Raw genomic sequence first — 57,671 nt, 5'->3', positions numbered from 1 at the left:
GTTGTGCCTTCTCAATGAGAAGCAAATGATGGCCTTGTTTAGAAACTCAAACATGGTGAGGGGCTTATGGCAATACGACAATCTAAAACAGTAATCAATTTGGCAAGCCAAAGCCTAGATTGGGTGATGGGTCATAATATTAGGCAAGCGCTTAGTTTAAATGATGCCGTTGAGTTAACCTATGTCGCCACGCTGCGCGTATCTGATAAACCTATTGAAACGCTATACATTCATATTCCTTTTTGTCACACACTTTGCCGTTTTTGTTCGTTTCATAAAGTGAAGTTTGATGAGGCATTAGCGCGGCAGTACTTTAGTGCGTTAAGAAAAGAAATTCGTGAAGTCATAGCAAAGGGCTACCGTTTTAATCGGGTCTATATAGGCGGTGGTACCACTACCATCTTAGAAGATGAATTAATCGGTTTGATTGAGCTGATTAAGTCGCTAACGCAAATCCGCGAGGTCTCAACAGAGAGCGACCCGATATACTTTAAGGCGGGTAATCCACATTTGTTGAAAGGTTTAGTTGACCGTATTTCTGTGGGTGTACAAAGTTTTGATGACAAAATTCTGAAGGCCAGTGGTCGGTTTGAAAAGTTTGGCAGCAGTTTGCAGCAAGCGGAGTATGTCAGCCGAGCGATAGATGTGATTCCCACCGTAAACTTAGATTTAATGTATGGCTTTAACGTGCAAACGCCAGAGTCGGTCACCCAGGATATTGAACAAGCAATAAGATTGGCGCCAGAGCAAATCACTACCTATCCATTAACGGCCGGAATTGGTAAAAACCGTAAAAAGGCTGGCAAATTATCGGGCAAGAATGAAGATTTATGGCCTCAGTTTTTAGCGGTTAAACAAGCAATGGGCGATAAGTATTTAATGGAGTTCCCATGGACTTATAGCCGAAACAGTGGCCAAGCTAACGACAATAAATATGTGTTAGATGGTGAGGACTGTTTTGGTGTGGGCTCAGGTGCATTTGGCCGATTTGGTAAACAGTTTAGGATATCAAGTTTTGATATCCCGCATTATATTGAACGTATAAACAAGGGCTTATCCGGTACCTGTTACACAAAATCATTGAGTCAGCAATCATTATTACATCATTACTTATTGATGATGATGGGGCATGGTTTGCTAGATAATCAGCAGTTCAAAGCTCATACCGGCAAATCCTTGTGGCAAGCTTTCCCGATTGAGTTGGCTTACTTACGCACCATAGGGGCTATTGAAAAACAAGGCGCGAACTATACCTGCACAACCGTAGGCCAGTTTATTGCATTAAAGATGTTTTCAGGGTTCCTAGCGGGAATGGATTATCTACGCGATCAAGCAAGAGAGTTACCCTATGCTCAGATGGTGAATGAACACTTAGCACAAGACGCTTATTTGCAATCAAAGCCTATCTAGCCGTCATATGAAAGCTGGTAGGTGGGGGCAGGGTAAACTTGTTTATCCCGTTCATTTTCGATAACCAAAAGGCTAAATCGAAGAGATACTTAACCTAGTGTAGATGCGATTGTGACCTTCGACCACAGGACGTGGTCGCAGAGCCTATAGGGACATATTCACCGCGTGTCACAGTAGTATCTGCACATACCCCGCTGGAGGCGCAGCTGCTTGATTTATTATCAGCAAGAAAATATCTAACAATCGCTGGCCGCTAGGGCTTATGTAAACACTGCTGTGACACGCAGCAAGTACAATCCCTGTATGCGCTGCCGTGACGTCCTGTCACGGAAGGTCACAGCCGTGTTCACACTTGGTGACTATTACTTCGTAGCCTAGTGATTGGAGCTTTAAAAGTTTCATCCTGAAAGGCTAAATCGAAGAGATACTTAATCTAGTGCAGATACGGCTGAGGGTATCGAAAACATGGCCACTCCTTGGCATCCATGCCACCGCGGCATTTGTGAATCCCTTCACATCAGATGCTGTCGCAGAGCGCCCATGGAAGGGTTCACAGCGTGCCGTAAAAGTGTCTGCACATACCCCGCTGGAGGCGCAGCTTTTCGACTTACCATCAGCAGAATGATGCCCCCTGTTGGAGGCGAAAACTCCCGATCAATCATGGGAATAAGATTGCAAACTCCCCGTTGGAGGCGATAACTCCCCACCAATCATTGGCACGATAACCTGCTAACCCTCTGCATTCAAAAACCGATCAATACGCTGATAGGTTGTTTGGCACTCTTCACTGACTAAATCCTGCAACAACATGTAGGCGTGGATCATGCCGTCTAAATGGCAGTGTTCAACGCTCGCACCGGCATCTTGCATAGCATTAACATAGGCGATGCCTTCATCACGCAACGGGTCGCATCCGGCTGTGAATACCAAGGTGGCGGGCATATCTGCATCGAAGGCGCCAAACAGTGGTGAGGCACGTTTTACTTCCTCTTCGTTGGCTAAGGCGTGACGGAAGTATTGTTGAAAGTACCAACGTACCCGCGCTTGTTCTAGTAAGAAACCTTGGCCATTGCTGCTTACCGATGCGCTACTCATGGTGTAGTCGACACTGGGGTAGATTAATATCTGTTTGTCGATACGTATGGCGGGATTTTTAAGGCGGTTCATGGTTAGGGTGGTACAAATAGCGCCGCCGGCACTGTCGCCCATAATGGCGATACTGCCGTCATGGGCAATGCCCGATAGTACGTCTTGATAATGAATCAGTGCATGTTGGCAATCGTGTATCCCTGCAGGGTAGGGGTGCTCGGGGGCGAGGCGGTATTCAACACAAATCACCACACACTGTGCCGTGTGGGCCAGCTGACGGCTCACCGGGTCGTACAGTGCTACACTACCGCACATATGACCGCCGCCGTGAAAGTGCATCACCACGGGCAAGGGCTTGGTTGGGTTGGGGCTGTACACTCTGGCCTGCAAGCTACGGCCATCGGCCATTGTAAAAGCCCTGTCTTCAATAAAATCTATGCTGGGTTTTACATTCATCAATGCGGCAAGCTTGTCTAAGTTGGCTCTTACCTGCGTTGGGGTGTATTGAATACCTTGCGCTTTTGCGTCGGCAATGGCTTTGTTGGTGGCAGCTAAAAAATCGTCCAGCTTAGGGGAAACTATGCCTCGCATGGTGATAACTCCTTAGTTTTACCTGTTTCAGGTAACAAATATCCGCCAATGAAAAAAGTGCAACTGAGCAAGGCTATCATCATAAATGACAGTCGGTAGTCACCCTGGTTGATATCCACTAACTTGCCAAAGACCCATAAGATGATGGTAGAGAACAGGTAGCTAATTGAGTAGAACAGGCTGAATGTCACCGTGATGCGCTCGCCTGTCATGTTGGGGAGCTCATGGGGGATAGACACTAAGGCCGTTACGGGGAAGAAGATAAAGAACCCCAACACAATCGCCGATAGGGTTTGCAGCCAAGGTAGTTCGATAAAGGATAAACCAATGATGTTAAGGGTGATCATGACACCTGAAAACCGGATCACCGGCAGACGCAGCGGCTGGCGCTTGCTATAGATGATGCCAGCGATGGTACCAATAATACCAAAGCCAATCACCCATTTGCTTTGGCTGATGCCTGCTTCGGGATAAAAGGTAAATAGGCAGATGTAAAACGTTAGCAAGCCCGAGTAAGTAAAACCATAAATCCAATTAAAACGGTCTTTTAGCCCCTGCCAGTAAGGTTGACTGCTAGCGCTGTTTTGCCCATCGGCGCTGTTATTAGCGCTTTGAGTCTGTGGCTGAAACTGTACCGTTAACCACAGTAACGCTAGCACTAAACTGGCCAGTGAAAATACAATCAATGTGATCTGCCAGCTGCCGGTAAGCTGGTTAATATCTGCCATCATCCACAGCACAATGGCGGTACCTACGTTAAACGCCACGGCATTAATGCCATTAATAACCGGGCGCTCTTCAAGGCTAAAGAACTGCATCACAATGGGATTAAAATACACAATCATGAATGCTCCGCCTAATCCCATTAGAAAGCGGCTTAGCAGTAATAGCTCGTAGTTGGGAGCGTAGGGGGTCAATAGCCCCATCACTATCAACAATGAAGCGATGAAAAAGGCGTATTTGACGCCGTACTTTATGGCTATCCATGCCGCACCGAAGGTGCCGACAATTTTGGCGAGTGTCACCGCGCCGCTAATAAAACTGGCTGAGGCTAGGCTGTCTATCTGCATGGATGCCATAATTTGGCTCATGCTTGCTGTGCCTCCCACCCACGCCATTGCAAACAGAACATAGCTGAAGAACACAAGAGTTTCGACCACATATTTGTTGGTTATTTTCATGGTGAAGTGCTTCAAATCCGTTGAAAGAGAGAGTTATTAGGTTATCCAAAGGCGCGGCATAAATAAGTACTACCTTAGTGCACTACTTCATTGATTTAGCCGTGTTATGCTGGCTTTATTAACTAGTTAAATTTCTGTAGCTTACTCAGTAGTGAGTCACCGATTTTTGCCGTTGGAGATTGTGCTTGTTAGCGTGGTTATCGTTAGATACTTGGTTGATTACCGGTTTGTCTATCGCCTACTTGGGGCTACTGTTTGTTGTGGCGCAATGGGGGCAAGGGCAAGCTAAGAAGAAGTGGCTGAGCCGACCTTGGGTTTATAGCTTATCCCTTGGGGTAAGCTGCTCGTCGTGGGCGTTTTATGGCACCGTTGGCCAAGCGGCAACCACTGGCGCTTGGCTGGCGCCTATTTATATTGGCTCGATTGCTTGCCTGATATTGGCATGGCCAATGCTGCTGCGGATGTTGCGGATCATTAAAGCTGAAAACCTCACTTCAATCGCTGACTTTATTGCTTGCCGTTACGACCGCTCACAAACCATTGCAGCCACAGTGGCTGTGGTGTCAATGCTGGGCACCATTCCCTATATTGCATTGCAGCTAAGGGCGATCAGTACCAGTTTTGATTTGCTAACCGGCACCTTTCAATCGGGTATTAGCACCGCATTTGTGGTGACCTTAGTATTGATTGTATTCAGCATCTTATTTGGCGCACGCCAAGTGGCAGCCAATAAGCAAAATCAAGGCTTAGTATTAGCGATTGCGTTTAGCTCAGTGGTGAAGCTGTTTGCATTGACGGCGGTGGGTATTTTTGCCACTTACTTTGTATTTGATGGCTTTGGTGCGCTACTCGACCAGCAGCAAACTTTGCCGCAAGTGAGTTCACCAAACTCGCTGTACTTTGTTGTTACTCAAGTCATCCTTGGCGCCATCACTATCTTTATCTTGCCACAAGAGTTTCACATGATGATGATTGAAAACCATCATGAAAAAGAGCTCAAAGCCGCGCGATGGCTATTTCCACTGTATCTGATTTTAATCAACGTGTTTATCTTGCCCATTGCGATTGCTGGCCAGTTAAGCTTTCCAGGTGGCAGTGTTGATGCCGACACTTACGTGCTGACGCTGCCGCTGTTTTATCAGCAAGCTTGGCTAGCGGTGGTGGTGTTTATTGGCGGTCTAGCGGCTGCTACTAGCATGGTGATTATGGCGGCCATTGTACTCAGTACCATGATATCGACCGAGATCCTCACGCCATTATTGTTAAAACTACCTAAATTTCAGGCCCGCCAAACGCCGCAGCTGGCGGGCGTGTTATTAAACTTACGCCGGGTATCGATAGCCGTTATCTTATTATTTGCCTTCGCCTTTGAGCGTTTTGTGGACCATCAACATCACTTGGCAGGTATAGGTTTACTGTCGTTTGTATTGTTATCGCAGTTTGCGCCCGCGGCCGTGGGAGCGCTATTTTGGCGCCAGGCGACGGCAAAGGGCGCATTGATTGGTCTCATTGTCGGTAGCTTGTTATGGCTTTATACCTTGCTGTTACCGGCTATTTTTGCCGATGCCAATTGGGTGGTGTATGGGCCATTTGCGCTGAGCTGGTTAACGCCGACCGCACTGTTTGGCCTCGACTGGTTTGATCCTGTCACCCATGGGGTATTTTATAGTTTGTCTGCAAACTTAGTGTGCTATGTGGTGATATCCCTCGTGTCGCTGCGCAGTGTCGGTGAGACTATCCAAGCTGAATTGTTTTTAAATCGACAGCAAACACAGTTCGAGCGTCATCTCAGCGCCAATGATCTATATAGCTTGCTGCACCGATTTATCGATAAGCAGGAAGCGGATGAAATGTTGCGTTTTGCCCAGCAGCAGACTCAATATGAGCCCGGCAGTATTAAGCATCAACAACAACTCATCGATTATACGCGCTTAAAACTGGCCGGAGTGTTGGGGTCGGCATCCACCCGCATGGTGATGAAAGCGGCATCGTTCTCTCAAGATGTGCCGCTTGAAGATGTGGTGAGCATTGTTGACGAAGCCAGCCAGATCTTAGAGTTTAATCGCGAGCTATTGCAATCGGGGGTCGAGAACATTGAACAAGGGATCAGTGTGGTTGATGCCGACATGCGTTTGGTGGCGTGGAACCAACGCTATATCGAACTGCTGGATTACCCGCCCCATCTCGTGCGTGCGGGTATTGGGGTGGATGAGCTGATCCGCTTTAATGTGACCCGCGGCGTGATCACCGGTGATGAAGTCGACAGCTTAGTGGCCAAGCGTATTGCCCATATGCGCTCAGGCCATGGGCACCATTTTCAGCGAACTTTACCCAGTGGCATTGTGTTGGAGATCCGCGGTCAAGCCATGCCTGGCGGTGGTTTTGTCAGTACCTTTTCTGATATTACTCGCCACGTTGAAGCAGAAAAAGCCTTGCAGCAAGCCAACGAAACTTTAGAAAAGCGGGTCGCCAGTCGCACCCATGAACTGGCTAAGGCCAAGGCGCAAGCTGAGGCCGCCAACAGTTCTAAGACTCGCTTTTTAGCCGCTGCCAGTCACGATTTAATGCAGCCTTTTAACGCGCTAACCCTGTTTACTGACATGCTAAAACAGCGGGTGAAATCTCCCGAATTGGTTGATTTAGCCACTCACATTGAGGATTCCCTTAATGTAGTAGAAAACCTGTTATCTGACTTGGTTGAGATATCGCGCTTAGATGGCAGTTCAAGCAAAGTCGACAAACATGATTTTGCCATAGATGAACTGCTAGCCACGTTAACCAATGAGTTTAGTGTGATTGCTAAGCAGGAGCAGATTGATTTTTGCTATCAGTACAGTGGTTGCATGGTCAATAGTGATCAGCAGATGCTGCGGCGAGTGATTCAGAATTTCTTATCGAATGCCTGTCATTATGCACCTGCTAAGCAGCGCCCTAATGGCGAGCGGGCCAAAGTGCTGCTGGGCGTGCGGCGTGATAAAAACAGTGTCACCATTGAAGTGTGGGACAATGGTCCGGGCATTCCTGCTGACAAACAACACAGCATTTTTGCCGAGTTTGCCCGCTTAGAACAAACCCGTGAAATACCGGGTTTGGGCTTAGGATTAGCCATATCCGACAGAATAGCTAAACTACTTGGCCACCGGATTAAGGTGCGTTCAGAAGTGGGCAAGGGCACGTGCTTTTCTATCCAAGTTGACCGAGTCGCTGGGCAGCAGCGGCCGCGCAATGTGGTGTCATTTCCCCGTGAGGAAATCGTTGCCACAGCAACGCAATTTAATATCGATGTGCTGGTAATCGACAACGACGAATTAATCTTAACCGCCATGACATCGCAATTATCGCAGTGGGGCTGTCGTGTCTTGGCCGCGAAAGATGAAGCGGCAGCATTGCAGTTACTACAGGGCGATGCCAAGCCGAAACTCATTATTGCTGATTATCATTTAGATGATGATAAAAATGGCGTCGATTTGGTGGCGTTGCTGCTAAGTAAACAACCATTGCTGGATTTAGACCATGCCAGCTGCATTATCTGCTCGGCTGACCCTTCTGAGCAAGTGCGTCAGCATACCAGCCAAGCAGGGTTTGCCTTTGTTCGTAAGCCGCTTAAAGCGATAGCGCTCAAACGAATGATAAAAAAGCTGGCTTAATACAATGCTAAGTATTAACGATATTAATTGCTGGTTGTTGCTATTGATTTACTTACCTGTAAACCTGTGAGTCAAGTCGGTTGATAGCGCCAATTGTTTGAGCTAGTTGGCTCAATAACCGATTACTTATACAGGAAGACTACCTGATTTAGACTTTAGGTTGTTGTTCAAGTATGGCTTGCCATTGTTCACTTTGAGCGCCAATTACGCACTCATTGTTTTCTCTCAGGCTCAATCGCCATTTGCAGCGGTTAATATCGTCACAAAACTCATTATCAGGTATGGATTTAACTGACTCTATGAGTTGTTGCCAATGAGGCTGCTGCTGTTCAACTGGCGTGTAGTATACCCACTTGCCTTGTTTTTGGGGGACGATTAAGCCGGCTTGGTAGAGAAGTTTAAGGTTACGTGACACATTATATTGGCTGTCACAGGTCACATCCATCGCTTCAGCGACACAAATCCGCTGGTCAACTTTGACTAATAACCAAAACAACCTCAAACGGGTGGAGTCAGCGAGTGCTTTTAAGGCTTGAATATACTGTTTTTCTGTCAAGGTTTAGCTCTCTTTTAAGACGGTTATTATGATGCTCATCGCTCGCGCAGTGTAGCAAAAAACTCACTACGAGTTAAAGTTGCCGAAGCTGACCAAGGCTACGCGGGGTTACTCGCTAAAAATGAACTCGTAGAGCATTTGGTTAAATGCCTCACTGTGATTGGTTTTTGACAAGGATGCTTGTGCCTTACGGCTCGTTGACTCGCCATAGAGGTGTTGGCGCAGCCCTAAAAACTGTTCAAAGAAGGCTAAGGTAAATTCAGGGTGAGCTTGAACAGTAAGTACCTGCTTGTTTAAACAGGTGAGAAAGTTAAGGCAAAATGGGCTGCCAGCAACAACATTAAACCTAGGAGCTGGAATAATCACTTGGTCTTGGTGCATGGCGATCAATCGTAACACTTGCCCTTGCTTGAGTGACAGAAAATCCGTAAGGACACGGGTGTCATAAACACCTAAGCCCCAGCCTTGTGCTGACTTTGCCACATGGCCACCTAAAGCATGGTGGATGATTTGGTGACCAAAACAAATGCCAATCAGTCGTCGCTGTTGAAGAACCGCTTGTTGGATGAAATCGCTCAATGTTTGTATCCATGCACTGGGGTCATGGACACTAGCTGGACTGCCGCTGACAATGTAGACGTCACAGCTATCTGGCGAGTTAGGAAATTGGTCTTCGAATACCCGCCAACTGCTTAATTGGCAAGCTTGGGGGTTAATGTGTAGTTGTTTGGCGATACAGCGGCCGTAGTCACCACATGCCGGTTGCATCTCTAGTGGAATATCACCGCATAACAATATGCCGATCTTAAGCATGGTTACCTCTATTAAACATTCAAATGAAAGAGTTGGTGTTAGAAAAGATTATGTTGATGGGTTACCTGCAGCGACCCCATTTTCAGTCACTTGGGGCTTTGTCGCTGCAAGCATTGGCGCGTTGATGTTAGAACAGCATTTGGAATAGCAAACCGCCTATGATGGCTGTGGTAATGATCATCAAAACAAATGCAATCACCGCTTTTGGTTTTAGTACCGATGACACCAGTGCAATTTCCGGTAAGCTAGCGCCTGTACCGCCAATAATGAGCGCCATCGCGGGACCCATCCCCATCCCTTTTAAGATAAGAATTTTGATTAGAGGGATAGCCATTTCTATGCGTAAATATAGTGGAACACCGATAACTGCGGCAATAATGATTGCGCTTAAGTTGTCGCTTCCTACGTAAGTTTCGACTATTTCTGCTGGTAAATAGGCAGCAGACAAACCGCTAATTAATGCACCGACTAATACATAGGGCATAATGCGTTTGAAAAGCGCCCACGCAAATTTCATTGCACGGCAGAGTTTGTCAGGTAGCACCGCGGTAGGCCCCGGATTGATACAGCTAGATTGCTGTACTGCACAGGACTGCCCAACAGGTTGTGGATTAGCGGCGAGTGTCGACGGTGATTCACAAGTGACCCTGCTTGCACAATCAGGCGCAGCGGCTGTCGCAACGACAGGTGTTGAGCAGCTAGACTTGGCGCTGCAGTCGCTTTCATTATCCTTTGTTTCCAGCTCTTCGCCTCTTTTTATCTCGTTTTTCCAGGGGGATAGTGAGATTAACCAGCCACCGATAACCGCCGCACTTAGGGTCAATACTAGATAGCACGCAGTGACTTCTAGCCCAAATACCGCAAATATCATCGCCAATACGACAAAATTACACAGGGGGGCAGAGATAAGGAAACTAAATACCGTGCCTAAAGAGGCGCCCATAGAAGCCATCCCCATGGTTACGGGTACCACTGCAGCGCTACAAAAAGGGGTTAATGTGCCAAAGGCAGCGCCGAGTGCAGGCCCATATTTTTGATGTTTAATGAGCTGTCGCTGCATTTTGTCTTGGGGGATGTACTCTCGCATCAGCCCGGTTACGATTGAGACAGCAGCAATAATGACTACTAAGCTGCTGCTTACATAGATAAATTCATTAAACGCCACATTGAGGTTACTTATATCCACACTGGTTTACTCCTTAGAAAAAATCAACTCGGCAAACATATGATCAAAAGCGCTATTGTACAAGTGTTTGTTTGGAGCGTTGATGATTTTACTTTGAAAACTGTGAGGTAAATAAGTTAAGTCATAAAATCTAGGCCGATCTTAGCTAGGTGATTGTGGGTTACTTACTGATCAGTAAAAGCAGCTGAGTGTGGCTTTGTTGTTTTTGTTTAGGTAGTTTAGTGATTGATATTATTACTAATATTTTATGGTTATAGGGATTGGCGAAATAACAGCTCAATAGTCACCATTGCACTGCCTTTCGTGCAGGGTCAGCAAATAGGCCGATGATTCGGCCAATGTTAAGCACTAATCACTTCATTTTCTGGCGAGGTGATCATCAGCTGTTGATAGACTAAGCCAGCTTGGGTGCGGTTATAGACTTCAAGTTTAACTAAGATTGCTGATACGTGTTTTTTCACTGTGGTTTCTTTAATATCGAGATCATAAGCAATTTGCTTATTCAGTTGGCCGTCGGCAATGCAGGCTAGTACTGTATATTGTTGAGGGGTTAACTGGGCTAATTGCTTGGCTAAGCGCTGGTGTTCAGCCGCACTTTGCTGGTCGATATTAATGTCGGTGTGCTCTGGTAGCCAAATTTCGCCATCTAATACCTGATCTATCGCTTCACCAATCACTGTTAGGTTGGCAGATTTAGGGATAAAGGCACTGGCACCGAAATCGATGGCTTTGCGCATTATCTCAACCTGATCATCCGATGAAACCATAATAACCACTAGATCAGGAAAGTGATTTTGCAATAAAGTCAGCCCTGTGAAACCGTCATTTCCCGGCATGTGCAAATCTAAAAAAACCACCTCCAAACTGGGGGTGGCTTTTACCAACTCAAGTAACTGCTCAAAGGTCTCTGCCTCTAAAATGTCAGTTTGTGCAAAGCTCTGTTCTACCGCTTGCTTTAGGGCAGCGCGAAACAGTGGATGATCATCGGCGATGGCAACTTTGGCATGTGACATGGGCAACTCCTTTAGCACTCATTAAGTAGCTAACTCTATACTACTGGGTTAATGACTGAACACAAGCGATTGAAATCTAAATTCTTATCGCCTGTATTCAGTCGTTTACATTGGTTTAGAAGGTGTAACCAACAGTCAGTGAAATGGTCTGTGGATCACCATAATAACCAATCAAAGTGTTATCACCACCAAGCCCTTCTATATAGCCGCCATCATCGGTTGGCGTGACAAAGGCATAGGTGCCGACAAGGTATTCTTCATCGGTGACATTCTTCCAATGTAGGCCGGCAGTCCAATTGCCTTCATTGCCATACCAATTTAGACCGAAGTTCAGCAGGCCATAGCCTTCTTGAGTTAGCAAATTGTCTGTTACGGTGAGGTCATACTCGCTGCGGTAGTAGTAATTGCCGTTAAAGACAAACGCGCCGATGTCGGTATCGAGGTTGTAGTTAAAGCCAACATTAGCCGTAGTATCAGGGGTGTTAGCAACGGTATAGCTGTCACTAATATCAATTTGGTTACCCTCATCATCGTATGAGATGACCTCTTCGAACGAGGAGTCAATTAAGCCTAGGGTACCAAATAGGTTCAGGGATTCGGTTGCTGCATATTGTAGCTCTAGCTCGATACCTTGAGCCGTAGAGGTCCCGATGTTACCTAAGCGCTGATTCAGATCCGCGGCATCCTCTCCTGGTAATACTGTGACAAACTGTCTATCTTTATGGTCGAGATAAAATGCAGTAAGGTTAACGCGTAGATTGTTATTCCACTCACTTTTAACCCCAACTTCATAGGAGTCGACCACCTCTGGATCTACCGCGGGCTCTGGCCCCTGTGCTCTTGGGTTAAAGGTACCGGACTTAAAGCCTTGTGAGTAACTGGCAAAGAACATCATATCTTGGTTGTACTGGTATTCGAAGCCGACACGCGGGGTGAAGCGTGACCAATCTTCGCTGTCATCAAGTACCGTTGGTATGTGGGCTTCAATTAGGTCTTCATCACGGACAAAACCTGGATACCAGCCTGTTTTAGGATAGATGCTGTCGAAGATAACGCCGTTATTCACAGTGGCTTGTTTCTCTTCTTGGGTGTAACGGGCACCCAAGGTTAGCGAGAGTTTGTCAGTAAAATTGTATGAGCCTTGCAGGTAGGCAGCGTAGCTCTCGCTATTGTTGCACCCACTGACTTCTCGAGTGAGTCCACCAAAATCAATAAAGGCTTCTTCTAAAATGGCGTCAAACTGGCCGCAAGAGTCACCTTTAAAGTAATACAGCCCAGAGACTAATGTTAGGTTGTCAGAGTCGTAGTTAACCTGAAACTCTTGTGATACTTGCTCATCTTCATAAATGGCGGGTACATCGAATATGCGCAGATCGGTATTATCAAAATCGATATTTGTAGGCGAGTAGCTTTCACGTGATGCGGTAACAGATTTAAAGGTCCAGTTGTCGTTTATGAAGTACTCTAAAGTAAAGCTAAGCCCTTCGGTTTCGACCTTGTTCCAGGTTGGCATACTGGTGTAAGAATCGTAAACGCTGTCGGGAACCGGGGCGTCAGTTAACTTGCTTGGTAATAAACGGTAGCCGCCTTTGGCATTAGACTCATCTTCAGTTTTGTCATAGTTCAGTCGCATGAACAGGTTGTCTGTGGGGGTGTACTCTAAGGTTAATCTGCCTGCTAGCACATCTTTGTTATAGTTCTCTTTATCTTGATCTGGTAGCGCAGATTTTAGAAATTCGCCGTAACCGTCGCGTTGCAGACTAGCAAGGGCAAACCCGATGTAGAGTTTATCTTCGATTAATGGATATTGGCCGGCCACTTTAAAATCTGTTTGTGCATAGCTACCAAACGTACCTTGTAAGTTAAGCTCGGCATCACCACTCATTTTGCGGGTCACATATTTGATGGCACCGCCTATGGTATTTTTACCGTATAGGGTTCCCTGTGGCCCACGTAATACCTCTACACGCTCAACATCAAGAATATCTAGTACAGCCCCTTGAGGGCGGGCAACGTAAACATCATCAATATAGATACCGACACCAGGCTCATATCCCCATAATGGATCTTCTTGGCCAACACCACGAATAAAAGCGGTTAAGGTCGAGTTGGTACCACGGCTGCGCTGCAATGTCGTGTTAGGGGAAAACTGTTGGACCTCTATGACTTCGGTTATGCCGCTTTCAGCTAACTGTTCGGCATTGATTGAGGTTACCGCTACTGGCACATTTTGTAAGCTCTCAGCGGTTTTACGCGCGGTGACTTCAATACGCTCCAGTGTGGCTTCATTCACGATGATTTCTTCATCTTGAGCGTGCAATACTGGGCTGGTTAGCGCGGTAGATATGGCCAGTGCTAGGCTGCTCAATTTAACTATTTTCTTGTCCATAGAGGTTCCCTGTTTAGTACTTGTAATTGGTTAGGTACTACTTGGTCTTAGTTAGCAATGACTCTATAGCAATGGTTAATTAAATTAATCGGTACTATAGTAGCATATGTTATTAAGTTGTTGTTTTTAAGTGTCTATATGGTGTTTTTTTATGTTTGCTACTACGCTGGTAGCAGTCAGTTTTAGGCTAAATTTGCCAAAATTCTGTAATCGCAATTGCGGCACTAATAGGGCTTGGAAGTAAGAATGCCGCTGCCGTACCACCGCCCTGTTTGCTGGCATCAATGGGAAAACCGTGGCCCAATTTTTCTATGGTGACCAACTGCAAAACTGCCTGGTTATCCTGGTACCAAGTTTGGGTTTGATAACCTGATGTTGATGTTTCTTCTAACGGCTGTTGAAGCTGCTTTAACTGCGCCCATTGCTGCGCAATTACCTGCGCATTGATGGGGTTGACTATTTTATCTTGGCTACCGCTCCATACCGACAAACTGGGCCAGTTGGCGGAGGTGGCAGGCTGAGGATTTATTTGCTTTGCCAGTTGCTCGGCGGATACAGCAGGGCCGGTGCGCATGCATGAAATAGCTTTGGTGAGCGAGTCGGCACAAGGGTAGGCTAGGCCGCCAACAATGGCACCTGAGCTAAACATTTCTGGGTAATGGGCTAGCATGGCACTGGCCATAGCTCCACCGGCAGAAAGCCCGACAATATAGGTTGCTTGGCTTTGTGTTTGTTGCTGCGCGTGCAGTAGCATGTTTTTTAGCGATAGCATTTCGCCGCTGTCTTTGTCGGTATCCTGTGCGGAGAACCAGTTAAAGCAGCGCTTGATATTGTTACTTTTAGCTTGTTGCGGCAGCAGTAAGTTAAAACGCTTAACAGCGGCGAGGGTTTCAAAGCCACTGTGTTTAGCGAATGTGAGAGCATCTTGTTCGCAGCCATGTAACACCAGCACCAAAGGCGCTGCGCCGCGGTCAGCTTTTATCAAGTGTGCCGTCAGTTGGCCCGGATTGTCGCCAAAGTCTTGCAATGGTTGGCTATGCGCACTGCTGGCGATAGTAAGTAACATTGGGAGGCTTAACATCAGCCGTCGCAGAAGGCGGCTAAATGAAAGAGTGCAGGGACAATTGAGCTGTAATGGCATAGTGCAGGTTCGCTTTTTTACTAGGTGTTGTGTCGAACTTGCTGAAAAAAAGCCCGTGAAACAATGGCACTTTAGATCTATAGCTAAGTTCGATGATGGCTAAAACAGCGAAACTTGGATTTGTTACTATACTCAAGACTCCTATTACAGCGCCTTTGGAGCACCCAATGAGTCATACTTACAAGAAGATAGAGTTGGTAGGGTCATCGCCATTGAGTTCGGACGATGCGATTAAAAATGCTATCGATACTGCGGGGCAGTCGTTAAAGCACTTACGCTGGTTTGAAGTGGTAGAAACTCGCGGTCATATTGAGGCTGGTGTGGTTGCTCATTGGCAGGTGACTATAAAAGTAGGCTTTACTTTAGAAGCGCACGAGTAAGACTAAATAGTAAAAAGCCAACAATAATTGTTGGCTTTTTACTATTAATCAATTACTTGATGTGGTTGAGTAATTGCTGTTTAACCGCAGGTGAAGCAAAAGCTTGCTCGACACTGGTGCGGTAAATTTTGTAGTAATCTTCTACTGTTAGATTAAACGTTTGCATGACCTTGCGCACTTCATCAGTCATGGTGGTATTGGACACCGTCCGGTTGTCTGTATTGATAGTGGTAGGCAGGTTGTCGTCGAAAAACGCCTTAAAAGGGTGCTCGCTCAGTTGCGCTACTGCTTTGGTTTGAATATTACTGCTTGGGCAGGTTTCTAAACCAACGTTATGCTGCTCGACTTGCTCATAGGCAGCCTGATGACCGGTAATATGGATACCGTGACCCACTCGCTGGGCATGTAACATGGTAATGGCATCGTAGACATTTTGCCCGACACCTTGCTCCCCGGCATGGATGGTAATGTTGTAGCCTTTTAGCTTGGCGTAGTCAGCATAGGGAATAAACGCTTCACAAAAGCCCGGTAACTCTGCGCCAGCAAGATCGAATGCTGCAACACCGTTATTGAGGAAAGCCGCACCGGCATCAATAACATCATAGATATTGTCTTTCGGGAAAGTTCGTAGAATCGATAAAATGTAGTTGCCCTTGATATCATATTGGGCTTCAGCGCGTTGCATGCCTTTCACCGCGGCGGCGATGATATCGGTAAAGCTAAGCCCTTGTTGTTGGTGGAGCTGCGGGCCAAAGCGAACTTCAAAATACTTTACATTTTCCAGTGCTGCGTCTTCAAACAACTCGAACGAGATACGTTCAATGGCGTCTGCGGTTTGCATTACCGATAGCGGTAAATCAAAGCGCATTAGGTATTCTTCTAAATTAGGACAGGTTTCCGGCGCAATCATCAGCGTATTGATTTCGTTGATATCTTGGCTGGGTAATGACACATTTTGGGCTGCTGCAAGATCAATAATGGTTTGTGGGCGTACGCTGCCATCGAGGTGACAATGAAGATCGATCTTGGGTAAGCTTAAATAGTTCATGAGTCTCTACCTTTATCTATTAGCGCCATAATAGTGATCAGTTAATACTGCGAAAAGTCGAAACGATTGCGCACCATTAATAGATAGACCATATCTGGCAGGGTATAAAGTTACAGACTTCATAATCAAGAATTTAAGGCTCTTGGTAGAAACTCCCAAACCATATTATTGGGATTATACGAAGCGATTTTTCGGGACTATACCATCACAGATACGGCCATGCAATGTCCGTAATTAGACAATACTAATGGAATGTGACGCCATAGTGATAGTCATTGTTGAAATTAGGCGTCTCTTGATAAGCCTTTTTCTACCGCGCGGATCACGCGGGCAGTTTTGCGACTACTGCTTAAGCTAAGTTGCTGACGCGCCAATGCCCAGTCGATATGTTCAATCACCATGTCGTCGACTTCTGCCGACAACTTTCTTTGCTCAAGTGCGCTGACAATACGCTCAGACTGCGGTGCATTGCCCAATGCAACGGCAATGTTTCTAAGCCAACGTTTGTGACCAATACGTCGAATTGGACTACCTTCAGTGAGCGATAGAAACTTAGCCTCATCCCACTGAAAAAGGCTGACTAAATCGGCCTTAGACAATGAGTCGCGAGTGTGAAAGTCGCTTTCTTGGGTGAGGGGAGCTTGGCTATTTACCGGGCAGACTAACTGGCAGTCATCGCAGCCATAGATGCGGTTACCCATTAACTCACGAAACTCAACTGGAATTGCGCCCTGAAGCTCAATTGTTAAGTATGAAATGCAGCGTCTAGCATCTACGGTGTAAGGAGCGACGATCGCGTCGGTTGGGCAAGACTTAATACAGGCAACACAAGTATTGCACTGCTCTGCCACCGGAATATCAACCGGTAGCGGTAGATCAATGAGTAACTCACCAAGGAAGAACCAGCTGCCCGCCTGTTGGTTTAGAATGAGTGAATGTTTGCCGGTCCAGCCCAGGCCCGCCTTTTCCGCTAGTGGTCGTTCTAATATCGGTGCCGAGTCAACAAAAGGGCGAGAGTGGCTTTTGTTATAGCCTAACTCTGTCAGCTCTTGGTCGATGCGCTGGCCCAGTTTTTTAAGGCGGTTACGCATCATTTTATGGTAATCACGCCCGCCAGCGTAACGGGAAATATAGGCTAAATTAGGATCGCGAAGGTGGGTAGCAAACATGGCATTGGGCGGTAAATAATCCATGCGCACACAAATGACCCTTTGGGTGCCAGGATGTAGCTCGTGGGGGCGCGCCCGCATCATACCATGGTTGGCCATGTAGCTCATTTCACCGTGGTAACCTTGGTCTAGCCAAGCTTGAAGCTTAGGTTCCTCAACAGACAAATCAATATCACTAATGCCGACCTGCGCGAACCCTAGCTCTTGACCCCATAGTTTTAACTGTCGAGCAAGCTGTTGCAGGCTTGCTGCATCTATAGAGGTGAGGGGTTTTAGCGATTCGGCCATCGGATTTTATCGAAAATTGAGTATCGCGAGGATCATATCAGAAATGGATAGTTTCGTCTTGAACTGTGTGTTAGGTGCAAGTTTTGTATCAATGTCGAACACAGTTTTCGTTTTTTAATGCAAAATTGGCGACTGTTTACGCGCAAGTTGTTAACATTTTTCTGGTGAATAATTCTGTGTGTTTGGGTTAAGTGTTGTTTTTTATAATAAGAATCAGGGTTGCTCGACATAATATTTTGCAAAAGCAAGTAAATGGCGTTGATACAATTTTCAGCATAGATATTGTTGCCAAAATGTAGATTTAAGATCTGGAAGCTCTATTATATTTAGATGACATTTTAATCTGTAGGCAAAGGTATATGACGCTCAGGCTCAAAATTATTGCATTTGTTGGTGTACTGTTTTTATCTTTTCTGATGATCGCCTTTTTAGGATTACAGGCTTTGTCTCAAGCGAGTGAGAATGACAACATTGCTCGCATTAACCAGCTGATGAAAAGCACCGTCAATATTGTTGAAGAGTTCGAGTTGTTGGCAGCGTCGGGTGAACTCACTGATGAAAAAGCCCAAGCTTACGCCAGTAAAATGCTGCGCGAAAACAAGTACCACGATTCTGAATATGTTTATGTGGTTGATAAGCAGCTAAACTTTGTCGCCACTCCCCATGATCCGCAGCTTCACGGCACCAGCTTTAATGATTTCAAAGATGCCAGTGGTAACAGTATTGGTCAAATGGTCGAGCGGCTTGTGGGTAATACGACTTCACAAATTATCACTTATCATTGGGATTCAGAGCGAGATGGCACTGTGGTCGATCTCACCTCTGTAGTGCAAAAGACCCCACGCTGGGGTTGGTATGTAGGTACCGGTATCAGCTATGCGGAGGCCGACGCTCGTTATTGGTCGGTGGCCAGTTGGCTGCTGACGTTATCGGTGATTATTGCAGTGGGTCTGTCTTTTGCTTTAGCGCGTTTTGGCCTGAAAATGCGCAATGCTCTGGGTGCGGAAATTGATGATGTGCACCGTATTGTCACTCAAGTATCTCGCGGTAATTTAAAACAAAACCCTGATTTCCAGTCTGCCGACGATAAAAGTGTACTGGGCGCGATGAATTACATGCAGCAAGGGCTACAAGGCGTAGTGGTGGGGATTAAAGGTGTTGCAGACACGCTTAATTCACAAACTAAAGATGCCGAGGCTCGCGCCACAGAGCTGGAAAACTTAACCCGCAGTATGAACGAGGAAACCCAAATCGTTGCCTCAGCGATTACTGAGCTTACGGCTTCATCAACTACGGTAGCCGATCATGCCCGGCAGGCAGCGGAGTCAGTACAAGAAGCTGAGCAGCAGGGGCAAAGCGCTTACTTATTAACTGAAGAGTCTTCAAAAACCATTGCACTGCTGGAGAGTCAAATTGAGGACGCCGGCGCTAATATTCAAATCCTTGATGATGAAGTAAATAACATTGCTAATGTACTGTCGGTTATTCAAGGGATTGCCGAGCAAACTAACCTATTAGCACTTAACGCTGCAATTGAGGCCGCCCGAGCCGGTGAACAAGGTCGTGGCTTTGCGGTAGTGGCGGATGAAGTGCGTCAATTGGCGCAGCGGACCCAAAGCAGTACCGGTGAGATCCATCAAATGATCTCTAAACTACAAAGTGCCACTCGAGATGCTAAAGCCTCAGTAAATGAAAGTATCGATACCAGTGAGCAGACGGTGACTAAATCACAGCACGTGGCGCAAGAGTTAAAAAATATCGCACAGTCTTTGTCGGCGATCTCCTCGATGAGCCATCAAATTGCAGAGGCCGCTACTGAGCAGTTAGCTGCAGGCGAAGACTCTGCTAAGCGAATTGTAAATATCTCGGAAACGGCAGCCAATACGGCAACTGTTTCGCAAAATGCCCATGAAGCTAGCGATCAAGTGCAGTCGCTTACGCGCAACTTGGAAGTTGAGATCAAGAAGTTCACTATCTAACGGTTTAACGCACTTAATCGATACTCGCTTAGTGAGTTATTTATTCTGAAAACAAGTCACGGTGCTATTGGGCAGCGTGGCTTTTTTTAGCGCTGTCGAACAACGGCAAGTGATGCCTTAGTTGTTGACGGTCAATGCTAGTCTACTCTGTTGCAATTTCTACTAACGACCCTGCTAATTTATCTCAGCGGCGTAGCTCATTGTATCAAGGTTTCGATATGACTAACCTTGCTCGTTGCAGTAGTCGCTATCTACGGGCTAAGTACAGCGGCAACTTGAAAGTGGCTCTATACGTATCAAGATGAGGTTGTATTCACGGTGTGCAGTTAGTGACGATGGCGACCTAAATAACAAATAAGCTAAAGCGGGTTCTATCACTCGCAAGTTGATAACACTGTGGGATGTCAGCATGGATGGGGGCTTTTTTTATGGCAAAAAAAAGGAAGCCATTAGGCTTCCTTTTTATTTAGGTTTTTAGCCGCTGTTTATTGCGGTGTACCTTGGTTGATGGTTACTGAGTTACCAGAGCCCATTTGCATTACTGTGGCATTGTTAGCCATATCAGTTTGCGTGATAGAGGCATAGTTGGTTGCACCACCAGTTACGGTTACATCAGCCATGTTGCCATAGCCCATTTGGTCAACATAGATTTCGTTTTCTGAGCCCCAAGTTGAATTAACATCAGCAGTATGTAACTCACCGTCTTGAGCGATATCGACTATTGAACCATTATGCGCCGCATTGGCAGAAGCACGGTTATTAGTACCGGTTTGAACAATTGTCAAAGTGTTACCACTACCATTAACAGTTGCGCCTACGTCACGGCCACTGTCTGCTGCTGAAACACGGTTACCTGTACCTGTTTGAGTCACAAACATTTGGCTACCTGCACCGTTCATAGAACCTGCACCAGTATAGTTACCATCACCTGTTTGAGAGATAGTTAAGCTATTACCGACACTTGACGCATCTTGTAGTACGAAAACGTCATTAGTTAAACCATTTTGATTAATGGTGGCAGTATCATTGTTACCATTTTGGAAAACTTCAGCATTGTTAGCTGTTTCAAAACCATTACTAGTGATTTGGTCAATCGTGGTGGTGTTGCCGTTACCATTTTGGTTAACACTTGCGACTTGCTGGTAGTCTTGAGTAACGGTTGAGTTATTGCTATTACCTTGCTGGTTAACATTAGCTTGGTTAGCCGACGTTTGAGAAACAGTTGATTGGTTATTATTACCATTTGCTTGCACTATAGTCGCTTGGTTGAACCCACCAATAAAACTAGAATCTTGAGAAATCGTTGACTGGTTGTTGTTGCCGGCCATTTGAGTGACGGTTGCAGCATTAAGTCCACCAATAAAACCACCACCATTTTGAGTTACGGTAGACTGGTTACCATTACCCTGTAGCTGTGCAACAGTTGCAGTATTCAGGCGACCGTTTTGAGTCACTGTCGAGTTACCGTTAGATGCATCACTTTGTGTCGTTGTTGCAGCGTTGAAGCGACCTGTTTGGTCGACTATGGTGCTGTTACCATTGCCACCAGTTTGAGTCGTAGTGGCCGTGTTATTACGATTTTGGGTGATATCAGCGTAGTTACTGTTACCAGCAGTTTGAGTCACATTGGCGGTGTTGTCTTCATTTTGATCAACCCAAGCAATATTACTATTACCAGTGGTTTGAGTGACATTTGCAGTGTTGTCTTCGTCTTGGCTTACATCAGCATAATTGCCGCTACCAGACGCTTGGTAGACAATCGCGCTATTGTCATCATTTTGGTCAACAAACGCTTCATTGTTATTGCCTGACTCTTGGATGATGGTTGCTTGGTTTTCATCTTCTTGAGTGACATCAGCGTAGTTGCCATTGCCAAATGCTTGAGAGATAAATACCGTGTTTTCATCGTTTTGTTCAACAAATGCTTCGTTGTTGTTACCAAAGTTCTGGCTGATGGTGACTTGGTTATCGTCATCTTGCAGAACGTCTGCGTAGTTACCGTTGCCGCTACTTTGGCTTACAATAACCATGTTGTCATCATCTTGCTCAAGCCAAACTTCGTTGTTATTACCAGCAATTTGATTAATATTGACTTGGTTGTCATCATCTTGGTCAACATCCGCATAGTTTCCGTTGCCCGCGGTTTGGTTTACGGTTGTAACGTTGTCGTCGTCAGAGTCGACATAAACAGTGTTGTTATTACCATTAGTTTGGCTAACTACGGCGTTGTTATAGTCTTCTTGGACAACTTCAGCGAAGTTACCGTTACCATTTAACTGGTTTACCGTTGCGCTGTTATCTTCGTCGTTACTTTCATCTGCTTGGTCAACGATAGCGACATTTCCATTACCATTGATTTGGTTAACAAAGGCTTCGTTGTTGTCACCTTGGTAAACTTCAGCTTCGTTGTTGTTGCCAGTCTGATTGACTATCGCATTGTTGGCTAGGAATTGTTCGACGGTAGAGATGTTACCATTCCCAACTTGCATCGCAGATGCAGTGTTTTGACCAATGGCGTCATCACCTGTTTGAAAAATTGTGCTTTGGTTATTATTGCCAATTTGGGTTGATGTTGCGTTGTTTTCGGCTGCATATTGCTGAATATCAGCCATGTTGCTAGCACCAGTTTGGCTAGCTAATGCAAACGTGGTATCGGCACCAGTTGCATCGGTATTTTGATATATCGTACTTTCGTTTCCTGCACCATTTTGCACTGACGTAGCGCTTGCTGAGTCAGAGTCTATTTGCTCGATTCGTGCATTGTTATTTTGGCCGATTGTTTGCACGACATTGGCAAGAGCCGCGTCGGCATTATCATTGATAATTGTCGCTAAATCACCGTTACCCAATTGAGTGACAGTGCCTATTGCCGACGTAGCGTTCTGCTGTGATACGCTTGCGGTGTTGTTATTTGCGAGTTGTTGTACGTTAGCAAGGTTTTGATCGCCAGTAGCTTGGTCGATTTGGCTATCATTGCCATTGCCCTGTTGATTGACGAAAGCTGTGTTGTTCTCGCTTTCGTCAACTTGGTTGACGACTGCAACGTTAGTATTGCCGTTTTGCGTTACATTGGCATTATTGGTGTCGCTGGCAGCAGAAGCCGAGCTAGATGCCAAAATGGCTGCGGAAACGAGTAATGCGATATTTGAATGTTTCATTGATGTCTATATCCCTGTGAGCATGATGATTTAGATATTGGCAATAAAGCTAATCCTGTACTTCGGTCCCAATAGAAACAATTTTGCCTACTTCGCTATGCCAAAATCGTTTTCTTTTTAAAGATACAGACTGTGCGCCAATGTCAATTTATTGACGGGAAGTATGAAGTGTTAACGCAGATTCAACGTCATTCGTAGGTATTAATCGATCTAGGCTCAAAGTCTATAAAACTTTCGTTCAATAATACTTTCCTACTACTTTCTGGCAATTTGAAATGTATTTTTCTAAAGCCAATTAAAACCCCAAAAACCATTGATTGTATAAGTTATTGTATTTAATTGTTTTAATTTTAATTTTTTAAAAGTTCTTTGAGCTGGCAGTTTAAATGGGCAGTGTCGCTGATTGCGGTCCCTCAACCTTCTTGTAGTACTAAAGTTGTAATGGTGGTGATATTCAGTGTTTATAGTGGTTGAGCGCCCGCTCAAGTAGTGACTTATCCTAAATAATAGAGGCGCAACGTCTGTTTATACCTATCTAGTGTTGAATACAACATGCTGATGCTATTTTTGATTTGGATATAGTAAGCTTGTTTAAGGCTGTTCACTGATGGCTATTCACTCGCTATGGAAAAGGATGACTTATTTGATGAGGCTTGGCCTTTTTATTATCGTTAGTTTGATTATTGCTGGGCACTCTGTTGCGACGGCGGCTTCCTTGAGGCTATTGACGGAAGAGTGGGCGCCGATGAGTTACGAACAAGACGGATTACCCCATGGTTATATGATTGAACTGGTTAACTTGTTAAAAACAGAGTTTACCTTGCCGCCTAGCCAGAATATAGAGATTTTGCCGTGGGCAAGAGGATATGCAATTGCCCAATCTTCTTCAGATGTGATGTTGTTTGCGACTTCAATTAATGATGAGCGTCTGCAGATGTTTGATTTTGTTGGTCCTGTGGCGACAACAAATATCTATCTTTATACGAGTGCTGATGATCCAATCATGCTTAATAGTGTAGAAGATATCCCTGCAACCGACACAGTAGGTGTTTACCGAGATTCTATTGGTGAAGGTATTTTAGAAAAAGTAGATGGACTAGAATTGTTGGTAGCAAGTTTCCCCCATCAATCTGCTCGGCAACTGGTGCGCAAAAGAGTCAGATTTTGGTCCCAAGCTGATGTAGCTGTGGAGATGCTGCTTAAAGAGATTGGCAGTGATATTAGTCAAATCAAGCCTGTACTCAAACTTAGCCAGATTGAACTTTATTTCGCTTTTTCTAGAGGGACTGACAAACAAGTGATTGAGGCTTGGTATCAAGCACTTTTGGCTGTACAGCAGTCTGGTCAGTTTGATGAGCTATATCAACAATGGTTCCATAACTTAAGCCCGCCACAGCAAGCTGAGATTATATGGCGTCAGTAAGCGGTTACTTGTCTTCGCTAGGACTTAACACGGCACAGTTTCTACCATTGGACTTTGCTTGATACAGCGCGCTATCGGCTTTCTGCAGTAACGCACTAAAGTCGGCATCATTGTGCTGTGTTGCCACACCCGCACTGGCGGTTAAGAAAAAGTCATCACTAATGTCAGTAATTGCGGTTTTAGCAATAGCTTGTATTAAACGACGAGCAACTAATAGGGCTTGTTGAGCATTAGTATTAGGCAATAGCACCAGGAACTCTTCACCGCCGACACGGCCCACCAAGTCATGTTCTCGCATCAAGGCCACACTAATATTAGCAATACCAATGAGCGCCTTGTCACCAATATCGTGGCCATATTGGTCATTAATTTTCTTAAAATTATCTACATCAAACAGAATCAGTGACAGCTGCTGGCCGCTATCGGGTAGCTGTTTGAACAGAGCTTCACCTTGTTTATAGGTATGGCGGCGATTGGGTAACTGAGTTAAGTGATCTGTCATCGCTAAAGTCGACATCTTTTTGGAGCGTTTGGTTTGCTTATAAGCGAAGAAACTGACGACAAGCATCAACATAAAACCCATTACTATTACGGCACGTTGTAGCAGTCGGTTCTGCTCGTAGATTTGTAGTTCATGTTCTTTAATTTTTTGTAATTGCAGCAAATGTTGGTTTTCATCCTCAATGCGTTCGGTATTAAAGCGGGTACGCATCTCTGTCGTGAGGTTGGTTTGACGTTTAGCGTCTAATTCGTTGTGGACTTTTAGATATTGCTCCAGTGCTGCAAGCGCTTCAATAGGCTGATTGAGCGCTTTGTATACTTCAGTTTTGACTTTGAATAGGTGCAGTAAGCCGCGTTGATTCTTAATCGTCTCAAACGTATTCTGGGCCTTAGCTAAAAACTCTAATGCTTGTTGTGGCTTAGTATTGATAAGTGCTATTTCAGCGTTGAATAAATTTAAATAACTATAGAAAGGCCCGAGTTCGGCTTTCACATGGGGCTCAGCTTGAGTCAATAGTTGTTGGGCGACGTTGATTTCGCCGAGTTTGATTAATGTGCCGGCAAGGTTAACTGCAACCAGGCTTTTACGTAGATCATCTTGCTTATCTTCCCAATAATTAAAGGCCTTCATGTAGTTGGCTTTAGCTTTTGGGTACTCATTAATCTCTTCTAATGCTATGGCCATTTCAGTGGTCATCAAAATAGCATCATCGAGTTCACCCATAGCAATGTATTTTTGTTCTAGTTTTTCATAATGCTTAAGGGCCGTTTGCGGATCGCCAAATCGTCTATAGCTGGTGGCAATATCTGAGAGGTTATACAAGCTCCAATACTTAAGGTTTAATGAATCATAGAGATCTTGTGAGGTAATCAAATCTTCTAACGCTTGGCCAAAATTACCTTGGAAAGAGTACATCCTGCCTCTTAAGCTTCTGGCGTCGGCAATGAGTCGCGGTAATTCTGCTTTATAGGCCGCTAGTATGACGTCGTTGTAGCCAGCTAAAGCCTCATCAATATTATTCAAGCCTTCATTTAGCCATGCACGACAGAGTTTTAGGTCAATCACTGTTTCGGCTGATTTTGTGATTATCTCGGATGAAAGCTGTAGTTCGACAAATTTTATGCCGTCGCGCAGTGAGCTAGGGTCGGTGAGATCATGTGCCCAACATAGTGTGCGCTGCAATCGTCGATAGTTAAGCGGGGTGTGAATATCGATATTCGATTTAAGGTAGCCAAGGTGTTTATCGATACTCTCTTGGTTGAGCGGTTTGCCACTTTCAAGTAATTCAAAGGTAGCATCAATGCTTAACTCTGAAGCCAAGGTTTTTACAGGCAGCACAAAAAGACTACAAGCGAGTAGCACGCCGCTAGCAAACTGACCATAGCTGTGGGCAAGTAGCTTCAAGGTAATCATGTCCTTAATTTGGCAAAGTAATGCGTAGAATCCATCCGTAAAGCGTATCAACAGCATAGTTTATTTTTATCATATTTGGCTGAAATATCGGAGTATATTTGCATATCTTTAACATTATAATACAAACTAAGCAGCTGTATACATCGCTGTCTTGATTGTTGTCAGCTTTGCATTTTGATTGGTGTGCGCGTATAAAGGCTGCTTTTAAAGGACTAGCGATAGAGAGAAGCGCAATGAAACGGTGGCTGACAGGTCTGCTTTTAATCATATCAATACCGGCGACTGCTGGATCAAATTTGGAAAAGTCAGGCGATATTTTGCATTTGCTTATTCCTGCTGCCAGCTTTGGCGCGAGCCTATATGTAGAAGATGACTTTGAGGGTAGCTGGCAGTTAATTAAAACTGGCGTGGTGTCGCGACTTGTCGTTGAAGGCTTAAAATATAGTGTTGATAAGGAGCGTCCTGATGGCTCTGGCGATGACTCATTTCCATCTGGGCATACGGCGGATAGTTTTGCAGCAGCGACCTTTGTTCAGCAACGCTACGGTTGGGAGTGGGCGATCCCCGCCTATGTAGGCGCCGCTTACGTGGGTTATACTCGTGTAGCGAGCGACAAACACCACGTAGAGGATGTACTGGTTGGAGCCGCAATTGGTGTGTTATCTGGGTTGTATTTTACCGAGCCCTATAAAGGCATGACTATCACCCCTATTGCTGGAAACGGTCAGTATGGCTTGTACATTAGCGGCAAATTTTAGCAGTAAGACAATAGAAGAGAATTATGAATCAAGACAGTTATCGTACCCAAGCCGAGCAAGTGGCGCTAAATGTATGTAATAGTGTTATCCCTATGGATAAAGTGCCGGAGAGTTTGCTCGAGGCCTACGCTAACCTGTGTAATGAGTTGCTTGAAGATAAAGAGCAAAAGTTTGAAACCACTTGGACTGCGTTGCCAAACAGCGCACAAAAGCTGCTTCCGCAAGCTGATTTTCATGGCTTTTATATCGCCAATGCGTGGTTACAATTATCTCGAGTCGCACAAGATATCGCTGAGTTAGCCGATAGCGATGAAGCGATTGATGAAAATGAATACAACGGTATTTTTACTCGTTTGTCTGACGCTTCTTTAAAAGAGAGTGTTAAAAAGCTTAAAAAAGCACGAACAGATCGTGCCATGCTAAACAGCATCAAAACTGTCATTGCAGGAAAGTAGTTCAAGAGATAAAAGGCCATGATGTACATGGCCTTTTTAATTGACCTTGTTAGCGCAAGTGGGCGTAGATAAATAAATCCGTGGTCGCTTGCGCGGTATTCGCCGCGAACGCTTTGCGTTCAATTTCGATAATGTCAAAGCCACTGTCGATAAGCAGCTTTTCCAGTACTGGATATTGATGGTAGTAAATAAATACTTGATCGCCGGCACTGGATGTTTGTATACCGGAACGCTCTGGTGTGTCTTCTATAGTGCTGAGATACAACAGCCCACCGCGGGTTAGTACTTGGGTTACTTGTTGTATTAGCTGTGCCACTTCCGATGTTGATAAGTAAGGCGTACAAAAGCCACTGAACACGGCATCGAATGTACCCAGCTCATCTATCTGCAAACAGTTATGCACTGAATACTGGGCCTGTGGGTTATTTTGCTGAGCTAATTCGATCATGTTCGGTGCAAAATCGATACCGAGAAGCTGAAGCGCTGGTTGTTGTTTTAATAAGTACCGGCTGACATTGCCCGGACCACATCCAATTTCCAATACCCGCGCATCGTGCTGTGTCAGCAATTGGCAAAATCTATCGTAGGTATCGAGATAGAAGTCAAAATCCATATACTTGTCTTGGTATTGCTTTGCGAGTTTGTCGAATGTGGCAACAGAGCCTAAATAGCTTTCCATGAGTGATGGCTTTCCGTTAGTGATGACTTTTCATGAGTAGTGATGCACGTTCTAGATGTTGACATTATTGTCTGTTTACATTGTTGTCTGCTTACCAAATATTCCCTTGCTGGGACCGATAAAGCAACTGTCGATACGCAAGTTTCTCAATCTTAACAGTACTGCGATTAAGCAATAAAAAAGCGACTCTCGGAGCCGCTTTTACGTTTAAAGGTATCTAACTGATGAACTAGAAAGAGGTACGCTTGTAACGGCGGTACTCAGCAGTCCAGAAGTTAGCCTCGATGGCTTGCGATAGCAGCTCATCACTACAAGGTAGCGCGTGGCCTTGCTCAATTGCCACTTTACCCACGGCTAAGGCAATGTGCTTACTGACTTCATGAATCGATTCAAGCTCTGGCAGTAACGAACCTTCACCCTGTTTTGCCAAAGGTGAACACTCGGCTAGTGCGCGGCTTGATGCCATTAGCATTTCATCGCTGACACGCTTAGCGCCGGCAGCTAATACGCCTAACCCAATGCCTGGGAATATGTAGCTGTTATTACACTGAGCGATTTCAAAAGTTTGCTCGTCTATCACCACTGGTTCAAAGGGGCTGCCAGTCGCGACGAGTGCTTGGCCTTGTGTCCAATGCAGAATATCTTTAGGTGTTGCTTCCACACGGCTAGTTGGGTTAGAAAGCGGAAAGATTATCGGACGTGGGCAGTTAGCGTGCATAGCCTTGATGATCTCTTCACTAAATAACCCAGGTGCGCCAGACACGCCAATTAATACCGTTGGTTTTCCATGTTGCATGACATCTAATAGGGACACATTGTCATTATCAGTTTGCCAGCTGGCGATATGGTCTGCCTGCTGTGCAAGCTTTTGCTGGAAAGGCAGTAAATTTGGCATGTTATTTTGCAATAAGCCCCAGCGATCGACCATATACACTTGGCTGCGGGCTTGAGTCTCGTCAATCCCTTCAGATACCATCTGTGCCACAATGGCTTCTGCGATACCACAGCCAGCTGAACCTGCACCTAAAAAGGCGACAGTTTGCTTGCTTAGCTGGGTATTTGCGGCTTTACAGGCTGCCAGTAAAGAGCCAACAGTGACGGCTGCAGTGCCTTGAATGTCATCGTTAAAGCAGCAGTATTGATCTTTGTAGCGCTCCAGCAAAGGCATGGCATTCTTTTGTGCGAAATCTTCAAACTGAATTAGTGCATCTGGCCAGCGACGATGAACGGCTTGCATAAAGGCTTCAACAAATTCGGCATATTCTTCACCGCCGATACGTTGATTGCGCCAGCCCATATACATTGGGTCTTCAAGTAGGTGCGGGTTGTCAGTTCCCACATCTAAAGTAATAGGGAGGGTATAAGCCGGACTGATACCACCACAGCTGGTGTATAGCGATAGCTTACCAATTGGGATCCCCATGCCGCCAATCCCCTGATCGCCTAACCCTAAAATTCGCTCGCCATCGGTCACTACAATGATTTTTACTTTTTGGCGGGTCGAATTATTGAGAATGTCATCAATACGATCTTTATTTGGATAAGAGATAAACAGGCCGCGGTTGCGACGATAATCTTTAGAGAAACGCTCACATGCCATACCGACCGTTGGGGTATAGATAATCGGCATCATTTCGGTAATGTGGTTTTGCACTAGTCGATAGTATAGCGTTTCGTTAGTGTCTTGAATATTACGCAAGTAGATGTGGCGATCGAGATCGTTACTGAAATTTTTATATTGATCGTAGGCGCGCTCGGCTTGCTCTTCAATGGTTTCAATGACGTGAGGAAGTAGGCCTTCAAGGTTAAAAAAGATCCGTTCCTCTTCAGTAAAAGCGCTACCTTTGTTAATCAAAGGCGCTTCAAGAATGGCCGGTCCAGCAAAAGGAAGATATAGCGGGCGTTTATTATCGTCCATGGGTAACCTTAATGTTTTTTGTTATTGGGTAAGCTGTCTTTTAAAGTTTGGCAAGATTAACACAAAGTGTGATCTTTGTTGTCTTTTCAGTGAGGAAATTAGTGAATATTTTTACTACTGATGGGTGGGCATATTGTTTTAAACGCATAGGCAGTGCCTAAGCTTGTACAGCAACAAAAAAAGCACAGCGGTGCTGTGCTTTTTAGTGGATGTTGTCTGGGCCTATTTACCGCGATGCTTAATCGACAGACCAGCCAAAAAGTTACGTAGAACTTGATCGCCACACTCTTTAAAGTGTTTATGGCCAGGCTTTCTAAATAGTGCGCCTAACTCTGATTTGCTCATATTAAAATCTGCGAGCGCAAGTGTTGAAATAATATCGTCTTCTCGCATTTCCAAGGCAACACGCAGCTTCTTAAAGATCAGGTTGTTGTTTAACTGAGATACCGGTTCAGGGATCTCTGCACCCTCTCTGAGGCCACGCTTTTCTATAATGAGGCCATCTAAAAACAAACACATGGTTCTATCATTGCATGGCTGGTAGCCTTCTTCAGACTCTTTCTTGAGCATGTCGAGTAAGGTCTCTTGAGGCATTTCGTGTTTTACTTTAGCGAAGATTTTAATCATCTTGGCGTTTTTGTAATCAAACACAAAGCGAAGGCGGCGTAATATATCGTTGTTAATCATTGCAAGTTTTGCTCAGTAGTGGATTCCGCGGCGGCGGGATCTCGTCGCCATAGTATAACTGACTCGCCACCGCCTATTGAATTATTTTTCTACATCTAGCAGCAATTGGCGGGTTTTTTCTCGCAAATGATCGTGCAGCGCAAAAGCGCGATCGATATCTCCAAGTGTCAAACTGGTGTTTTCTAGCAATACCACAGCGAGTTGCTGACGGGGGTAGTACAGTGTGAGGCTACTATAGCCTGCAATATAGCCACCATGACTATATTCCATCAACTGATCTTGCTGATGGATTTGTAGTCCATAACCATAGCGAGTATTCCCCCAACGGTGTGGGCGTGCAGTGTGGGGACTAACCATAGCTTGGTAGCTGGCTGCACTGAGTAATTGGCCGTCATGCAGTTGGTGCATAAACTGACTGAGTGTGGTTGCCGAGGCTTGCAGGCCGCCAGCGGCAAGCAGTCCCTGATTGATATGGACATCGCTTGGTATCAGTTTATTGCCAGCTTCATGTCTGCCGATGGCAAGGTTGGCTTGCTGCTGTTTGATTGCAACTAACGAGCCTGTATCGCTATATAGCTGTGGTAAAGAAGATTGGCGAGCAAACTCAGCGACTTGAAGCTCAAAGGGTTTATTTTCCACTTTGATGAGTATTTGCGCTAACAGTTCATAACCCAGCTTGCTATAGCGAAACTGCGATCCCGGAGTGAATTGATTGTCTTGACCTGTTGGCGTCACGCCAGATGTATGGCTGAGTAAGTGGTGAACAGTGATGGCTTCATCATAGGGCTGAGGCGATGTTTTTGTGCCAAGGTATTGGTTGATGGGGGCGCTGAGTGAAATCAGTTGCTTGTCGACGGCGGCAAGTACTAATGCTGCAGTGATCTGTTTTGACTGTGAGGCAATCACATAGCTACTGTTGGCGTTGATACCATCACCGGCGACCCAGCTTGCTAGTGGCTGCCCAGCTTGCTCGATAACCACAGTACCACTAAAAGGGTGACCTGAAAGTGCCTGTGCTGTCACGGCAATTTGCTCTGTTAACGCTTGCGCCTTAGCGACAGAAATTATCGTCACTTGCTTGTTTATGACTTGCTTGTTTGTGGCTGTCGTTTGAGCAGGCGCGCTGGAGCTGGCACTGTTAAAACTAACTAGCAGTAATAAGCTCACTGCCAAGCGGTTAAAAGCCCAGTTGTTTAATAGACTATATTGTCGCATCGAATTTCCATGGTTAATGGCCGCTTGGCATCTTGCCTAGCAGGAACCTGTGTTGATAGTCGGTTTAGGGGGCAAAGCTACTTGGTGCCAAGCCAGTATAAGAAAAGCAGCGCAAAACTAATGAGGTAGATGAATCCTAGTGCTGATAATACCTTCATTCTAGTACCGTATTGCTGAGCTTTAGGCAGTGCGTCACAGGTCATCAGTTTATAGTTGAGCCAAGCGAAGACCACTGTGGTCAAAAACGCCAGAATCATCACAAATTCTAGTAACGGTAATAACGCCCCTTTGAAGAACAAAATGATCCCCAATCCAAGGGCGCTGACCGTTAACATTGTTATCGTTAAGCGGCTATTGCTGCTATTTTGCTTAGATAGCAACTGATAGCCATGATCTAATGTGCGGCTATAACCATCAATGACAGTGACCGTGGTGCTAAAAATACACAACAGCGCCACGGAGCCAATCAGTAAACGGGTTTGTTCACCAAGTACATGGGTGTACATATCAATGAGTTGAGCGGCGAACTTGACCCCAGAGGCTGAGAACTCTTCACCACTGCCATGCATAACCAAGGCACCCAATGCTAAAAACACCACCGCTAACACCGCCGTTGTGGCGTAGCCTAAATTAAAATCAAATAGCGATTGTTGCGGACTGATATGATGCGTTTTTTGTTTCTCCAGTAACCAAAGCGAATTCCAAGTCGATACTTCGATTGGGGCAGGCATCCAGCCCATCATGGCCACAAGAAAGCCAATTTGCGCCCACTGCCACGGAGAGGCTGAAGCGATTTCAGGAGCTATGCTGGCGCTAGAATTAAAAGCTAACATTACCGCAATTAAGGTAGTAATGGTGAGTAGCAACATGATCACTTTGGTGACTTTATCTAGCAGCGCATAGTGACCAAGAGTAAGTAGCAATAAGCTTGACACTAAAACTATTAGTGCGAGTACATCGATAGCCAGTGGCACAAATAAACTCAGCATAGCTGCGGTGAGCATTGCTACCCCAGCAGTACTTGCCACCGCCGCAATACTGTTTAAGACCATAAACAGCAGCAAGTAGCCGCGACCTTGCTGTAAATAGCCTTGCAGTAGGCTTTGGCCTGTTGCCGCGGTATAACGCGCACCTGCTGCAAAAAATGGATATTTAAGTAGATTAACGGCCAAAATTAGCCAAGCTAACTGCCAACCAAATTCTGCGCCGGCACGGGTTGAAGCCACTAAGTGGGATGCGCCAATGGCAGCTGCAGCCATTAATATACCGGGGCCAATTGCCGTTAACAGTGAAACAGGCTGAGAGAGAGACGAGGATTGGGTTGAGGCTGATTTTTCCATGCTAAAACAACGTTTCCTTGATTTAAATGCAGGCAAGCAGTCTAACTTACCCGCTTCAAGGTTTTTTTCAACGATAAAATTGTTAGCGTGGATGGTTTCAACCAACAACTCTGCTTTAACTCGTACCATGCATGATTGAAATATCTGCGGTGGTGTCGGATTCTACTGTCAGCCACAAGGCTAGCTATATTGGCTCAGTATCGATTTAAAATCTTTACGATTGAACGGCTTAGTAAAGCTTGCCACAATATTCACTTTGGTCAGTTTAAGCACCGCAATCGTCGAGTCTAGTGTTTGCTCATCAAGACCTGAAATCACTACTACGGGTTTGCGCTGCGCAAGCTGAATTATTTTATCGATATGCGCAATACCGGAAATTTTTGGCACATTGATGTCAGTGATAATCAAATCGGCTTGTTGATAGTCATCATCACTGGGAAGATCGTCTTTGAGCAATAGGTTTGTAAATCCTACCGCCGCAGACAACTGGGTGATCTGCTTAATCATAAACTCGTCGTCTTCAATCACTAACAGTGTTTTGATGCTCATTTAAATGACCTAATTGACGTTCAGTGGCACTAAATTATCAGCAGTGCTCACTCTTGTTAGTCGTTAATTAATTATTGAGAGCATTAACAAATTATGCAAGCTGAACTTTGTCTGATGACGGTTTCGTATTTAGGGTTGAGTGCCGTGACCTTGTTAGCTTGTCATCAATTGTTTACTGCCGGTACAGATTACTTATTTGACTTTTCTAATTTAGGCGATAGTTTAATTACCGCGTAGAGCATTACGCAGTTGACTGAAGTTTGTTGTAGTCAAGTTATTGAAAAATAATAATATCAAAGGATGATTACAATGAACCTAGTAACAAAAGTGCCGACGCTGTGTGCGTTGGCTGTCAGCGCTGTATTTGCCAATGACCTCTTGGCTGCCGAAGAAGAAATCGAACGCATTGAGGTGACTGGCTCCCACATTAAACGTACCGATATGGAAGGGCCTTCCCCGGTAACATCACTGTCAGAAGAGGACATTGCCAATTCGGGGGCAACGGATCTCATTGGTTTGTTTTCAAAACTCCCCATATCTGGACAAGGTACCTTTTCAACACAAGCAAACAGTAGTGATGACACGGCTAATGGTGGCTCAAGTGTATCATTACGGGGGTTAGGTGCAGACTCGACCTTGATTCTGGTCAATGGTCGCCGTGTGTCGGTCAGCCCATTTGCGAAAGGTATCGATACGGCCTTTGTCGACGTGAATAATATTCCCGTATCGGCGATTAAGCGGGTCGATATTCTCAAAGATGGCGCGTCGGCCACCTATGGTTCAGATGCGATAGCCGGCGTTATTAACATCATTTTGCGTGATGATATCGACGGCGCGGAAGTGAGCGCCAAAATTGGTGATACCAGCCAAGGTGGCGGCCAAGAAGAGAGTGTGAGCTTAGTGTGGGGCAATAACACTGACAATAGCAGTCACACCTTTATTCTAGATTATTTTAATCGTGAAGAAGTGCTTTATGGCGATCGCGATTATTCAAAATCTTCTAATCAATCGGCGTTGCGCCCTAATGACCCATTTGCAGAAGATATGCGCAGCTCCTCTGGCTTCCCAGGCACTATCGCGCTCAAGTCAGACCCCACCAATCGTCTACCCGATACTTTTGGTAATGATGTTTGTGCGCCTGAGGATATCGATTTAGTCAACAATCTGTGTCGATATGACTATGCACCCGTTATGACGATGGTGCCGGCCAATAAACGCTTTAGCGTTAATTACCTTGGTAAATATGACATAACCGATAACCTCCAAGGCTTTGCAGAGTTTAATGGTCAAAGCGCCAAGACCATAGTTAAAGGCGCGGGCAGTCCGAGCTTTAACGAGTTGTTTATGTCTGCCGATAACCCCAACCACCCTTTTGCCAACATGGCAGACCATGAGTTCCATAATCAAGATTTAACTATGCGTCGTCGTATGGTGGATATTGGTAATCGTAAAAAGGAAGTTGAATCAGATTATTATCGTACTGTCGTGGGCATAAGAGGGCAAGTTGGCGAATGGGACTGGGAGACGGCTTTTAGCTATATCAATAGCAAATCTGTTGAAAGAGGCGTCGATGGCTTCCCCAATGCACGCCGAGCACAAGAGTCGATTGATAACGCCAGCTGGGATCCGTTTGAACCTTCATCGAACAGCCAAGAAGTGCTGGATTATATCGAGACCACCACCACCCGTGTGGGCGAGTCAACCAATAAATCGCTAGATGCGAAGGTGTCCGGCCCCTTGGTGGCAATGCCGGCCGGGGATCTGATGATTGCTATCGGTGCGGAATACCGCGAAGAGTCTATTAGTGATAACCCAGATGACCAGTTCTTGCGCGGAGAAGTCTTTGGCACCGAAGCAACACAGGCAAATGGTGAGCGTGATAATATGGCTATTTACGCTGAAGTTGCCGTACCTGTTGTGGATGCGTTAGAAGTACAGCTTGCCGTACGTTATGAAGATTACAGTGATTTTGGTACCACCACTAACCCTAAGGTGTCAGTGTTATGGTCGCCAACTGATGATCTCGCCTTTCGAGGTTCTTGGGGCACGGCTTTTAGAGCGCCATCTTTAGCACAATTAGGCCTTGGGCGGACCGACGAGTCACCTAACTTAGTTGATACTATCCGTTGTGAAGCCGTAGGGAATATCAACAAAGCTTGTGAGTCGCAAGAATATACCGCTATTTTTGAGGGTAACCCTGAATTGGGGCCAGAGGAGTCTTCGAGTTATAACGTGGGCATGATTTTTAATGTGACCGACAATCTTAACTTCTCTCTTGATTACTACATGTACGATATTGAAAATATTATTGATTCAGATACTCAATATGTATTCAGTAACTATGGTGATGATCCTAATGTCGTTGAACGACTCCCATCAACGATACCGAACGATCCCGGTGAAGTTGTGCGTATCTACGACTCATTCCAAAATATCGGTGATTTAACCACAAGCGGTATCGATTTAGATGCTAAATATCTGCTTGAAACTGGTGTAGGTGAGTTTAAGTTTAGTTATGTAATGAACTACATGCTTGAATATGAAGATAAACGTCCGGATGCTGATGGTGGTCAACGTATCAATATTAGCGCGGGGGATTTTGAACAGCCTGAAGTGCGCTGGACTGCTGGGGTTGATTGGCAGTTGACTGATTTTAGAACCTACCTAGGTGTTAATTACGTTGGTGAGTTTGAACAAAAAGAAGCGGTTCAGAAAGAGGGGATGGATAAGGTTGATGCCATGATGACGGTTGATGCTTCGATTAATTATCTAGGGTTGGACAATACTGTGCTGACACTCGGTGCAACCAACTTACTGGATGAGGAGCCACCGTTCTCTTATCACGACTTCATGGGTTACGTTCCGACCGTTCATAGCGGCCAAGGGCGATTTGTCTATCTGCAAGCTAGCTATAAGTTCTAGTGTAATTGCACCTCAGGTCGGCTAATGGCCTGAGGTGTTTGTTTACAAATGAGATCAATTTCTCTGTTATTGACAGCTACCTTTTCTGCGGCGATGCGGTTATGTTAAACCTTGATGTTTCATTACTGCGTTGCTGGGAGTTTTATGATCAAGTTATTTGGTATTCCGCGTAGCCGTTCACTGCGGGTTTCTTGGACACTGGAAGAGTTGCAGCTCGATTGGCAGTATCGCCATATTAATTTTGCTAATGGTGATGGCAAAGATGCCGAATTTCTAGCGGTAAACCCGTGTGCAAAAGTACCGGCTTTACGAGATGGTGATATGTGTCTGTCTGAGTCGGCAGCAATCGTACTCTATCTTGCAGAAAAGTATGGTGATGGTGCGTTATTACCTGTACCAGGCACCGCGGAGGCAGCGACCCATCACAAATGGGTAAGCTATATTATTTCTGAGTTAGAACAACCGCTATGGACCATAGGTAAACATAAGTTTGCTTTACCTGAGGCCCTAAGACAGCAAAGCATGTTTGCAGTGGCAAAATGGGAGTTTGATAAAGCCGCGGCCATTGCCGAATCCTGGGTGCCTGAATCTGGCTACCTGTTGGGTGAACGCTTTAGTGCAGCAGATATTTTATTGGCGCATACGCTTTTGTGGGCGACTCGGTTTGAGCAAGATATTCCACCTAAGTTAGTCGCGTACCGTGATAGAGTGACGGCACGACCAGCAATGCAGCGCGGGCTAGATAAAGAAATAGCCGCTAGCCAATAGTGCAGCGGTAATAAAAAAGCATCGTTACCGATGCTTTTTTATTGCTGATTTAAAGCTGGGTTGCAGCCCATTTAGCTCGACTTTCAGGGTTTTCTTTTAACCCTTGTAAGTCTCGATATTCACGGTATGCCTGTGCATCCATAGGCACCAATGTAACATCAACCTCTAGCACTAGCTTACACTCTTTTTTGATCCGCCATGCCGAGGTGTTATACAGCTCAGCCAGTGGCAGCGCGCCAATAAATTCAGCGTTGTATTGCAGATAGGTTGCTTGATTATCGTAAACAACAAAGCTCAAGGTGCGCTTAGGCTCTTTTTCGAATAGTGCTTCAATTCCGTCACAGGTATTGAGTACTTGCATCTCAATTGTTTCATCAAATTCAAGTAGTTTTTTTGTGGCCAAGCCCGAGACTTCAGCTTCGCCAGCCTCCCATGCTTCAACCGCTTCTGCGCTGACGTTAACCAGATCTGCAACTTGTGCGGTACTTAAACCTAAAGATAGACGTAAATATTTAATTTCGATTGCATTGAGGCTGCTATTGTTAGCCATGATAATTTAACTCTTTTTCCGGTAAATATAAGATAAGTGTGTCGTTAAACCGTGACGCTTTAATGACTAACTTTGAATCCACACTTCTTCGGCCCACTGCCAAAAAGATTCCCAAGTTTCACTTTCCAACTCGTCTTCACTCCATAACAACACCTGACCTTCTTGGTCGATGCTGTAAAAGTTGTTTCCCTGCTGACAAATGGCAATGTATTCCCGAGGCATACCAATCGACCAAGCATACGAAGTGACTTCCGGCAAATAAGTATGCGAATAAGGATCGCTGGCGGTGACAGGCTCAATCGTGCCATGAATAACATCGCTGGCGTATAACAGGTACTCTTTGAGTTCTGCAGGAAGCGGGATGAGGATCTCTTCTTCTACTTGAACTAGCTGATCAAAGGTCGGTAGGGTTAAGGGAACAGGAACTGTTTCACTAAGGTCCCTAAGGCGCTCTATGATGTCGTGCATCGTGGTTTCGCTATAAAGTGATTATTAGCGCAAGTATATCTGGTCTTGCGCTAATTTGTTAGTTGATTGATGGCCACAAGAGCGGTTTATGCTGCTTGGGCTGTGAGGAGTGTCGCACGGTCAGTGCGTTTATATTGCAACCAAGCTTTGTGATAAAGCTTGTGTGAATCTTGTCTAAGTTGAATGATTTGTTGTTGCTCTAAATCGTTGATTGGCCGAACTTGCTGTTTGGCAAGTAACTCAATCGCTTGAATTTGCTCATAGACCAAATGTTCGTCGCCGCTTTTGATATCTGCGATGGCACCAAGATGCAACTGCACTTCTGCAATCATGTCGGTGTCTGGGAGTTTGACCAATAGGTTGATGTCTCGGTAGCCAGATTCTTTGGGGCTAGCAAAACGATTTTTTACTTGCACTATCTTAGCTTGATGGCTTAAACCTTCATAGACAGAGACCAGATCGGCAATGTTATGACTTACCACGCTAGCACGAACGATATCGGTCAGTTGGCTGGCGTCACCGTCAAATTTGTTAGCGATTTTTTGTTGCGCACGAGAGTAACTTTTAATGTCAGGGCTGATAATTTCACCGGGAATTGAGCCGGTGAGGTTATCCAGCATAGTCAACAGCTCTGACTGCGCCTCTGGGGCGTGTAGATAAAGCTCATCGATATCGTGGCTAAACTGGCGTGTTAAGTAGGTTTGCGATGGGATAGACAGTAATCCGTCGAGGTCTTTATTGAGGGATTGGCGAACCACGTAGTGGTCGTTAGCTTCTTTAACTTGTGCTTGAATGTCTACCGGCGTGGCAAAGGCTGAGCGCGTCGATAGCAGGAGAAGAAAGATACTAAAGGTACGAAATAACTTGTTCATGAAGATCCTCATTACTCGTTAGGAACCTCACTGTAACTGGCCATTACTTAATCTATGCTGAATGGCAGGTGAACTAAAGTTAATCTTGATCACAATAAACAAAAAGAGCGCCTAAGGCGCTCTTTTTAAAGGTAATATATTATCGGCTAATTACCAAATTTTGACGCGCTTTTCTGGCGCTATATACATAGCATCTCCTTCTTTTACATCATAAGTGCTGTAAAATTCAGGCATATTCGATAGTGCACCAACAGCTCGGAAATGAGCTGGTGAATGCGGATCTGTGGCTACGCGGTTACGCATTGATTCTTCTTTAATTTTGGCACGCCAAATTTGCGTGAAACCAATAAAGAAGCGCTCGTCACCGGTTAAACCATCGATCACTGGGGCAGGCTGTCCGTTCAGCGACATTTTATAGGCTTTATATGCAATCGTTACACCGCTGAGGTCGCCGATGTTTTCACCTAAGGTGAGTTCGCCGTTGACATGCAAATCATCAAATACTGCATAGTTGTTGTATTGCTCAACCAATGCCTTACCACGCGCAGCGAACTCTTTTAGATCTTGCTCGGTCCACCAGTCACGCATGTTGCCTTCACCATCAAACTTGGCACCTTGATCGTCAAAGCCGTGACCCATTTCGTGGCCAATAACTGCACCAATGCCGCCATAATTAACCGCGTCATCTGCTTTCATGTTAAAGAAAGGAGGTTGTAAGATGGCTGCTGGGAATACAATCTCATTCATTGTTGGATTGTAATAGGCGTTAACCGTTTGCGGTGTCATGTGCCATTCCCACTTGCGGATCGGGCCACCTAATTTCTCTAGCTCTTTTTCATGGGACAGTTCACTAGCGCGGATGCTGTTACCCAACAGATCGTCAGCCCTAATGGTGAGCTTGTCATAGTTTTCCCATTTATCAGGGTAACCGATTTTCGGGTCAAATTTCGCCAATTTATCTTTGGCGGCGACTTTAGTATCGGCGCTCATCCACTCAAGGTTGTCGATGCTTTCACCGTAAGCTTTACGTAGGTTTTCGACTAACACTTGCATACGCTCTTTCGCTTCTGGCGCAAAGTGACGTTTAACGTAAACTTTACCGACGACTTCACCCAGTACTGAACTGACAGTGCTGACACCACGCTTCCAGCGCGGTTGCTGCTCTTCTTGGCCATTTAGTGTTTTCGAGAAGAATGCAAAATTCTCTTGATCCAGCGCTTCACTCATATTACCGGCAAAGTGAGTCAGCAGTTGCCATTGCATATAGGTTTGCCATACAGCAAGGTCATTGGCTTTGAGTACTTCGTTGAAGCCTTCAATAAAGCTAGGTTGATTGATAATAATGTCTGACTGCTTGTCTGCACCTAAGGTACTTAGATAGCCTGCCCAGTTAAAATCGGGGGCGAGTTTAACTAAATCACTGGTTTGGTATTTGTTGTAGGTTTTGCTGCTGTCGCGGGTTTCAACCACATCCCAATGACGCTCTGCAATGGCTGTCTCAAGGGCAAGGACCTGCTCGGCGCTGGCTTTGGGGTTAGCTAACCCAGCTAAGGTAAACATCTTTTCGATATGTTCTACGAAAGCTTGGCGAATATTAACAAAGCGCTCAGAGTCATTAAAATAGTAGTCTTTCTCTGGCAGGCTCAAGCCATATTGCCAAATGTGAGTGGCATAACGACTTGAGTCTTTTGCATCGACGTTAATATAAAATGCTAGCGGTGTACCACCACCAATCACTTGACTATGAGCAAAGTAGCTAGCTAATTCATCTTTAGATTTTAGCGCTGCAACTTTGTCTAGCTCTGCTTGAATTGGTTTAACACCGAGCTTATTCAGAGTGTCGACATCCATGAATGAGCGATACAAATCAGCGACTTTTTGCTCATCGCTACCAGCTGTTAGGTTAGGGGTCGCCGCCACGTCTTCAATGATGGCTTTTACGTCATCGCGTGCTTGCTCGCGTAAGTCATAGAATGACCCCGTGCTGGTACGATCGCTCGGGATTTTAGCATTTTTAAGCCAGGTGCCATTAACGTACGAATAAAAGTCATCTTGTGGGCGCACTGACTTATCAAAATTTGCAAAATCAATACCTGATCCCAGTGCTTCTGTGACCGCCTGTGCGGTGGCTGTTGGCTCTGGTGCTGCCACTTCGGCTTCTTTGTTGTTGCAGGCTGTTAATCCCGTCAGCAAGGACGCGCAAAGTCCGCCTATGATTACTTTTTTCATGTTTATTCCCTATAAAGTTCTTGGTTTTGCAAATCAATAGCATGCTATTGAAAGTCACCGACATCAGAGGCCCAACAGCGCGCAGCGTCGTGGTACACGGTGAAAGATTCGTTATTGTGATTCTCAAGGTGATACCTTGGTGGAGAATATGTTATAGCGGGTGCAATGTTATTAACAAGCGTAAGGGGCAAGGAAATCAGCATTTTGACTGCTTCAACTGTAACCAAAGGTTTCCTAGCACAGCGATTACTTCAGTGTGACATGAGCCTAAGCTGTGTTTAACGATGGCAAGGTTTCGTTGCGCAATAGCAGGTGAAGACTCATAATAGCCGCTTTCCTGTCGAGTTTAGAGTCAAACTGTGCGCCTAGATAAATTTTTGTGTGAATCGAGCTATTTTACCCGCGCTTTAGCCAAAAGAGCGATAAAGTCAGGCAAAGTGACCTGTGATGGCGTAGTAGTAAAAGATGCCGGCTTTAAAGTGCAAACCAAGCATCGCATATGCTATGAGGGTGATGAGCTTAACCCGGTAGGTGAGCGCTTTTTAATGTTACACAAGCCTGATGGTACTGTCTGTGCCACGGTCGATGATGTACACCCCACAGTGATAGACCTGCTGGATATTGAAAAGCCAGAGGCTTTGCATATCGCAGGGCGGTTAGATATGGACACCACTGGCTTAGTATTAATTACTACTGACGGGCAATGGTCACATCGAATTACGTCACCGAAAAAAGAGTGCGGTAAATGCTATTTAGTCACCGTTGCCGATCCGCTTGATGCGCAGCTAATCGAAACATTCGCAGCAGGGGTTGCGTTACGCAATGAAGATGGCCTGACTAAACCCGCTCGTTTAGAAATTATCGATAGCCATACTGCGCGCTTAACGATCACCGAAGGTAAGTATCACCAAGTTAAACGAATGTTTGCTGCTGTAGGGAACAAAGTGGTTGGCTTACATCGAGAATCGGTAGGCAGCATAGTACTTGATGATGATTTAGAGCCAGGTGAGTGGCGTTACTTAACTAAAGATGAGATAAAATCGGTTTAAAAAAAGGCCCTCAATTGAGGGCTTTTTTGTGGTTGTTCATACAATGGTTGTCAGCAACAAAATGCTATTTTAGGTCAATATCACCACTAATGGTTGAGATGCGGATATCGGCTTGGCCGTTACCGAGTTGAAATTGTAGTGATTCACTTCGGGTGTACTTGGCTTTCATCGGCTTGTCATTACTGAGTTTGTTATTGATATCGCCACTTGGACCGCCATCGATCTGGAAACGTGCATTGGTATCACTGGGTAAGCTGAGGGTGATATCACCACTGACGCTGTCTAAGCTGGCTTTATCTTTCAGTTCAGTGGCTGCTACGTCAATGTCGCCACTGACAGTTTTAAGATCCATTGATTCAACTGAAGCCAGTTTAAGCTTACCACTGCCCGAAACGAGATCTGCTTGTACCATGCTGGCACTGCTGCGGGTAGTTAAGTCACCACTGACTAATGTGAAGCGGGCTTTGCCACTGCTATCGTTGTCCTTAATGTTGCCTGAAACTGTTTCTAGTTGCAGGTTGCCTGCTAATGATTGGCTGCTAATATCACCAGAGACAGTTTGTAAAATCACATCTTGCTGCAACGCGTTAGCGACGATATCACCGCTTACTGTGTCGATGGCGATTTTGCCATTGAGCTGCTTAACATCGTAGTCACTAGAGACGCCGTCGACATTGAGGGTAAGGTGGCTTGGCACCATAAAGGTGAGTTGTGAGCCTTTGTTATTACTGCCTTGATAGCGACGGGGCAGTTTATCTTCAAGACTGACAACATTACCATCTTGCTCGATGATAAAACCTTCACTAAGTTCATCAAGCGTCCCCTTGATACTGATTGATTGCTTATCCCATGAGGAAATTGAGACGGCGCCACGTTGTACGGTAATATTGAGCTTTAGGTCTGGTTTTACATCGATAGTTTTATCGATGCTCTCTACTGCGTAGCTTGGTGCCGTGAGCAGCACTAAAGGGAGCATTAAGCGGCCAATATGTAGTCCTAGTTTCATATCAAATCTCCATTTTTACGGTATTTTTGGGAAGTTGTTGCATCTGTTTAAGTAGTTCTATTTCGCGTTTTTGAGTCCACAGCCACATCTGCCACAACTGCTTATCGGTCGGATTTAGGGTTAAATTGTTATACAGCTCTTTCGCCGCAGCTCGCAGCTGTTCAATGCCATCATTGAATATCGGTTGATAGTGACTGTCTCTTAGGTCAACAAGGTGATGCCCCTCGGTTAATGAGGCCACCTGAGCCTGATGTTGCAGCTCGATCGCCTCTATAGTGGCGATAAGTTCTGCATTGGGCTCGGTGAGACCCAGTGGCCGAATTAAGTAACCAATAGCCAATCCAAGTACAAGTACTGCAGCGAGTGCAAATTGTGGCGATAATCTTTGCTGCTGTGGTGTTAAGCGGTGCTCTATATCACTCCACTGCGAATTTTCGGGCTCAATTTCTTTAGGTAGTGCATTAACCATTTGCTCAAGTTGCTTAGCTTTATCACTCATTAGATTAACTCCTGCAGCAGGGCTTTTGCTCTGTGATACTGGGCTTTACTCGTACCTACAGCAATATTTAACAGCTTGGCTATTTCATCATGCTGATAGCCTTCAATACTAAACAACACGAAAACAAAGCGAGTACGTTCGGGTAATCGTAGTAGTAGCTTGTCTAAGTTTTCATGCTGTATCTCTTTGCTCAACGGCTCGAATTGCTCCTCTATCGGAATAAATCGCGCCCAGAAACTACGGTGTTTCTTTAAGGTGCTGAGCGCCTGGTTGACCGTTAATCGATGCAGCCAAGTGCCAAACTGACTTTTACCATCAAATAGCGATAGTTTTTGCCAAGCTCTGACAAATGCATCTTGCAGCGCTTCTTCAGCCAGTTGTGAGTCACCACACAAGCGCAAACAAAGCGCGTACATATGGCGGTGGTGTAGCTCATAAAGCTGTTTAAAGGCGTGCTTATCGCCCTCTTTTGCACTGGCTACAATCTGTGACTCATTCGGTGTTGATAATGCCGTTATCGGCAAACTGGCTGTCAAAGTCATATCCTTATGTTGTCGTTCATATTGATTAGACATACCGAAGATAGGAAAAGGTTTACAACAATGTAAATTAAATTATGGGTTAGGCAAAGAGCAGGGAAGTTGGGCTGTTGCCAGATGCGGTGAGTGACACAGCAACTGGCAACGATAAGTTAATTGATTTGTGCGTAGACGAGTTGAGCGCCAACCAGATCAGCAAGCGCAGTACCAACGGTTTTAAACAGCGTTATTTCAGTGTCGTTTGAACGGCCCGTGACGCTATTTGAGCATAGTTGCGCGAGTTCACCTTTGACATCCTCTAGTTGGAATGTTCCCTCCTCTACAGGGATAAGAAGCTCACCTGCTTCAGCGAATACATTGATTTTTGAATCCACGTAGACGTTGGCTTGATTGATCAAATGGCTATCACACTCGCGTCTGTCATGGTTATGGTTGCCGACAAAGTCGGTATGGGTGCCAGCTTGAACCCAGTCGCCAGGAAACAAAGGGGTGGCTGATCCTGTCGCACAACTGATTATATCTGCTTGTTTGACGCTGGTTTCTAGGTCTCGACATACTTCTATTTGGATGTCTGGTCGTTGCTGCTGTATTTTCTGAACGGTGATTTGCGCTTTTTGGGAATCTCTTCCCCATACACTAATCTTGTTAATTGGGCGGACAGTCGCATGGGCTAATGCCATAAAAGAGGCGAGTTTTCCGGTGCCGCACAAAAGTAAATTATTTGCATTTTTACGGGCCAGATAATCACTTCCCAGTGCTGAAATCGCTGCGGTGCGCCAGTAGGTGACACTGGTACCGTCAACGAGTGCTTGAGGTACACCTGTTTGGCGGTCAAAAATCATAATTTTTGAATATAGGCTCGCTAATTCCGCTGACTTTTTCGGGTTATCCGGAAAATATGTGAACGCTTTTACTGCAATGGTTTTTTCGTTCCATGAAGGCAGTACAGCAAATGCATCATGGTTGCCCGGGTCTTCATCGAGGGCAAACACTTGTCGTTGCGGCATACCAGCAGGTTTAGAAAATGTTTCTCTGAGTGCTTCAATTAATGCTTTAAAGTCCATGGAATCGTGAACTTGAGCAGATTCAATTATCTTCATAGTTGCTCCTTTTGGTATATTGTATTCACTTGTTGGGGTGGGAGTAAATAGCCGCAACATTTTTGTTCAAAAAATACAATTGGTTTCGTTTTAACCACAAGAGAGTGTAATTATCAAAATAATAAGCATAAACAGCTAAATATCCTTCCCATAGGGTCGATATAGGTCTATATATCTATAAGCGAATGTGACGGTTTTGTGACGTGTCATGATTTTTTTCGCTTTCTATCGGTTTACTACTATTTTTAAAAGAAGTTTTGGCTTTTAAGGATTTACCTATGCTCATACGCCATAAGTTACTGTTAAGTGCTGTTGTGTCGATTTTGTCACTCATCGCTATGTTTGTTCTACAGCGTTACTCCAACACCACTTTATCTGAGTTGTCTTTTGCCGCGCAGAAGGTTGTAGAGTTAGAAAGAGAAATTTTAGGACTGCGCAAAGATGAGAAAGATTTCTTTGTCCGCTTAGATATGAAGTATGCTGAGCGTCACCGTCAGGATTCAGCCAAAATTGAGTCCATAGCATCAGAGCTCAATGATGTGCTCATAGCCTACAATATTCCAGTAACCGACTTGGTAAACTTTCGTCAGGGTTTGGGGCAATATAAAAACTCGTTTGAAACCGTTGTTGTCATGCAACAAGATATCGGCCTGACTCCGACTACAGGCTTGTATGGCACACTGCGCAAAGCTGTTCATAATGTAGAAACTCTCGTTAAGCAGTACAACCGCCCCGAGCTGATGGTGACCATGCTGCAGCTTCGCCGTAATGAAAAAGACTTTATGCTACGTAAGGATATGAAATACCTATCGCGGTTTGAAGGCAATGTAGAGACTTTTCTAACACAGTTAAATCAATCCGGGCTATCGAGCGGTGTGACCCAAGAGGTCGCGAGTCTGATGAAAGCTTACCAGCGAGATTTCACCTCACTAGTCAATAAGCAGCAAGAGCTGGGCTTAGATGAATCATCCGGACAAATGAAGGTGCTACGCGAAGCGATATTTAAAGCAGAAGATGATGCTAAACGATTAGAAGAAGTTGCGTTGGTTATGATTGCCGATGCAGAAAGCTCAGCGACCATGTGGAGTTTGATAATCTTTTTCTTGATTGCAGCAATTGTTATCGGTATCACCGTGGTGATTCTACGCAGTATCATGGAGCCAGTGCAGCGGCTAACCGATACCATCACTCGGATTGAAGAAAGCAAAGATCTGACACTACGTTGTGATTACGACGCTAAAGATGAGCTTGGCATGATTTCAACGCACTTTAATAGCATGGTAAGTAGTTTCCAAGAATTGATTGAAGAGGTATTAGCATCGGTTGAGACAGTCACTAACTCATGTCAGGAGCTATCGCACAATGCTATGCAAGCTTCTGAAGGGGTGGGGCGTCAGTTAAACGAAACTGATATGGTGGCCACAGCAATTACAGAAATGGGTGCCACGATTGATGAGATTGCTAAAAATACAGAGCTTGCGGCTGACAGAGCCAGTAATACCCATGACAATGCACAAAAGGGTCAAGAAGGTGTTGAGCAAACCATAGAAAAAATACAGGCGCTTGCAGAAAGGCTAGATGGTTCGGCACAAGTGGTAAGCGATTTAGAAAAAGACAGCGAGACCATCGGTAGTGTGTTAGATGTGATTCGAGGGATTGCAGAGCAAACCAACTTACTGGCGTTAAATGCGGCAATTGAAGCTGCGCGAGCCGGTGAACAAGGTCGTGGCTTTGCGGTCGTAGCGGATGAGGTTCGTAGCTTAGCGATGCGTACTCAAGAATCGACCGAGGAAATTGCCGGTATTATTCAAACATTGCAAAGCCGCACGCGTTCAATAGTGCAGTTGATGGAAGCGACGCAGAAGCAAGGTGGCGAGAGTGCTGAGCAAGCGGCAAGCGCGGGTACGCTGCTACAACAAATTAATACTGATGTGACTAACATTATGGACATGAGCACGCAGATCGCCGCGGCGATTGAAGAGCAAAGTATGGTGGCCTCAGAGGTGAACAAGAATGTGGTGATTATTCGTGATATTGCGCAAGAGTCGTCAGTAGCGGCAGATGCTAACGCCGCGTCATCTGATGAAGTACGCTCTCGGGCAGAGTCGCTACAAAATGCGGTAGCCATGTTTAAGATCTAATCTGGCCAGCGCAGACATTGTTTATTAAAAAGCCGATATATCAATATCGGCTTTTTGTTGCCTTAAGAGTGATAAAGGCGAGTAATACCAATCAGTATAAGAATTTGATCTACTCAGCGCGCTTTGGGCAAACTAATTCAAGGCGAATGATTGAAACAATGGTTGTTCCCTTGTGAAATTATTCAACGCAGAAGTAGGCAGCCTAAAACGCGCCAGAATGGCGAGTTTTGGCGATTCTGATGCTGTGTTAACGAGCTTAACCGTAGAATAACTATGCTCTTCACTCGTTGCCTTACCTCAGAACCGCTAAATTCTCGCTGAGTGACTAAATGTTTATACTGATTGGTATTATTTTTTTACAGTTTAAAGCTGCTAATTTGTGAGCGCATACGCTCAGCTAACTCAGTTAAAGATGACACGGAGTGGCTAATCTCTTCTGCTGAGCGGCTTGATTCGGTGGCGATATCGCTGATAGTGATAATACTGCGATTGATACTTTCAGCTACACTACTTTGCTCCTCTGCGGCTGTGGCAATATGGGTATTCATGGCGGTGATGTTGTCTACAGAGGTCACGATATCTTGCAGTGCTTGACCCGCGGTATTGGTTTGCTGGTTAGCATTGTCAACTTGGCCAATGCCGACTTCCATCGCTTCAACAGCCTGATTGACGCCTTTTTGCAGCGCTTCAATCATGGTTTCAATCTCTTGCGTGGCTTCTTGGGTGCGCTGTGCTAAGGTTCGCACCTCATCTGCCACCACTGCAAAACCTCGGCCTTGCTCACCGGCGCGCGCCGCTTCAATTGCTGCATTTAATGCCAGTAAGTTGGTTTGCTCAGCAATGCCTTTAATGACATCTAAAACACTACCAATGTTTTGGCTTTCTGCTGCCAGTTCAGTAATCACCTGTGCGGTACTTTGAATCTGGTCTGATAGCTCAACCATAGTCGTCATTGATCGCTGTACAATGGTATTGCCGTGTGATGCATGCTCATCAGCATCTTTTGCTGAATCCGCTGCTGCAGTGGTGCTTTGGGCGACTTCAGCAACCGTTGCGGCCATTTGGTTCATTGCGGTGGCCGTTTGCTCTGTTTCACTTTGCTGCATATGCATGCGCTCATTAGAGGCTTGGGTGAAACTACTGAGTTCATGCGCTGAGGTTGTGACTGTATTGGCGGCGTCTAAAATATCGCTAAGGATTTGTCGTAGGTGTTCAATGACACCATTAATATCTTCAGTAATATGGCCTAACTCATCATTATTGATGGGTTGCAGTGCGGTTGTGAGATCAGAGTGTTGCTTGATGTTACTGAGGTGAGTTTGTATTGCAGCAACCGGTCGCATTACGCTTCGATTGACCCATAAGCCTATTATGATTCCCGCAGCAGCCGCCAATAAGGTTAATGAGATAAATAGTATAATTGAGGTTTCGTAGATGCGGCTGACCTTATTTTTTTCTTGCTCTGCAATATCAAGTTGCAGTGTAATGAGATCAGATATTTTTCCACTGATAGGGTCGATAACTTGATAAAGTGGCATGATGTCTTGCGATAACTGGCCACTGATATTGCCATTAAGGTTAGCTAGCTTGCTGAGCATCTGATCAATACTATTATTAGCTGGGATGAACAACGCTTTGGCTTGGTCGGCAAGCCTTGCTTCTTCTTGTGTTAGCGTAGTTTGCATGTACTTGCCCCACACCGAGGTAATATTCTGTTTTGCCTCTTGCAATGCGCTGCTTGCCTCTTGCGCCGTAAAGCCGCCAGCATTGGCTTTATTAATCGCATCTATTACCGATACTGCATAATCATCGGCAATAATCTTTAGATCTTCTAAGGGCACGACGCGGTCGTCATATATGGTATTCACCCCTTGTTCTATTTGATTCATCATATTCAGTGCTAGGGCGCAGATTAACACCAAGAGGGTTAACGGCAGCAAAATACCAAATGCCATTTTGTGTTTCAGTTGTAGGTTATTCATGAACAATGGCTCCTAGGTCCTAGCTCTTTCGATTTTATTAGTCAGGCGTTAGTCGTACTAATAGGTATAGCAAAGCTAAGCAAGAATGCATGATGAAATGAATAATTGACTGAGAGTGAGTGTGACAATTTGGGGGGGAGGTTTTTTTTGAAAAAAAAACCTCGCAAGGCGAGGTTTTTAATTTAGATACCGCAGCACCTAATAAGAATATGGTGCCCGAACCCGGAATCGAACCAGGGACACGAGGATTTTCAATCCTCTGCTCTACCGACTGAGCTATTCGGGCGACGGGGTGCATTAAAAAGCTTTTGCGGTTTTGAGTCAACTGTTTTCTTAATTTTATTGGTTCAAATAGCTTGTTTGCACATCTTTTACACCGTTTGCTGATATTGTGTACTAACAGCATGGTGATACTGTCATTAGCGCTGTGGTGAGTGGCAATTTATATACCTGCTAAAGAAAAGGCCCCTTGAGAAGGGGCCTTTAAGCGTTTAGTTGCTAAGCATGCTGTTAGTTGGGAAATTCTCTTGCATCACCATGAGTGCATGCTCTTTAAGCTTATCCTGGCCTAACTCACCATAGGCTGATGCCATAATTTCAAGTGCTCGCTCATTTGATGGCGTACCAGGGAACCCTTCCATAACCGATTGAGCGCGAACTGCCGCCGCACTCCAAGCATTCATTTTCATGTAGTACTCAGCCACTGCAATGGAGTATTTAGCCAAACGGTTCTTCAAATATTGCATACGTTTTTGTGCATCAGCAGCATATTTACTGTTAGGATACTGCTTTATCAAGCGGTCAAAATCTTTAAACGCATCTTGAGCGACCTTTGGGTCTCTATCGGTACGGTCAATATTGAGCATGTCATGGAACAGGTAACTGTCCGATTGCATGTTAACAAGACCACGCATGTAGTAAACGTAGTCGATATCTTTATGGGTTGGGTTTAATCGAATAAAGCGGTCGATGTTGGCAATACCAGAGGCCGGATCATCTAATTTGTAGTAGGCATAAATCAAGTCGAGTTGGACTTGAGTCTTGTGTGGCCCAAAAGGATATCTTGAGTCTAAAGCTTCTAATGAACGGACGGCTTTAGAGTAATTTCCTAGCTCCATAGAGTTACGCGCTTGTGAATAGAGCACTTCTGGCGAAGATTTGCTAAATTCAATGTCATCTTCTGGGCTGCTACTACAGGCGGTTAAACCCAATGATAACAATGCGATGGAAGCAATTTTGGCAATTTTATGCATACTTGAATTCGATTCTTTTAAAGTTGTAGTTAAGAATTTTTCCATTTCACTATAAAATAGAAACAATCCGATTGTAACAGATAGCACATTTATTTGGACCCCAAAACGCGGGTACGGTTCCTATGACACAAGAGATTAATCTAAAAAGCGAGATAACAGCAACTCAAACTGGACAAAGATTGGATCAAACTTTGGCCGAATTGTTTCCTGATTATTCTCGCACACGTATCAAAGAGTGGATTCAGTCAGGTGCTGTATACATTGATGGCACAGTGGCGACTAAGCCGCGTGAAAAAGTGCTAGAAGGCCAAGAAGTCGCCATTGAAGCTCAGCTTGAAGAAGAGACTAAAGCTGAAGCGCAAGCCATCGATCTTGATATCGTCTACGAAGACGATCATATATTGGTGATTAACAAGCAAGCAGGGCTGGTGGTACACCCTGGTGCCGGTAACAGTGACGGCACCTTAATGAATGCTTTGTTGCATCATTGTCCTGGCATCGACTTAGTACCGCGTGCCGGTATCGTACATCGTCTCGATAAAGACACCACAGGTTTAATGGTGGTGGCTAAAACCGTTGAGGCACAAACTCATTTAGTGGCGGCATTGCAAGCCAGAGAGATTGTACGTGAGTATGAAGCCATTGCGACGGGAACCATGACGGCAGGCGGTACCGTTGATGCGCCAATTGATCGCCATGCGACAAAACGCACCCATATGACAGTGCATCATGCTGGTCGTCCATCGGTCACTCACTATCGAGTGGCAGAGAAGTTCCGTGCTCATACCCGATTACGTTTGCGGCTAGAAACGGGCCGTACTCACCAAATTCGTGTACACATGGAATATATTGGTCATGTCTTAGCAGGTGATCCGGTTTACTGTGGGCGTCCTCGTCCGCCTAAAGGCGCCACTCCAGAATTAATGGAAGTGCTAAATGGATTTAAACGTCAGGCATTACACGCTGTTCGTTTAGAGCTTGCTCATCCGTTTACTTGTGAAATCATGAGCTGGCAAGCACCTATCCCTGAGGATATGAAGCTGCTGACTCAAGCATTGCGTAAAGACACTCAAGAGCACCCGGCTGCTTACTAATGCTCCCCACTGACTGGGTCATTCCTAAAGGCGTTAAGCTAATGTTCACCACCCGAGCAGGTGGGGTTAGCCGCGCGCCTTTTGATAGCCTTAACTTAGGCGATCATGTTGGCGATAATGCACTAGACGTGCAGCAAAATCGTAATCTATTACGCCAACAGTTGGGATTAACCGCAGATATTGAATGGTTAGAGCAAGTGCACGGTACAGAAGTCGTCAACCTGGCTGAAGGTAAACACCGAGTAGCCGACGGTAGTTATAGTTGTTTACGACAACAGGTTTGCGCTGTAATGACTGCCGATTGCTTGCCAGTATTGCTTTGTGACCGCAGTGGCCAAGAGGTGGCTGCGGTCCATGCTGGCTGGCGCGGTTTATGTGCAGGAGTGATTGAGTCTGCACTGACAAAGTTTAACGCTAAAGCTAGCGATACTATTGCCTATTTAGGTCCTGCTATCGGTCCGCGAGCGTTTGAAGTGGGGGCTGAGGTGCGTCAGGCATTTATCGATAAGCACCCAGATACCGCAAATTTTTTTAACGCTAGTGGCGACAAGTACCTCGCTGATATTCAAGGTATTGCCCAATGGCGGCTGCACCATGCTGGGGTTAGGCAAGTGCATGTGTTAGCTCATTGCACCTATGAAAACCGTCGCGATTATTTCTCCTATCGCCGCGAATCCACCACAGGGCGAATGGCGTCGCTTATTTGGCTTGAGTGATTGCGACTTTTCGGCTACTTGCTGGTTTTATCACAGTATTTACTACTTGAAAAAAATACAGTCATCCCCATCTATATTAGTATCAAATTAGAGTGCTGTTTATTTGTAGATTAGGAGGCAGTATATGCGACTCGATCGTATGACCAACAAATTTCAAATCGCTATCTCCGATGCTCAATCATTAGCGTTGGGGCGCGATCATCAATTTATTGAACCGACCCATTTAATGATGGCGCTATTGAATCAAGATGGCGGCTCAATTCATCCACTATTAACTCAAGCTGGCATTCAAGTCAGTAGCCTACGCTCATTACTCAGCCAAGAGCTTGAGCGCTTGCCTAAAGTTGAAGGCACAGGCGGTGATGTGCAGTTAGCTCAGGGGTTGATTCGGTTGCTGAACCTGTGTGACAAGCTTGCGCAAAAACGAAAAGACAAGTTTATTTCAAGTGAGCTGTTTGTGCTGGCGGCACTTGAAGGCAATGATGTGCTAGCGCAAAGCTTGAAAAAGTCCGGTGCAACCAAAGAATTATTAGAGCAAACCATTCAAACAGTGCGTTCCGGCAAGAATATTGATGATCCCAATGCTGAAGATCAGCGCCAAGCATTGAAGAAGTTTACGATTGATCTCACTGAGCGGGCGGAACAGGGTAAATTAGATCCCGTGATCGGGCGCGATGATGAGATTCGTCGTACCGTTCAGGTGCTACAGCGTCGCAGTAAAAACAATCCAGTATTGATTGGTGAGCCCGGTGTAGGTAAAACGGCAATCGTAGAAGGGTTAGCCCAGCGAATTATTAATGGCGAAGTCCCTGAAGGCATCAAAAACAAGCGGGTTTTGTCATTGGATATGGGCGCGCTAGTTGCTGGGGCCAAATATCGCGGCGAGTTTGAAGAGCGCTTGAAAGCGGTGCTCAATGAGTTGTCCCAAGAAGAGGGACAAGTGATTCTGTTTATTGATGAGTTGCACACTATGGTTGGCGCCGGTAAAGGTGATGGCGCTATGGATGCAGGTAATATGCTTAAGCCCGCGTTAGCCAGAGGTGATCTGCATTGTGTTGGTGCCACGACATTAGATGAATATCGACAATACATTGAAAAAGATGCGGCTCTAGAACGTCGTTTTCAAAAGGTCTTGGTCGAAGAGCCCAATGTGGAAGATACCATCGCCATTTTGCGTGGCTTGAAAGAGCGCTATGAATTGCATCACCATGTGGAAATCACTGACCCGGCAATCGTCGCGGCAGCTAGCATGTCTCACCGTTATGTGTCTGATAGAAAACTGCCAGATAAAGCGATTGATTTGATTGATGAAGCGGCGTCGAGTATTCGTATTCAGATTGACTCTAAACCTGAGCCACTCGATAAACTGGAACGCCGTGCAATTCAGTTGAAGCTGGAAGAGCAAGCATTAAGCAAAGAAACGGATGAAGCCAGTTTAAGGCGTTTGAGTACATTACGTGCAGAGCTCAAGGATGTTGATGCAAGAGCGACTGAACTGAATGAAATATGGCATACCGAAAAAGCGGCCTTGGCGGGAACGCAGCATATTAAAGCTGATTTGGAACAAGCGCGCATGGATCTTGAGGTTGCGAGACGTGCAAGTGACTTAACTCGTATGTCTGAGCTGCAATACGGTCGTATTCCTGAACTTGAGAAACAACTTGATTTAGCCTCGCAAGCTGAAATGCAAGACATGACGTTGCTGCGCAATAAGGTCACCGATATCGAAATTGCCGAGGTGCTATCGAAAGCGACCGGCATTCCGGTGGCGAAAATGCTTGAAGGTGAAAAAGAGAAGTTGCTCAAAATGGAAGATGCATTGCATGAGCGCGTGATAGGTCAAAGCGAAGCCGTTGATGCCGTTGCTAACGCCATTCGTCGTAGCCGTGCAGGGCTTGCCGATCCAAACAGACCTATTGGTTCGTTTCTATTTTTAGGCCCAACAGGGGTGGGTAAGACTGAGCTATGTAAGTCGCTGGCGAAATTCTTGTTTGATACCGAATCAGCTATGGTACGCATTGATATGTCGGAGTTTATGGAAAAGCACTCCGTATCTCGATTAGTTGGTGCTCCTCCAGGTTATGTTGGTTATGAAGAAGGTGGTTACCTAACTGAAGCGGTGAGACGCAAACCCTATTCAGTCATTTTACTTGATGAAGTTGAAAAGGCACACCCTGATGTATTCAACATCTTGTTGCAGGTGCTTGATGATGGCCGCTTAACCGATGGTCAAGGTCGCACTGTCGACTTTAGAAATTCGGTGGTGATTATGACGTCTAATTTAGGCTCTGATGTGATTCAGGAGCAATTTGGCAGCTTAAGCTATCCGGAGATGAAGTCTCAGGTGATGAATGTGGTGACACAAAGTTTTAGACCTGAGTTTCTGAACCGAGTAGATGAAAGCGTGGTCTTCCACCCATTAGAGGCTGAACACATTGCCCACATCGCCGAAATTCAGTTAAGCAACTTAAAAGCACGGCTGGCGGAGAAAGATTATCAACTTGAGGTAACGCAAGAAGCATTAGCGCAGATCGCTAAAGTTGGTTTTGATCCCGTATACGGTGCGCGGCCACTGAAACGGGCGTTGCAGCAAGAAGTAGAAAACCCACTTGCGCAAAAGTTATTGAGCGGCCAGTTTGTTCCTGGCAAGACAATTAAAGTGTCATGCCATGGCGGCGAGTTGGCATTTGAGCAGTAGTGATTAATAGATACCTAATGAGTTAACCGATAAACATTGCTCCACAAGGCAACATAGGCTAGCTTGATAGGTATCTATACTGTTTGTAATGCAGACTGATTAAATAAGGATATCAATATGCTGAAAGTTAAAGTTGCTTTACTAGCGCTATGTGGGTTAACAGTCGTAGGCTGTAGTTCCTCGCCAACACCACAATCATCAGGTGTGATAGAAGTCGGCAATACTGATTATACTAGCTTATATCATTATGGTTATAACATCGGCTGCCGAAGTGCTGTAGCTAAGAGTAGTGGGGAAGCTACAGGCGATCTGGAAGCGATGAAAGATGAAGTACTAGATGGGTTAGATCAGTTTGATAGCGGCTGGGATGCCGGCGTGCAATCATGTAGCGATGGTCAGTCTCGCTCGATGTATACTGTTAAAGCAAAATAAACCCAATTAAGCGGGTTTATAACTGATAAAACTGATGGCCTGCCATCAGTTTTTTTATTGGGTATAGATCAAAGCTCTAGTAAATGATTGGCGATAAGTTACTTGGCTTTAGCGTGCCAGCTACTTATAAACATAAAGTTATTGCGAGCTTATTGACAGAATAGCTCGACTCGGCGCTGCTGATTGTCAATCTCTGCTTGCTTTTGCTCATCTGTCATCATCTCTATTTCACCCGTTTCAGGGTTTTCTTTTCGCAGCCTAGCGCTGGTTTGTAAAACATTAAGTTGATGTTTAGCATTGTCACAAATCACTTTCGCTTGCGCCTTATCTTGAGCGTTGATTTTCTCAGCCGCTGCCGCCATTTCATCTGGGACTTCTTCTTCGGCTCGTGCTTTAGGGGCTATAAAGCCGATTGGCTGCTGTTCAATATCTTCGCTATAAAGCTTTTCAGCTTCGGTTTGTTCTGGTTGTTCTTGGCTGTAATGAGTTACACCATTCTTATCTACCCACTTATATATGGTTGTGGCCTGCAATGATGTGCTGAGCATTATGGTCAAAATAAATAGTATATTAAGTCGGTATCTCATAATGGCGCCGTCCTAGACAAAACATTAGTGTAAATATGATTAGAGCTGCGGTTACCTCAACCACTTGCAGGCAAGCACCGCTCTTTACTTAATATACTTGGCTTTGTGCTGTTTGCAAAAACCTCACCGTGAAGCACCGTAATTGATGTTATGTCTTGTATATGAGCTTTGCTAAAAGATGCAGTTATATATTCTGCATTATCGTTGGCGATAAATTCGGCAAGGTAGCTAATCTTGTGCCACACTTATTGTCCGCGCGAAAAGTAGTGAGTGTGATAAAAAACGGCTTGTCAGCATTATAGATAACCGTCCAAGTTGGTTTGATGGCGTCTCCGGTAAGAGACCTAAAGCCCGCAATCATAGGCTTTGTGGGACTTCATTCTATAGATTTGATTGTTTTTTGTGCTGTTGGGTGCTTTTTTGAAAAAAGCGCTTGCGTAAAAAGTTCAGCTCCCTATAATGCGCTCCCACTGACACGGCAAACAGCGCTGCATAGCGATGTACAGACGAGTCAGGGCAGCAAGTGAGATGAGGTTTTTAGCTGTGACTTAACGCACTGGTGTGCAGTAAGCAACCACTTAAAAAACTTTTTAAAAAATCACTTGACGCCAACTAAGGAAAGCGTAGAATACGCAGCCCTAGCCCACAGCGGCGAACGTTCTTTAACAAGATGAAACAAGAAATCTGTGTGGACACTCACAGGTGTTGAGTTATTCGAAATTACCATTCTTTATTCGTAAAGAAGGTAATCAAAAATTTTACTCAATGTAAGAATGAGTGTTCATAGCA

Annotated in this window: 45 protein-coding genes, 1 tRNA gene and 1 riboswitch; of the genes, 16 read left to right on the top strand and 30 right to left on the bottom strand. The window is 45.3% G+C overall.

What is annotated here, in order from left to right; translation table 11 throughout:
- Positions 1-66 precede the first annotated feature (66 nt).
- On the top strand, positions 67-1,410 hold the full coding sequence (locus tag FLM48_RS16325) for a coproporphyrinogen III oxidase family protein (RefSeq protein ID WP_179025354.1): 1,344 nt from the start codon (positions 67-69) through the stop codon (positions 1,408-1,410).
- A 729-nt stretch (positions 1,411-2,139) separates the two neighbouring features.
- Here the strand turns inward: FLM48_RS16325 and FLM48_RS16320 are convergent.
- Both FLM48_RS16320 and FLM48_RS16315 read right to left on the bottom strand, forming a co-directional pair.
- Positions 2,140-3,090, bottom strand: a complete 951-nt coding sequence (locus FLM48_RS16320) for an alpha/beta hydrolase fold domain-containing protein (protein ID WP_179025353.1) — start codon at positions 3,088-3,090, stop codon at positions 2,140-2,142.
- Complete coding sequence (locus FLM48_RS16315) at positions 3,078-4,271, bottom strand: MFS transporter (protein WP_179025352.1); 1,194 nt, start codon at positions 4,269-4,271, stop codon at positions 3,078-3,080. The genes FLM48_RS16320 and FLM48_RS16315 overlap by 13 nt, the downstream gene beginning before the upstream one ends.
- Positions 4,272-4,456: 185 nt before the next feature.
- On the opposite strand from FLM48_RS16315, the gene FLM48_RS16310 reads away from it, so the two are divergent.
- Positions 4,457-7,918: a PAS domain-containing hybrid sensor histidine kinase/response regulator gene (locus FLM48_RS16310; RefSeq protein ID WP_179025351.1), complete on the top strand. Its 3,462-nt coding sequence runs from the start codon at positions 4,457-4,459 to the stop codon at positions 7,916-7,918.
- 148 nt (positions 7,919-8,066) lie between these two features.
- Here FLM48_RS16310 and FLM48_RS16305 read toward each other — a convergent pair whose 3' ends face one another.
- The 6 genes from FLM48_RS16305 to FLM48_RS16280 form a co-directional block, all read right to left on the bottom strand.
- Complete coding sequence (locus tag FLM48_RS16305; protein ID WP_179025350.1) at positions 8,067-8,474, bottom strand: helix-turn-helix transcriptional regulator; 408 nt, start codon at positions 8,472-8,474, stop codon at positions 8,067-8,069.
- Between the two features lie 108 nt (positions 8,475-8,582).
- Positions 8,583-9,287 (bottom strand): glutamine amidotransferase, encoded by a 705-nt coding sequence (locus FLM48_RS16300; protein WP_179025349.1) that lies wholly within the window; start codon positions 9,285-9,287, stop codon positions 8,583-8,585.
- A gap of 127 nt (positions 9,288-9,414) precedes the next feature.
- Positions 9,415-10,473, bottom strand: a complete 1,059-nt coding sequence (locus FLM48_RS16295) for a permease (protein ID WP_179025348.1) — start codon at positions 10,471-10,473, stop codon at positions 9,415-9,417.
- A 341-nt stretch (positions 10,474-10,814) separates the two neighbouring features.
- Positions 10,815-11,486, bottom strand: a complete 672-nt coding sequence (locus tag FLM48_RS16290; RefSeq protein ID WP_179025347.1) for a response regulator transcription factor — start codon at positions 11,484-11,486, stop codon at positions 10,815-10,817.
- 115 nt (positions 11,487-11,601) lie between these two features.
- Positions 11,602-13,875 carry a TonB-dependent receptor gene (locus FLM48_RS16285; RefSeq protein WP_179025346.1) on the bottom strand — a complete coding sequence of 758 codons (2,274 nt, stop codon included), beginning with the start codon at positions 13,873-13,875 and terminating at the stop codon, positions 11,602-11,604.
- Between the two features lie 187 nt (positions 13,876-14,062).
- Entirely contained in the window at positions 14,063-14,941 is an 879-nt protein-coding gene (locus FLM48_RS16280; RefSeq protein WP_218645307.1) for a PHB depolymerase family esterase, read from the bottom strand.
- Between the two features lie 242 nt (positions 14,942-15,183).
- Between FLM48_RS16280 and FLM48_RS16275 the strand changes: the two genes are divergently transcribed.
- Complete coding sequence (locus FLM48_RS16275) at positions 15,184-15,396, top strand: dodecin (protein WP_028774144.1); 213 nt, start codon at positions 15,184-15,186, stop codon at positions 15,394-15,396.
- 52 nt (positions 15,397-15,448) lie between these two features.
- Here the strand turns inward: FLM48_RS16275 and add are convergent, their stop codons facing one another.
- Positions 15,449-16,444: an adenosine deaminase gene (add, locus tag FLM48_RS16270; RefSeq protein ID WP_179025344.1), complete on the bottom strand. Its 996-nt coding sequence runs from the start codon at positions 16,442-16,444 to the stop codon at positions 15,449-15,451.
- Between the two features lie 102 nt (positions 16,445-16,546).
- Positions 16,547-16,646, bottom strand: a riboswitch (purine riboswitch).
- An 82-nt stretch (positions 16,647-16,728) separates the two neighbouring features.
- Positions 16,729-17,901, bottom strand: a complete 1,173-nt coding sequence (queG, locus tag FLM48_RS16265; protein ID WP_179025343.1) for a tRNA epoxyqueuosine(34) reductase QueG — start codon at positions 17,899-17,901, stop codon at positions 16,729-16,731.
- Between the two features lie 359 nt (positions 17,902-18,260).
- Between queG and FLM48_RS16260 the strand changes: the two genes are divergently transcribed.
- The gene (locus FLM48_RS16260) at positions 18,261-19,880 is read left to right on the top strand and encodes a methyl-accepting chemotaxis protein (protein WP_179025342.1); all 1,620 of its coding nucleotides are present in this window, start codon (positions 18,261-18,263) and stop codon (positions 19,878-19,880) included.
- A 485-nt stretch (positions 19,881-20,365) separates the two neighbouring features.
- On the opposite strand, the gene FLM48_RS16255 is transcribed toward FLM48_RS16260, so the two are convergent.
- Entirely contained in the window at positions 20,366-23,038 is a 2,673-nt protein-coding gene (locus tag FLM48_RS16255) for a hypothetical protein (protein ID WP_179025341.1), read from the bottom strand.
- A 607-nt stretch (positions 23,039-23,645) separates the two neighbouring features.
- Between FLM48_RS16255 and FLM48_RS16250 the strand changes: the two genes are divergently transcribed.
- On the top strand, positions 23,646-24,461 hold the full coding sequence (locus FLM48_RS16250; RefSeq protein WP_306294388.1) for an ABC transporter substrate-binding protein: 816 nt from the start codon (positions 23,646-23,648) through the stop codon (positions 24,459-24,461).
- A gap of 4 nt (positions 24,462-24,465) precedes the next feature.
- Here FLM48_RS16250 and FLM48_RS16245 read toward each other — a convergent pair whose 3' ends face one another.
- Positions 24,466-26,376 (bottom strand): diguanylate cyclase, encoded by a 1,911-nt coding sequence (locus tag FLM48_RS16245; protein ID WP_372847051.1) that lies wholly within the window; start codon positions 26,374-26,376, stop codon positions 24,466-24,468.
- A gap of 233 nt (positions 26,377-26,609) precedes the next feature.
- Here FLM48_RS16245 and FLM48_RS16240 point away from each other — a divergent pair, with 233 nt between their 5' ends.
- Together FLM48_RS16240 and FLM48_RS16235 are read left to right on the top strand one after the other, a co-directional pair.
- Positions 26,610-27,134: a phosphatase PAP2 family protein gene (locus FLM48_RS16240; protein WP_179025338.1), complete on the top strand. Its 525-nt coding sequence runs from the start codon at positions 26,610-26,612 to the stop codon at positions 27,132-27,134.
- A 23-nt stretch (positions 27,135-27,157) separates the two neighbouring features.
- Complete coding sequence (locus FLM48_RS16235) at positions 27,158-27,589, top strand: DUF3069 domain-containing protein (RefSeq protein WP_179025337.1); 432 nt, start codon at positions 27,158-27,160, stop codon at positions 27,587-27,589.
- Between the two features lie 49 nt (positions 27,590-27,638).
- Here the strand turns inward: FLM48_RS16235 and FLM48_RS16230 are convergent, their stop codons facing one another.
- From FLM48_RS16230 to FLM48_RS16205, 6 genes are all read right to left on the bottom strand, one after another.
- Complete coding sequence (locus FLM48_RS16230; RefSeq protein WP_179025336.1) at positions 27,639-28,268, bottom strand: trans-aconitate 2-methyltransferase; 630 nt, start codon at positions 28,266-28,268, stop codon at positions 27,639-27,641.
- A gap of 229 nt (positions 28,269-28,497) precedes the next feature.
- On the bottom strand, positions 28,498-30,186 hold the full coding sequence (locus tag FLM48_RS16225) for an NAD-dependent malic enzyme (RefSeq protein WP_179025335.1): 1,689 nt from the start codon (positions 30,184-30,186) through the stop codon (positions 28,498-28,500).
- A 222-nt stretch (positions 30,187-30,408) separates the two neighbouring features.
- A complete protein-coding gene (locus FLM48_RS16220; protein ID WP_179025334.1) occupies positions 30,409-30,873 on the bottom strand; it encodes a DUF1456 family protein in 465 nt (154 codons plus the stop codon).
- An 81-nt stretch (positions 30,874-30,954) separates the two neighbouring features.
- Positions 30,955-32,088 (bottom strand): serine hydrolase, encoded by a 1,134-nt coding sequence (locus FLM48_RS16215; protein WP_179025333.1) that lies wholly within the window; start codon positions 32,086-32,088, stop codon positions 30,955-30,957.
- A 77-nt stretch (positions 32,089-32,165) separates the two neighbouring features.
- The gene (locus FLM48_RS16210) at positions 32,166-33,428 is read right to left on the bottom strand and encodes an Nramp family divalent metal transporter (RefSeq protein ID WP_179025332.1); all 1,263 of its coding nucleotides are present in this window, start codon (positions 33,426-33,428) and stop codon (positions 32,166-32,168) included.
- A 180-nt stretch (positions 33,429-33,608) separates the two neighbouring features.
- A complete protein-coding gene (locus tag FLM48_RS16205) occupies positions 33,609-33,977 on the bottom strand; it encodes a response regulator (protein WP_179025331.1) in 369 nt (122 codons plus the stop codon).
- Positions 33,978-34,070: 93 nt separating this feature from the next.
- Between FLM48_RS16205 and FLM48_RS16200 the strand changes: the two genes are divergently transcribed.
- The 3 genes from FLM48_RS16200 to FLM48_RS16190 all read left to right on the top strand — a co-directional run bounded on the left by FLM48_RS16200 (position 34,071) and on the right by FLM48_RS16190 (position 37,667).
- Complete coding sequence (locus tag FLM48_RS16200; protein ID WP_179025330.1) at positions 34,071-34,214, top strand: hypothetical protein; 144 nt, start codon at positions 34,071-34,073, stop codon at positions 34,212-34,214.
- A 72-nt stretch (positions 34,215-34,286) separates the two neighbouring features.
- The gene (locus FLM48_RS16195; RefSeq protein WP_179025329.1) at positions 34,287-36,899 is read left to right on the top strand and encodes a TonB-dependent siderophore receptor; all 2,613 of its coding nucleotides are present in this window, start codon (positions 34,287-34,289) and stop codon (positions 36,897-36,899) included.
- Positions 36,900-37,043: 144 nt separating this feature from the next.
- Complete coding sequence (locus tag FLM48_RS16190) at positions 37,044-37,667, top strand: glutathione S-transferase family protein (RefSeq protein WP_179025328.1); 624 nt, start codon at positions 37,044-37,046, stop codon at positions 37,665-37,667.
- Positions 37,668-37,716: 49 nt separating this feature from the next.
- Here FLM48_RS16190 and FLM48_RS16185 read toward each other — a convergent pair whose 3' ends face one another.
- The 4 genes from FLM48_RS16185 to FLM48_RS16170 all read right to left on the bottom strand — a co-directional run bounded on the left by FLM48_RS16185 (position 37,717) and on the right by FLM48_RS16170 (position 41,786).
- Positions 37,717-38,217, bottom strand: coding sequence for a DUF4447 family protein (locus tag FLM48_RS16185; protein ID WP_179025327.1), 501 nt, complete (start codon positions 38,215-38,217; stop codon positions 37,717-37,719).
- 66 nt (positions 38,218-38,283) lie between these two features.
- Positions 38,284-38,685: an SMI1/KNR4 family protein gene (locus FLM48_RS16180; RefSeq protein ID WP_028774162.1), complete on the bottom strand. Its 402-nt coding sequence runs from the start codon at positions 38,683-38,685 to the stop codon at positions 38,284-38,286.
- 86 nt (positions 38,686-38,771) lie between these two features.
- Positions 38,772-39,557 carry a RelA/SpoT domain-containing protein gene (locus FLM48_RS16175; protein ID WP_179025326.1) on the bottom strand — a complete coding sequence of 262 codons (786 nt, stop codon included), beginning with the start codon at positions 39,555-39,557 and terminating at the stop codon, positions 38,772-38,774.
- A gap of 150 nt (positions 39,558-39,707) precedes the next feature.
- Complete coding sequence (locus FLM48_RS16170; protein WP_179025325.1) at positions 39,708-41,786, bottom strand: M13 family metallopeptidase; 2,079 nt, start codon at positions 41,784-41,786, stop codon at positions 39,708-39,710.
- A 359-nt stretch (positions 41,787-42,145) separates the two neighbouring features.
- Here FLM48_RS16170 and rsuA point away from each other — a divergent pair, with 359 nt between their 5' ends.
- Entirely contained in the window at positions 42,146-42,835 is a 690-nt protein-coding gene (rsuA, locus tag FLM48_RS16165; RefSeq protein ID WP_179025324.1) for a 16S rRNA pseudouridine(516) synthase RsuA, read from the top strand.
- Positions 42,836-42,899: 64 nt separating this feature from the next.
- Here rsuA and FLM48_RS16160 read toward each other — a convergent pair whose 3' ends face one another.
- The 4 genes from FLM48_RS16160 to FLM48_RS16145 form a co-directional block, all read right to left on the bottom strand.
- A complete protein-coding gene (locus FLM48_RS16160) occupies positions 42,900-43,841 on the bottom strand; it encodes a DUF4097 family beta strand repeat-containing protein (protein WP_179025323.1) in 942 nt (313 codons plus the stop codon).
- A 1-nt stretch (position 43,842) separates the two neighbouring features.
- Positions 43,843-44,340, bottom strand: coding sequence for a hypothetical protein (locus FLM48_RS16155; RefSeq protein ID WP_179025322.1), 498 nt, complete (start codon positions 44,338-44,340; stop codon positions 43,843-43,845).
- On the bottom strand, positions 44,340-44,876 hold the full coding sequence (locus FLM48_RS16150; RefSeq protein WP_179025321.1) for an RNA polymerase sigma factor: 537 nt from the start codon (positions 44,874-44,876) through the stop codon (positions 44,340-44,342). Before FLM48_RS16150 ends, FLM48_RS16155 begins: the two co-directional genes overlap by 1 nt.
- Positions 44,877-45,031: 155 nt before the next feature.
- Complete coding sequence (locus tag FLM48_RS16145; protein ID WP_179025320.1) at positions 45,032-45,979, bottom strand: ornithine cyclodeaminase family protein; 948 nt, start codon at positions 45,977-45,979, stop codon at positions 45,032-45,034.
- Positions 45,980-46,257: 278 nt separating this feature from the next.
- On the opposite strand from FLM48_RS16145, the gene FLM48_RS16140 reads away from it, so the two are divergent.
- Positions 46,258-48,120 carry a methyl-accepting chemotaxis protein gene (locus tag FLM48_RS16140; protein WP_179025319.1) on the top strand — a complete coding sequence of 621 codons (1,863 nt, stop codon included), beginning with the start codon at positions 46,258-46,260 and terminating at the stop codon, positions 48,118-48,120.
- A 356-nt stretch (positions 48,121-48,476) separates the two neighbouring features.
- Here FLM48_RS16140 and FLM48_RS16135 read toward each other — a convergent pair whose 3' ends face one another.
- The 3 genes from FLM48_RS16135 to FLM48_RS16125 all read right to left on the bottom strand — a co-directional run bounded on the left by FLM48_RS16135 (position 48,477) and on the right by FLM48_RS16125 (position 51,355).
- Entirely contained in the window at positions 48,477-50,102 is a 1,626-nt protein-coding gene (locus FLM48_RS16135) for a methyl-accepting chemotaxis protein (RefSeq protein ID WP_179025318.1), read from the bottom strand.
- 210 nt (positions 50,103-50,312) lie between these two features.
- Positions 50,313-50,388 (bottom strand) — tRNA-Phe (locus tag FLM48_RS16130).
- Between the two features lie 205 nt (positions 50,389-50,593).
- Positions 50,594-51,355: an outer membrane protein assembly factor BamD gene (locus tag FLM48_RS16125; protein WP_028774785.1), complete on the bottom strand. Its 762-nt coding sequence runs from the start codon at positions 51,353-51,355 to the stop codon at positions 50,594-50,596.
- Between the two features lie 122 nt (positions 51,356-51,477).
- Between FLM48_RS16125 and rluD the strand changes: the two genes are divergently transcribed.
- The 4 genes from rluD (at position 51,478) to FLM48_RS16105 (ending at position 56,295) form a co-directional block, all read left to right on the top strand.
- A complete protein-coding gene (rluD, locus tag FLM48_RS16120) occupies positions 51,478-52,449 on the top strand; it encodes a 23S rRNA pseudouridine(1911/1915/1917) synthase RluD (protein ID WP_179025317.1) in 972 nt (323 codons plus the stop codon).
- Positions 52,449-53,165: a peptidoglycan editing factor PgeF gene (gene pgeF / locus FLM48_RS16115; protein ID WP_179025316.1), complete on the top strand. Its 717-nt coding sequence runs from the start codon at positions 52,449-52,451 to the stop codon at positions 53,163-53,165. Before rluD ends, pgeF begins: the two co-directional genes overlap by 1 nt.
- A gap of 124 nt (positions 53,166-53,289) precedes the next feature.
- A complete protein-coding gene (gene clpB / locus FLM48_RS16110) occupies positions 53,290-55,863 on the top strand; it encodes an ATP-dependent chaperone ClpB (RefSeq protein WP_179025315.1) in 2,574 nt (857 codons plus the stop codon).
- Positions 55,864-55,980: 117 nt separating this feature from the next.
- A complete protein-coding gene (locus FLM48_RS16105) occupies positions 55,981-56,295 on the top strand; it encodes a hypothetical protein (protein ID WP_037471658.1) in 315 nt (104 codons plus the stop codon).
- A gap of 149 nt (positions 56,296-56,444) precedes the next feature.
- Here the strand turns inward: FLM48_RS16105 and FLM48_RS16100 are convergent, their stop codons facing one another.
- Positions 56,445-56,882, bottom strand: a complete 438-nt coding sequence (locus tag FLM48_RS16100) for a DUF4124 domain-containing protein (protein ID WP_179025314.1) — start codon at positions 56,880-56,882, stop codon at positions 56,445-56,447.
- Positions 56,883-57,671 lie beyond the last annotated feature (789 nt).

Origin of the sequence: Shewanella sp. Scap07, from assembly GCF_013394145.1 — a bacterium.
In the GTDB taxonomy this organism is placed as follows: Bacteria; Pseudomonadota; Gammaproteobacteria; order Enterobacterales; family Shewanellaceae; genus Shewanella; species Shewanella waksmanii.
The sequence above is the reverse complement of the archived record's forward strand: the minus strand, read 5'-3'. Positions and strand labels throughout refer to the sequence as shown.

What these genes read in the sequence shown, in the direction of transcription:
- FLM48_RS16210 (WP_179025332.1), bottom strand. Translation starts at nt 33,428, where the DNA reads ATGGAAAAATCAGCCTCAACCCAATCCTCGTCTCTCTCTCAGCCTGTT.
- FLM48_RS16245 (WP_372847051.1), bottom strand. Translation starts at nt 26,376, where the DNA reads ATGATTACCTTGAAGCTACTTGCCCACAGCTATGGTCAGTTTGCTAGC.
- FLM48_RS16135 (WP_179025318.1), bottom strand. Translation starts at nt 50,102, where the DNA reads ATGAATAACCTACAACTGAAACACAAAATGGCATTTGGTATTTTGCTG.
- FLM48_RS16175 (WP_179025326.1), bottom strand. Translation starts at nt 39,557, where the DNA reads ATGAACAAGTTATTTCGTACCTTTAGTATCTTTCTTCTCCTGCTATCG.
- clpB (WP_179025315.1), top strand. Translation starts at nt 53,290, where the DNA reads ATGCGACTCGATCGTATGACCAACAAATTTCAAATCGCTATCTCCGAT.
- FLM48_RS16100 (WP_179025314.1), bottom strand. Translation starts at nt 56,882, where the DNA reads ATGAGATACCGACTTAATATACTATTTATTTTGACCATAATGCTCAGC.
- FLM48_RS16200 (WP_179025330.1), top strand. Translation starts at nt 34,071, where the DNA reads ATGCAAGCTGAACTTTGTCTGATGACGGTTTCGTATTTAGGGTTGAGT.
- FLM48_RS16145 (WP_179025320.1), bottom strand. Translation starts at nt 45,979, where the DNA reads ATGAAGATAATTGAATCTGCTCAAGTTCACGATTCCATGGACTTTAAA.
- add (WP_179025344.1), bottom strand. Translation starts at nt 16,444, where the DNA reads ATGAACTATTTAAGCTTACCCAAGATCGATCTTCATTGTCACCTCGAT.
- FLM48_RS16315 (WP_179025352.1), bottom strand. Translation starts at nt 4,271, where the DNA reads ATGAAAATAACCAACAAATATGTGGTCGAAACTCTTGTGTTCTTCAGC.
- FLM48_RS16240 (WP_179025338.1), top strand. Translation starts at nt 26,610, where the DNA reads ATGAAACGGTGGCTGACAGGTCTGCTTTTAATCATATCAATACCGGCG.
- FLM48_RS16280 (WP_218645307.1), bottom strand. Translation starts at nt 14,941, where the DNA reads ATGTTACTTACTATCGCCAGCAGTGCGCATAGCCAACCATTGCAAGAC.
- FLM48_RS16290 (WP_179025347.1), bottom strand. Translation starts at nt 11,486, where the DNA reads ATGTCACATGCCAAAGTTGCCATCGCCGATGATCATCCACTGTTTCGC.
- FLM48_RS16140 (WP_179025319.1), top strand. Translation starts at nt 46,258, where the DNA reads ATGCTCATACGCCATAAGTTACTGTTAAGTGCTGTTGTGTCGATTTTG.
- FLM48_RS16300 (WP_179025349.1), bottom strand. Translation starts at nt 9,287, where the DNA reads ATGCTTAAGATCGGCATATTGTTATGCGGTGATATTCCACTAGAGATG.
- FLM48_RS16195 (WP_179025329.1), top strand. Translation starts at nt 34,287, where the DNA reads ATGAACCTAGTAACAAAAGTGCCGACGCTGTGTGCGTTGGCTGTCAGC.
- FLM48_RS16260 (WP_179025342.1), top strand. Translation starts at nt 18,261, where the DNA reads ATGACGCTCAGGCTCAAAATTATTGCATTTGTTGGTGTACTGTTTTTA.
- FLM48_RS16225 (WP_179025335.1), bottom strand. Translation starts at nt 30,186, where the DNA reads ATGGACGATAATAAACGCCCGCTATATCTTCCTTTTGCTGGACCGGCC.
- FLM48_RS16325 (WP_179025354.1), top strand. Translation starts at nt 67, where the DNA reads ATGGCAATACGACAATCTAAAACAGTAATCAATTTGGCAAGCCAAAGC.
- FLM48_RS16230 (WP_179025336.1), bottom strand. Translation starts at nt 28,268, where the DNA reads ATGGAAAGCTATTTAGGCTCTGTTGCCACATTCGACAAACTCGCAAAG.
- FLM48_RS16235 (WP_179025337.1), top strand. Translation starts at nt 27,158, where the DNA reads ATGAATCAAGACAGTTATCGTACCCAAGCCGAGCAAGTGGCGCTAAAT.
- FLM48_RS16185 (WP_179025327.1), bottom strand. Translation starts at nt 38,217, where the DNA reads ATGGCTAACAATAGCAGCCTCAATGCAATCGAAATTAAATATTTACGT.
- FLM48_RS16160 (WP_179025323.1), bottom strand. Translation starts at nt 43,841, where the DNA reads ATGAAACTAGGACTACATATTGGCCGCTTAATGCTCCCTTTAGTGCTG.
- FLM48_RS16105 (WP_037471658.1), top strand. Translation starts at nt 55,981, where the DNA reads ATGCTGAAAGTTAAAGTTGCTTTACTAGCGCTATGTGGGTTAACAGTC.
- FLM48_RS16125 (WP_028774785.1), bottom strand. Translation starts at nt 51,355, where the DNA reads ATGCATAAAATTGCCAAAATTGCTTCCATCGCATTGTTATCATTGGGT.
- FLM48_RS16190 (WP_179025328.1), top strand. Translation starts at nt 37,044, where the DNA reads ATGATCAAGTTATTTGGTATTCCGCGTAGCCGTTCACTGCGGGTTTCT.
- FLM48_RS16220 (WP_179025334.1), bottom strand. Translation starts at nt 30,873, where the DNA reads ATGATTAACAACGATATATTACGCCGCCTTCGCTTTGTGTTTGATTAC.
- rluD (WP_179025317.1), top strand. Translation starts at nt 51,478, where the DNA reads ATGACACAAGAGATTAATCTAAAAAGCGAGATAACAGCAACTCAAACT.
- FLM48_RS16205 (WP_179025331.1), bottom strand. Translation starts at nt 33,977, where the DNA reads ATGAGCATCAAAACACTGTTAGTGATTGAAGACGACGAGTTTATGATT.
- pgeF (WP_179025316.1), top strand. Translation starts at nt 52,449, where the DNA reads ATGCTCCCCACTGACTGGGTCATTCCTAAAGGCGTTAAGCTAATGTTC.
- FLM48_RS16275 (WP_028774144.1), top strand. Translation starts at nt 15,184, where the DNA reads ATGAGTCATACTTACAAGAAGATAGAGTTGGTAGGGTCATCGCCATTG.
- FLM48_RS16320 (WP_179025353.1), bottom strand. Translation starts at nt 3,090, where the DNA reads ATGCGAGGCATAGTTTCCCCTAAGCTGGACGATTTTTTAGCTGCCACC.
- FLM48_RS16215 (WP_179025333.1), bottom strand. Translation starts at nt 32,088, where the DNA reads ATGCGACAATATAGTCTATTAAACAACTGGGCTTTTAACCGCTTGGCA.
- FLM48_RS16155 (WP_179025322.1), bottom strand. Translation starts at nt 44,340, where the DNA reads ATGAGTGATAAAGCTAAGCAACTTGAGCAAATGGTTAATGCACTACCT.
- FLM48_RS16180 (WP_028774162.1), bottom strand. Translation starts at nt 38,685, where the DNA reads ATGCACGACATCATAGAGCGCCTTAGGGACCTTAGTGAAACAGTTCCT.
- FLM48_RS16170 (WP_179025325.1), bottom strand. Translation starts at nt 41,786, where the DNA reads ATGAAAAAAGTAATCATAGGCGGACTTTGCGCGTCCTTGCTGACGGGA.
- FLM48_RS16255 (WP_179025341.1), bottom strand. Translation starts at nt 23,038, where the DNA reads ATGAAACATTCAAATATCGCATTACTCGTTTCCGCAGCCATTTTGGCA.
- queG (WP_179025343.1), bottom strand. Translation starts at nt 17,901, where the DNA reads ATGGCCGAATCGCTAAAACCCCTCACCTCTATAGATGCAGCAAGCCTG.
- FLM48_RS16250 (WP_306294388.1), top strand. Translation starts at nt 23,646, where the DNA reads ATGGCTATTCACTCGCTATGGAAAAGGATGACTTATTTGATGAGGCTT.
- FLM48_RS16285 (WP_179025346.1), bottom strand. Translation starts at nt 13,875, where the DNA reads ATGGACAAGAAAATAGTTAAATTGAGCAGCCTAGCACTGGCCATATCT.